Source organism: Fictibacillus nanhaiensis, assembly GCF_019801215.1.
GTDB classification, from domain to species: Bacteria; Bacillota; Bacilli; order Bacillales; family Fictibacillaceae; genus Fictibacillus; species Fictibacillus nanhaiensis_C.
Map to the genome: position 1 here is coordinate 1 of NZ_JAHVJO010000006.1, position 56,572 is coordinate 56,572.

At 40.0% G+C, this 56,572-nt stretch carries 62 protein-coding genes (1 of these 62 cut by a window edge); 39 read left to right on the plus strand and 23 right to left on the minus strand.

Annotation, left to right across the window (positions count from 1 at the left end):
* The coding region (locus tag KUV80_RS18925; protein ID WP_425308493.1) for an IS3 family transposase at window positions 1-74 on the plus strand (74 nt) is incomplete at its 5' end.
* Window positions 75-141: 67 nt separating this feature from the next.
* On the opposite strand, the gene KUV80_RS17050 is transcribed toward KUV80_RS18925, so the two are convergent.
* Window positions 142-909 carry a DUF3050 domain-containing protein gene (locus tag KUV80_RS17050; protein ID WP_222463938.1) on the minus strand — a complete coding sequence of 256 codons (768 nt, stop codon included), beginning with the start codon at window positions 907-909 and terminating at the stop codon, window positions 142-144.
* Window positions 910-1,090: 181 nt separating this feature from the next.
* Here KUV80_RS17050 and KUV80_RS17055 point away from each other — a divergent pair, with 181 nt between their 5' ends.
* From KUV80_RS17055 to KUV80_RS17090, 8 genes are all read left to right on the plus strand, one after another.
* Window positions 1,091-1,492, plus strand: coding sequence for a secondary thiamine-phosphate synthase enzyme YjbQ (locus KUV80_RS17055; protein WP_222463939.1), 402 nt, complete (start codon window positions 1,091-1,093; stop codon window positions 1,490-1,492).
* A gap of 227 nt (window positions 1,493-1,719) precedes the next feature.
* The gene (locus tag KUV80_RS17060; RefSeq protein WP_222463940.1) at window positions 1,720-2,910 is read left to right on the plus strand and encodes a branched-chain amino acid ABC transporter substrate-binding protein; all 1,191 of its coding nucleotides are present in this window, start codon (window positions 1,720-1,722) and stop codon (window positions 2,908-2,910) included.
* A gap of 91 nt (window positions 2,911-3,001) precedes the next feature.
* Entirely contained in the window at window positions 3,002-3,988 is a 987-nt protein-coding gene (locus KUV80_RS17065) for a branched-chain amino acid ABC transporter permease (RefSeq protein WP_222463941.1), read from the plus strand.
* 9 nt (window positions 3,989-3,997) lie between these two features.
* Complete coding sequence (locus KUV80_RS17070; RefSeq protein WP_222463942.1) at window positions 3,998-5,287, plus strand: branched-chain amino acid ABC transporter permease; 1,290 nt, start codon at window positions 3,998-4,000, stop codon at window positions 5,285-5,287.
* A 13-nt stretch (window positions 5,288-5,300) separates the two neighbouring features.
* Window positions 5,301-6,077: an ABC transporter ATP-binding protein gene (locus KUV80_RS17075; RefSeq protein WP_222463943.1), complete on the plus strand. Its 777-nt coding sequence runs from the start codon at window positions 5,301-5,303 to the stop codon at window positions 6,075-6,077.
* 12 nt (window positions 6,078-6,089) lie between these two features.
* Window positions 6,090-6,797, plus strand: a complete 708-nt coding sequence (locus tag KUV80_RS17080) for an ABC transporter ATP-binding protein (protein WP_222463944.1) — start codon at window positions 6,090-6,092, stop codon at window positions 6,795-6,797.
* Between the two features lie 114 nt (window positions 6,798-6,911).
* A complete protein-coding gene (locus KUV80_RS17085; protein WP_222463945.1) occupies window positions 6,912-7,382 on the plus strand; it encodes a low molecular weight protein-tyrosine-phosphatase in 471 nt (156 codons plus the stop codon).
* A 14-nt stretch (window positions 7,383-7,396) separates the two neighbouring features.
* Entirely contained in the window at window positions 7,397-7,822 is a 426-nt protein-coding gene (locus KUV80_RS17090; protein WP_222463946.1) for a GNAT family N-acetyltransferase, read from the plus strand.
* 97 nt (window positions 7,823-7,919) lie between these two features.
* Here the strand turns inward: KUV80_RS17090 and KUV80_RS17095 are convergent, their stop codons facing one another.
* On the minus strand, window positions 7,920-8,174 hold the full coding sequence (locus tag KUV80_RS17095; RefSeq protein WP_222463947.1) for a GlsB/YeaQ/YmgE family stress response membrane protein: 255 nt from the start codon (window positions 8,172-8,174) through the stop codon (window positions 7,920-7,922).
* 158 nt (window positions 8,175-8,332) lie between these two features.
* Between KUV80_RS17095 and KUV80_RS17100 the strand changes: the two genes are divergently transcribed.
* The 3 genes from KUV80_RS17100 to KUV80_RS17110 all read left to right on the plus strand — a co-directional run bounded on the left by KUV80_RS17100 (window position 8,333) and on the right by KUV80_RS17110 (window position 10,622).
* Window positions 8,333-9,208: a YihY/virulence factor BrkB family protein gene (locus KUV80_RS17100; protein WP_246625281.1), complete on the plus strand. Its 876-nt coding sequence runs from the start codon at window positions 8,333-8,335 to the stop codon at window positions 9,206-9,208.
* A 267-nt stretch (window positions 9,209-9,475) separates the two neighbouring features.
* The gene (locus KUV80_RS17105; RefSeq protein WP_222463948.1) at window positions 9,476-10,072 is read left to right on the plus strand and encodes a DedA family protein; all 597 of its coding nucleotides are present in this window, start codon (window positions 9,476-9,478) and stop codon (window positions 10,070-10,072) included.
* A 118-nt stretch (window positions 10,073-10,190) separates the two neighbouring features.
* Window positions 10,191-10,622, plus strand: coding sequence for a VanZ family protein (locus KUV80_RS17110; RefSeq protein WP_338083521.1), 432 nt, complete (start codon window positions 10,191-10,193; stop codon window positions 10,620-10,622).
* A gap of 37 nt (window positions 10,623-10,659) precedes the next feature.
* Here KUV80_RS17110 and KUV80_RS17115 read toward each other — a convergent pair whose 3' ends face one another.
* Both KUV80_RS17115 and KUV80_RS17120 read right to left on the minus strand, forming a co-directional pair.
* On the minus strand, window positions 10,660-11,109 hold the full coding sequence (locus tag KUV80_RS17115) for a TlpA disulfide reductase family protein (RefSeq protein WP_222464006.1): 450 nt from the start codon (window positions 11,107-11,109) through the stop codon (window positions 10,660-10,662).
* Between the two features lie 128 nt (window positions 11,110-11,237).
* A complete protein-coding gene (locus KUV80_RS17120) occupies window positions 11,238-12,416 on the minus strand; it encodes an MFS transporter (RefSeq protein WP_246625282.1) in 1,179 nt (392 codons plus the stop codon).
* Window positions 12,417-12,505: 89 nt separating this feature from the next.
* Between KUV80_RS17120 and KUV80_RS17125 the strand changes: the two genes are divergently transcribed.
* A complete protein-coding gene (locus KUV80_RS17125) occupies window positions 12,506-12,889 on the plus strand; it encodes an OsmC family protein (protein ID WP_222463950.1) in 384 nt (127 codons plus the stop codon).
* A 123-nt stretch (window positions 12,890-13,012) separates the two neighbouring features.
* A complete protein-coding gene (locus KUV80_RS17130) occupies window positions 13,013-13,855 on the plus strand; it encodes a YfkD famly protein (RefSeq protein WP_222463951.1) in 843 nt (280 codons plus the stop codon).
* A gap of 39 nt (window positions 13,856-13,894) precedes the next feature.
* Here the strand turns inward: KUV80_RS17130 and KUV80_RS17135 are convergent, their stop codons facing one another.
* Together KUV80_RS17135 and yfkAB are read right to left on the minus strand one after the other, a co-directional pair.
* Window positions 13,895-14,230, minus strand: a complete 336-nt coding sequence (locus KUV80_RS17135) for a winged helix-turn-helix transcriptional regulator (RefSeq protein WP_222463952.1) — start codon at window positions 14,228-14,230, stop codon at window positions 13,895-13,897.
* 99 nt (window positions 14,231-14,329) lie between these two features.
* A complete protein-coding gene (gene yfkAB, locus KUV80_RS17140) occupies window positions 14,330-15,448 on the minus strand; it encodes a radical SAM/CxCxxxxC motif protein YfkAB (protein ID WP_222463953.1) in 1,119 nt (372 codons plus the stop codon).
* A 132-nt stretch (window positions 15,449-15,580) separates the two neighbouring features.
* On the opposite strand from yfkAB, the gene KUV80_RS17145 reads away from it, so the two are divergent.
* From KUV80_RS17145 to pdaA, 3 genes are all read left to right on the plus strand, one after another.
* Window positions 15,581-15,772, plus strand: coding sequence for an SE1561 family protein (locus KUV80_RS17145; protein WP_222463954.1), 192 nt, complete (start codon window positions 15,581-15,583; stop codon window positions 15,770-15,772).
* A 92-nt stretch (window positions 15,773-15,864) separates the two neighbouring features.
* Window positions 15,865-17,412, plus strand: coding sequence for a fumarate hydratase (locus KUV80_RS17150; protein ID WP_222463955.1), 1,548 nt, complete (start codon window positions 15,865-15,867; stop codon window positions 17,410-17,412).
* Between the two features lie 299 nt (window positions 17,413-17,711).
* Window positions 17,712-18,524: a delta-lactam-biosynthetic de-N-acetylase gene (gene pdaA / locus KUV80_RS17155; RefSeq protein ID WP_222463956.1), complete on the plus strand. Its 813-nt coding sequence runs from the start codon at window positions 17,712-17,714 to the stop codon at window positions 18,522-18,524.
* Window positions 18,525-18,659: 135 nt separating this feature from the next.
* On the opposite strand, the gene KUV80_RS17160 is transcribed toward pdaA, so the two are convergent.
* The gene (locus tag KUV80_RS17160; RefSeq protein ID WP_222463957.1) at window positions 18,660-21,092 is read right to left on the minus strand and encodes a carbohydrate binding domain-containing protein; all 2,433 of its coding nucleotides are present in this window, start codon (window positions 21,090-21,092) and stop codon (window positions 18,660-18,662) included.
* A gap of 252 nt (window positions 21,093-21,344) precedes the next feature.
* On the opposite strand from KUV80_RS17160, the gene rlmD reads away from it, so the two are divergent.
* Window positions 21,345-22,736, plus strand: coding sequence for a 23S rRNA (uracil(1939)-C(5))-methyltransferase RlmD (rlmD, locus tag KUV80_RS17165; RefSeq protein WP_425309110.1), 1,392 nt, complete (start codon window positions 21,345-21,347; stop codon window positions 22,734-22,736).
* 369 nt (window positions 22,737-23,105) lie between these two features.
* Here rlmD and KUV80_RS17170 read toward each other — a convergent pair whose 3' ends face one another.
* The 5 genes from KUV80_RS17170 to KUV80_RS17190 form a co-directional block, all read right to left on the minus strand.
* Window positions 23,106-23,273, minus strand: coding sequence for a YfhD family protein (locus KUV80_RS17170; RefSeq protein ID WP_425309091.1), 168 nt, complete (start codon window positions 23,271-23,273; stop codon window positions 23,106-23,108).
* A 70-nt stretch (window positions 23,274-23,343) separates the two neighbouring features.
* Window positions 23,344-23,529 carry a hypothetical protein gene (locus KUV80_RS17175; protein WP_222463959.1) on the minus strand — a complete coding sequence of 62 codons (186 nt, stop codon included), beginning with the start codon at window positions 23,527-23,529 and terminating at the stop codon, window positions 23,344-23,346.
* A gap of 265 nt (window positions 23,530-23,794) precedes the next feature.
* A complete protein-coding gene (locus KUV80_RS17180; protein ID WP_222463960.1) occupies window positions 23,795-24,355 on the minus strand; it encodes a GNAT family N-acetyltransferase in 561 nt (186 codons plus the stop codon).
* 253 nt (window positions 24,356-24,608) lie between these two features.
* A complete protein-coding gene (locus KUV80_RS17185) occupies window positions 24,609-25,739 on the minus strand; it encodes an amidohydrolase (protein ID WP_222463961.1) in 1,131 nt (376 codons plus the stop codon).
* 28 nt (window positions 25,740-25,767) lie between these two features.
* Window positions 25,768-26,673 carry a TIGR01777 family oxidoreductase gene (locus KUV80_RS17190; protein ID WP_222463962.1) on the minus strand — a complete coding sequence of 302 codons (906 nt, stop codon included), beginning with the start codon at window positions 26,671-26,673 and terminating at the stop codon, window positions 25,768-25,770.
* A gap of 141 nt (window positions 26,674-26,814) precedes the next feature.
* Between KUV80_RS17190 and recX the strand changes: the two genes are divergently transcribed.
* Window positions 26,815-27,630, plus strand: coding sequence for a recombination regulator RecX (gene recX / locus KUV80_RS17195; RefSeq protein ID WP_222463963.1), 816 nt, complete (start codon window positions 26,815-26,817; stop codon window positions 27,628-27,630).
* On the opposite strand, the gene KUV80_RS17200 is transcribed toward recX, so the two are convergent.
* Window positions 27,617-28,285, minus strand: coding sequence for an SDR family NAD(P)-dependent oxidoreductase (locus tag KUV80_RS17200; protein ID WP_222463964.1), 669 nt, complete (start codon window positions 28,283-28,285; stop codon window positions 27,617-27,619). The two genes, recX and KUV80_RS17200, sit on opposite strands and share 14 nt — an antisense overlap.
* Before the next feature lie 72 nt (window positions 28,286-28,357).
* Here KUV80_RS17200 and KUV80_RS17205 point away from each other — a divergent pair, with 72 nt between their 5' ends.
* A complete protein-coding gene (locus KUV80_RS17205; protein WP_222463965.1) occupies window positions 28,358-28,666 on the plus strand; it encodes a YfhH family protein in 309 nt (102 codons plus the stop codon).
* Window positions 28,667-28,707: 41 nt separating this feature from the next.
* Here KUV80_RS17205 and KUV80_RS17210 read toward each other — a convergent pair whose 3' ends face one another.
* Together KUV80_RS17210 and sspK are read right to left on the minus strand one after the other, a co-directional pair.
* Complete coding sequence (locus KUV80_RS17210) at window positions 28,708-28,875, minus strand: YpzG family protein (RefSeq protein ID WP_222463966.1); 168 nt, start codon at window positions 28,873-28,875, stop codon at window positions 28,708-28,710.
* A gap of 39 nt (window positions 28,876-28,914) precedes the next feature.
* Complete coding sequence (gene sspK, locus KUV80_RS17215) at window positions 28,915-29,070, minus strand: small, acid-soluble spore protein K (RefSeq protein WP_222463967.1); 156 nt, start codon at window positions 29,068-29,070, stop codon at window positions 28,915-28,917.
* 101 nt (window positions 29,071-29,171) lie between these two features.
* Between sspK and KUV80_RS17220 the strand changes: the two genes are divergently transcribed.
* Complete coding sequence (locus KUV80_RS17220) at window positions 29,172-29,438, plus strand: YfhJ family protein (RefSeq protein ID WP_222463968.1); 267 nt, start codon at window positions 29,172-29,174, stop codon at window positions 29,436-29,438.
* A gap of 13 nt (window positions 29,439-29,451) precedes the next feature.
* Here KUV80_RS17220 and KUV80_RS17225 read toward each other — a convergent pair whose 3' ends face one another.
* Window positions 29,452-30,453: a metal-dependent hydrolase gene (locus tag KUV80_RS17225; RefSeq protein ID WP_222463969.1), complete on the minus strand. Its 1,002-nt coding sequence runs from the start codon at window positions 30,451-30,453 to the stop codon at window positions 29,452-29,454.
* A gap of 38 nt (window positions 30,454-30,491) precedes the next feature.
* Between KUV80_RS17225 and KUV80_RS17230 the strand changes: the two genes are divergently transcribed.
* Genes KUV80_RS17230 through KUV80_RS17240 form a run of 3 tightly spaced genes read left to right on the plus strand, consistent with a single transcriptional unit; the run spans window position 30,492 to window position 32,675 of the window.
* Entirely contained in the window at window positions 30,492-30,806 is a 315-nt protein-coding gene (locus tag KUV80_RS17230) for a hypothetical protein (RefSeq protein ID WP_222463970.1), read from the plus strand.
* Between the two features lies 1 nt (window position 30,807).
* Complete coding sequence (gene mutY, locus KUV80_RS17235; protein ID WP_222463971.1) at window positions 30,808-31,923, plus strand: A/G-specific adenine glycosylase; 1,116 nt, start codon at window positions 30,808-30,810, stop codon at window positions 31,921-31,923.
* Window positions 31,920-32,675, plus strand: a complete 756-nt coding sequence (locus KUV80_RS17240) for an SDR family NAD(P)-dependent oxidoreductase (RefSeq protein ID WP_222463972.1) — start codon at window positions 31,920-31,922, stop codon at window positions 32,673-32,675. The genes mutY and KUV80_RS17240 overlap by 4 nt, the downstream gene beginning before the upstream one ends.
* Window positions 32,676-33,052: 377 nt before the next feature.
* On the opposite strand, the gene KUV80_RS17245 is transcribed toward KUV80_RS17240, so the two are convergent.
* Window positions 33,053-33,277, minus strand: a complete 225-nt coding sequence (locus tag KUV80_RS17245; RefSeq protein WP_222464008.1) for a hypothetical protein — start codon at window positions 33,275-33,277, stop codon at window positions 33,053-33,055.
* 149 nt (window positions 33,278-33,426) lie between these two features.
* Here KUV80_RS17245 and KUV80_RS17250 point away from each other — a divergent pair, with 149 nt between their 5' ends.
* The 8 genes from KUV80_RS17250 to KUV80_RS17285 all read left to right on the plus strand — a co-directional run bounded on the left by KUV80_RS17250 (window position 33,427) and on the right by KUV80_RS17285 (window position 42,213).
* Complete coding sequence (locus tag KUV80_RS17250; RefSeq protein ID WP_222463973.1) at window positions 33,427-33,600, plus strand: gamma-type small acid-soluble spore protein; 174 nt, start codon at window positions 33,427-33,429, stop codon at window positions 33,598-33,600.
* 363 nt (window positions 33,601-33,963) lie between these two features.
* Entirely contained in the window at window positions 33,964-34,491 is a 528-nt protein-coding gene (gene ntdP / locus KUV80_RS17255) for a nucleoside tri-diphosphate phosphatase (RefSeq protein WP_222463974.1), read from the plus strand.
* Between the two features lie 112 nt (window positions 34,492-34,603).
* Complete coding sequence (locus tag KUV80_RS17260) at window positions 34,604-36,346, plus strand: ABC transporter ATP-binding protein (RefSeq protein ID WP_222463975.1); 1,743 nt, start codon at window positions 34,604-34,606, stop codon at window positions 36,344-36,346.
* A gap of 213 nt (window positions 36,347-36,559) precedes the next feature.
* Window positions 36,560-37,570 (plus strand): ABC transporter ATP-binding protein, encoded by a 1,011-nt coding sequence (locus KUV80_RS17265; RefSeq protein WP_222463976.1) that lies wholly within the window; start codon window positions 36,560-36,562, stop codon window positions 37,568-37,570.
* Window positions 37,545-38,519: an ABC transporter ATP-binding protein gene (locus KUV80_RS17270; RefSeq protein ID WP_222463977.1), complete on the plus strand. Its 975-nt coding sequence runs from the start codon at window positions 37,545-37,547 to the stop codon at window positions 38,517-38,519. Before KUV80_RS17265 ends, KUV80_RS17270 begins: the two co-directional genes overlap by 26 nt.
* 59 nt (window positions 38,520-38,578) lie before the next feature.
* Window positions 38,579-40,180, plus strand: coding sequence for an ABC transporter substrate-binding protein (locus KUV80_RS17275; protein WP_222463978.1), 1,602 nt, complete (start codon window positions 38,579-38,581; stop codon window positions 40,178-40,180).
* Between the two features lie 100 nt (window positions 40,181-40,280).
* The gene (locus KUV80_RS17280) at window positions 40,281-41,285 is read left to right on the plus strand and encodes an ABC transporter permease (RefSeq protein ID WP_222463979.1); all 1,005 of its coding nucleotides are present in this window, start codon (window positions 40,281-40,283) and stop codon (window positions 41,283-41,285) included.
* A gap of 13 nt (window positions 41,286-41,298) precedes the next feature.
* A complete protein-coding gene (locus KUV80_RS17285) occupies window positions 41,299-42,213 on the plus strand; it encodes an ABC transporter permease (RefSeq protein ID WP_222463980.1) in 915 nt (304 codons plus the stop codon).
* A 46-nt stretch (window positions 42,214-42,259) separates the two neighbouring features.
* Here the strand turns inward: KUV80_RS17285 and KUV80_RS17290 are convergent, their stop codons facing one another.
* The 3 genes from KUV80_RS17290 to KUV80_RS17300 form a co-directional block, all read right to left on the minus strand.
* Window positions 42,260-43,234, minus strand: a complete 975-nt coding sequence (locus tag KUV80_RS17290) for a nuclease-related domain-containing protein (protein ID WP_222463981.1) — start codon at window positions 43,232-43,234, stop codon at window positions 42,260-42,262.
* Window positions 43,235-43,578: 344 nt separating this feature from the next.
* Complete coding sequence (locus KUV80_RS17295; protein ID WP_222463982.1) at window positions 43,579-44,649, minus strand: FUSC family protein; 1,071 nt, start codon at window positions 44,647-44,649, stop codon at window positions 43,579-43,581.
* A 199-nt stretch (window positions 44,650-44,848) separates the two neighbouring features.
* Complete coding sequence (locus tag KUV80_RS17300) at window positions 44,849-46,138, minus strand: glutamate-1-semialdehyde 2,1-aminomutase (RefSeq protein ID WP_222463983.1); 1,290 nt, start codon at window positions 46,136-46,138, stop codon at window positions 44,849-44,851.
* A gap of 180 nt (window positions 46,139-46,318) precedes the next feature.
* Here KUV80_RS17300 and KUV80_RS17305 point away from each other — a divergent pair, with 180 nt between their 5' ends.
* From KUV80_RS17305 to KUV80_RS17315, 3 genes are read left to right on the plus strand one after another with little or no spacing between them, the layout of a single operon-like run.
* On the plus strand, window positions 46,319-47,335 hold the full coding sequence (locus KUV80_RS17305; RefSeq protein WP_222463984.1) for an ABC transporter ATP-binding protein: 1,017 nt from the start codon (window positions 46,319-46,321) through the stop codon (window positions 47,333-47,335).
* Window positions 47,328-48,119, plus strand: coding sequence for an ABC transporter permease (locus KUV80_RS17310; RefSeq protein WP_222463985.1), 792 nt, complete (start codon window positions 47,328-47,330; stop codon window positions 48,117-48,119). The genes KUV80_RS17305 and KUV80_RS17310 overlap by 8 nt, the downstream gene beginning before the upstream one ends.
* Window positions 48,120-48,125: 6 nt before the next feature.
* On the plus strand, window positions 48,126-48,911 hold the full coding sequence (locus KUV80_RS17315) for an ABC transporter permease (RefSeq protein WP_222463986.1): 786 nt from the start codon (window positions 48,126-48,128) through the stop codon (window positions 48,909-48,911).
* Between the two features lie 33 nt (window positions 48,912-48,944).
* Here KUV80_RS17315 and KUV80_RS17320 read toward each other — a convergent pair whose 3' ends face one another.
* Genes KUV80_RS17320 through KUV80_RS17330 form a run of 3 tightly spaced genes read right to left on the minus strand, consistent with a single transcriptional unit; the run spans window position 48,945 to window position 51,843 of the window.
* Window positions 48,945-49,868 (minus strand): ABC transporter permease subunit, encoded by a 924-nt coding sequence (locus KUV80_RS17320; RefSeq protein ID WP_222463987.1) that lies wholly within the window; start codon window positions 49,866-49,868, stop codon window positions 48,945-48,947.
* Entirely contained in the window at window positions 49,858-50,784 is a 927-nt protein-coding gene (locus tag KUV80_RS17325) for an ABC transporter permease subunit (protein WP_222463988.1), read from the minus strand. The genes KUV80_RS17320 and KUV80_RS17325 overlap by 11 nt, the downstream gene beginning before the upstream one ends.
* Window positions 50,785-50,799: 15 nt before the next feature.
* Window positions 50,800-51,843 carry an ArsR/SmtB family transcription factor gene (locus KUV80_RS17330; protein ID WP_222463989.1) on the minus strand — a complete coding sequence of 348 codons (1,044 nt, stop codon included), beginning with the start codon at window positions 51,841-51,843 and terminating at the stop codon, window positions 50,800-50,802.
* A gap of 238 nt (window positions 51,844-52,081) precedes the next feature.
* Here KUV80_RS17330 and KUV80_RS17335 point away from each other — a divergent pair, with 238 nt between their 5' ends.
* The 4 genes in view from KUV80_RS17335 to nikA are tightly spaced (at most 52 nt apart) and all read left to right on the plus strand, a layout consistent with a single transcriptional unit that may run on beyond the window.
* Window positions 52,082-52,879, plus strand: coding sequence for a nicotianamine synthase family protein (locus KUV80_RS17335; protein ID WP_222463990.1), 798 nt, complete (start codon window positions 52,082-52,084; stop codon window positions 52,877-52,879).
* 45 nt (window positions 52,880-52,924) lie between these two features.
* Window positions 52,925-54,241, plus strand: coding sequence for an opine metallophore biosynthesis dehydrogenase (locus tag KUV80_RS17340; RefSeq protein WP_338083522.1), 1,317 nt, complete (start codon window positions 52,925-52,927; stop codon window positions 54,239-54,241).
* On the plus strand, window positions 54,235-55,110 hold the full coding sequence (locus KUV80_RS17345; RefSeq protein ID WP_222463992.1) for a DMT family transporter: 876 nt from the start codon (window positions 54,235-54,237) through the stop codon (window positions 55,108-55,110). The genes KUV80_RS17340 and KUV80_RS17345 overlap by 7 nt, the downstream gene beginning before the upstream one ends.
* Window positions 55,111-55,162: 52 nt before the next feature.
* Window positions 55,163-56,572, plus strand: partial view of a nickel ABC transporter substrate-binding protein gene (nikA, locus tag KUV80_RS17350; protein WP_222463993.1) — the 5' portion only. Its footprint extends 114 nt past the window's final position; 1,410 of the gene's 1,524 nt are visible here — the first part of the coding sequence; the start codon lies at window positions 55,163-55,165; its stop codon lies off the right edge, out of view.

Consider the following 56,572-nt stretch of genomic DNA (forward strand, 5'->3'; position numbering starts at 1 on the left):
TTTATAATTATGAAAGATATCAAAAACGACTAAACGGCCTCAGCCCTATAGAATATAGAGTTGAAGCCGCTTAGAGTGTTTTATTATTTCATCTGTCTACTTGACGGGGTGCAGTTCAAAGGGGTCAGCTCTCATTAATATTTAAAGCCCTTTTTCTTCAATCTCTTGAAGCACGCCATCCCACATCATGATCCGGTATTCCAATGCTTCTTGTGCTGTTTTTTTCGCTTCTTCTACCTTCGATTCGTCTTCTCCGCATAGAGAGAGAAGAAGTCGTTCTGCAAGTGGTCCATGCTCGTCACCATCCAGCTCAATATGACGATGCAAATAGTATTTTAGCGTTTTAGCATCTACGCCATTTGCTTCTACTTCGTCTACAAGAGTTTGGAACATATCAGGAATCAGATCTTCTCTGCCAAAGAAAAAGGCTGCTGCCACTTCATGGGGCTTTCCTTTCATCGCAAGTGTCATGCTATGGGTAACAAAACCTTCAACTGACTTAGGTACGTTGCATGATTTCAGGGCTTCGATCGGGTCCTCGCCTCTTGAAACTCTCTCCATGTAGTTCTCCATTAGAGAATTATCTGCCCCAACTTCATTCATTGATTTTAAATAAAGTTCAAAGTGAGAGATGAATCCACCTTCACCGTTTTCATCTGTTTCTTCGCCGAGAACGATTTCATTAATAAAACGTGCATATTCAGGGTGTGGCTGCGGCATCCACGGAAGAGTTATACCCGTTAATTCTTGCTGAAGTTTCTTAAGTAAGCTCATAAAATCCCAAACTGCAAAAACATGATGCTTCATCAAAACGCGAATGCGTTCTGGTGTCTTCATCTCTTTATAAAGCGGATGAGAAAGCAAGCGATCGCGTACCTCGATTAATTCTTCTACATGAAGATTACTCATCTATTAAATCGTCCCTTCAAGATAAATTTGTTACCATCATCATAGCCGATTTACTTTAGCTTCAGAAGTATTATGTGCAGTGTTTCACAAAGGTTTCACATTTCCTGTACTTTTTTTGTACGATAAAAAAGGTTTTGTTTAGGGAATCATCTAATAAAGAATAAAGAAGGAGGGATAGATTATGGCTCAAACCTTTACCATCCAGACCCATCAAAGAGATGAAATGTATGAAATTACGAGTTCATTGCAAGCGTTTCTAGAAGAACAGCATGTTAAAGAGGGTGTGATGTATGTGTATTGTCCGCATACGACAGCCGGAATTACCATTAATGAAAACGCAGATCCTGATGTTGTAAAAGATATGCTGATGAGACTTGACGAAGTCTATCCTTGGGAACACCCGAAATATCGTCATGCAGAAGGGAATTCCGCCTCACATTTAAAAGCAAGCACAGTTGGTTCCTCACAGGCCGTCCTGATTAAAAATGGCGAATTACTGCTAGGAACTTGGCAAGGGATTTACTTTTGTGAGTTTGATGGACCAAGACAAAGGAACTATCATGTAAAAATAATAGCTGAATAAATTCATCGCAAACTTAAAAATGCCGATTTCTTTATGAAATGGGCTTTTTTTGTGGTTCAAATTGATTAGGGATATTTAGAGGATTTTGTAGAATAAAAGGGAAAACTTTTAAATTCAATATATTTTTTCTTTTTTTTCTAAATTTTAGTTGTCTATCTTCTCGTATTCATGTACTATTTTTTTAATAGTAGAAATTATCAAAATATTCAAAATGAGGGGGATTTTAGGTGGGGATTAAAAAAGGGTTAAAAGTAATAGCAGCTTCTGCATTATCTTTAGGACTTTTAGCAGGCTGTAATGCTGGAGGATCAAGCGGCAGCGGTGAGGGAAGTGGAAAGGTCATCAAAATCGCCACGCAAACTCCTTTATCAGGCGGAAGTGCAACATTAGGTGAATCCATTAAGCTTGGGGCTCAACTAGCACTCGAAGACAATAAGAAGAAGTTTGAGGACTTAGGGTACAAGCTTCAGCTTGTGCCATATGATGATCAAGCAGATCCTAAGAAAGGTGTAGCGAACGCCCAGCTTATCGGCTCAGACAAATCTATTCTTGGTGTTGTGGGGCATTTAAATTCAGGCGTTTCTATTCCATCATCTGAAGTATATGAAAAGTATAAAGTTCCTATGGTTTCTCCAGCTAACACAGCGACAGAAGTTACAGACCGCGGTCTGAAGACGGTAAACCGCATCGTAGCTCGTGATGATTTTCAAGGACCGGCTGGTGCAGACTTTGCTATGAAAAAGCTTGGAGCGAAGAAAATCTTTGTTATCCAAGATAAGACAGCTTACGGTACAGGACTTGCTGATGCATTTAAGAAAGCTGCCGAAGATGCAGGAGCTGAAATTCTTGGTTATGAAGGAATTACTGTTGGTGAAAAAGACTTTAACGGTGTCCTTACACAAGTTTTAGCAAAGAAACCTGACTTAGTATTCTTTGGTGGCCTATATACAGAAGGCGGACAATTGATCAGACAAGCACGTGACAAAGGGATCTCCATTCCATTCATGGGCGGAGACGGACTGGATTCGTCTACACTTGTTGAAATCGCAGGTGATGCTGTAAATAACGTTTACTACACATCTGTTGCAGCTGATTCAAGCAAAACATCAGAAGGACAAGCATTTGCTTCAAAGTATAAAGAGAAGTTTAACAAAAACGTCGAATCCTATTCCGCGTACGGATATGATTCGATGAGCGTTTTACTAGCTGGACTGGAAGCTGCAATCAAAGGAAGCGATGGAGAACTTCCAGCTCGTGAGAATGTAGCTGAAGAAGTTCGTAAGATTCAAGATTTCAAAGGTGTAGTTACACAAGTTGGTTTCGATGACATTGGAGATAACAAGTTTGCAAAAGTTTACATCTATAAGTTCAGTGAACCTAAATATCCTGGAGTTCAAGAAGGCGAAATCAGTAAGTAAACGAATGTTTACATGAGAGGGAATGACCCTAAAGGCCATATCCCTCTTCTTTTTTACATTTACTCCCTAGTTGTGAAAGAGAGGAAAAATTATGTTAGCTGACATTTTAAACACATTGCCTCAAGTACTCGTGGATGGTTTAGCGTTAGGTGCCATTTATGCTGTAATTGCACTTGGGTACACGATGGTTTATGGGATATTGGAACTGATCAACTTTGCGCATGGTGAGATCTTTATGACAGGTGCTTTTATTGGTGTAGCCATGCTTATTCTTATGACAGGTATGGGATGGCTCGCTGCGATGCCTGCCATTCTCGCTTTAATTCTTGTATTAGTTGTAACATCCATTCTTACCGGGTTTATGGGAGTGGGGATAGAACGAATGGCGTACAGGCCGCTTCGAAACTCGCCAAAACTCATCACACTCATTTCGGCAATTGGTGTTTCGTTCTTGCTTCAAGATTTGGTTCGTTTTATAACAGAATACAAAAGAGGCAATTATATCTTAACGGGACCTTCGATGTTCAATTCTCAGTTTACGATTAAATTTTCAAGTGTTTCTTCATCATTCAGTGATGCGTTCTTTAAAACGTCAACCCTTATTCTCATTATTTGTGTTGTAGTGATGATGGTTGCTCTGGACTTCTTTGTTAATAAAACAAAATGGGGTATGGCGATGAGAGCTGTAGCTCAAGACCGTGATACGGCATCACTAATGTCGATCAACGTGAACAAAGTCATTTCACTCACTTTTTTTATCGGGTCCGCTCTTGGTGGAGCGACAGGTGTTCTGTTCGCCGTTCAATACGGAACCATTGATCCTTATATCGGATTCATTTTAGGATTAAAAGCCTTTACAGCTGCCGTTCTCGGCGGAATCGGAAACATAAGAGGAGCGATGGCTGGCGGGATCATGCTAGGTCTCTTAGAGATGTTTGCAGCAGCAAATCTTCAGCTTCTAACGAACGGAGTACTTGGGGCTGAATATAAGGATGTTTTTGCATTTGCTATCTTAATTATCGTTCTGATTTTCAAACCAGAAGGACTGTTCGGAAAAGCAGTTACTGAGAAAGTGTAGGTGAAGACCATGCAAAGGCTAACAAGTAAGTTAAAAGGAAACAAACTCGCACAGATCATATTACTCGTGCTTTACGTATTGGTAACTTCACTGAGCTTATATTTAGCACAAGCCTCAGTTACCGCATTTCTTCTACTTTTAGTTTCATTATTACTGCTTTATTATACAGAGCTTCCAGACCGGCTAAAGTGGGTGATAGCTGGAGTTGTGTTGGTCGGAGTCATACCTTTTGTCGCAAGCACTGGACCAAGTTATCAGTCTTACATGGAAGTAGCAACTGTCGTCGGTATTTATGTGGCTATGGCATTAGGGCTGAATATTGTTGTAGGTTTGGCAGGCCTTTTGGATCTTGGATTTGTTGCTTTCTTTGCAATAGGTGCTTACACATACGGAATATTTGCTACGGCTCAGGCTGCAAATTTCATGCCTTTCGGAGTGTTCCCTCTATCGGGTGATAGTTTTTGGATCTTTATTTTGATCGGCTGTTTTGTTGCGGCGCTGTTTGGTGTTTTGTTAGGAATTCCGGTTCTTCGTGTAAAAGGAGATTATCTCGCTATTGTTACGCTGGGATTCGGTGAGATTATTAGGATCGTTTTTAATAACCTGGATAAGCCGGTTAACATTACAAACGGTGCGATGGGGTTGGCATCTGTAAAACCTCCTGAAATTTTTGGCTTTCAGTTCGTTTATCCCAATCAGTTCTATTTTATTGTTTTAGCCATTTTGCTCTTTGTCATTCTTGCTGTAAGAAGATTTGAGTTTTCAAAGATCGGTCGGTCATGGAAAGCGGTAAGAGAAAACGAGATTGCCGCTCAATCTATGGGGATTCATCTTGTTCGTACGAAACTTTTAGCTTTCGCCATCGGGGCCTCTTTCTCAGGAATGATGGGTGTTGTTTTTGCGGCAAAGCAGACGTTTGTTGACCCAACGAGTTTTACGCTGCTAGAGTCTATCACGATTCTCGTAATGGTAATCTTAGGCGGGATGGGAAGTGTTCCGGGTGTAATTCTAGGGGCGGCCGTAATTACGATCCTTAACCTCCAAGTACTTACTGAGGTTACGAATTATCTGAATCAATTAAGCTTAAACGGGGTTATTAGCTTTCCAGAAGCGTTGTCACCAGCTAAAATGCAAAGATTTATCTTTGGTGCCATCTTAATCATTTTTGCAATTTACCGTCCACAAGGATTAATTCCTGCAAAAAATCCTGTTTTTGATGAAGAATCATTGAAAGAAGGATCGGAGAATCACAGAAAGAAACAGATTAAGGTAGAGTCAGATAAAGGATTCCAAGCATAGGGGGTGTTAAGGGATGTCAATTTTAACAGTCAGTAATATCAAGAAACAATTTGGCGGTCTTGTAGCTGTTAACTCGGTTGATATGACAGTTGAAAAAGGGTCCATTACAGCAGTTATCGGACCGAATGGAGCAGGGAAAACAACGTTTTTTAACTTGATTACAGGGGTTTATCAGCCTGATGAAGGAAATGTTCAGCTAGGATCGAGCTCTTTAGTTGGATTAAAGCCCCATGAAATTTCCAGACTCGGAATTGCAAGGACGTTTCAGAATATCCGTCTTTTTTCCAATATTACAGTTCTAGAAAATGTAATGGTAGGTTTGCATAAGCAATTGAAGGCAGGAATTGTCGGTACACTGTTTCAAACGAAAAAAGTACGTGAAGAAGAACTGCGAGCGCAAGAAGAAGCCTATCACTGGCTGGAATATGTCGGTCTTGCTCAGCATTTGAACGAAGAGGCTCAGAATCTATCTTACGGTGCTCAGCGGAGGCTAGAGATTGCTCGTGCCTTAGCATCAAAACCGCGACTTCTGCTGCTTGATGAACCGGCTGCAGGCATGAATCCAAGGGAAACTCGTGAGTTAACAGAGTTTATTCACCGTATGAGAGATGACCTGAACGTAACAATCGTATTAATCGAGCATGATATGAAGCTCGTTATGGAAATATCAGAACATATTATCGTTTTAGATCATGGAGAAAAAATAGCTGAAGGAAAACCAGCAGAGATTCGCAACAATGTAAAAGTAATTGAAGCTTATCTTGGCAAAAGTGCTGTAACGCCAGCGTAAGGGGGGAAATCGATGAGTATCTTACAATTGACCGATGTAAACACATTTTACGGTGGTATTCATGCACTAAAAGGAGTCAGCATCTCTGTTGAAAAAGGAGAGATTGTTACTTTAATTGGTTCAAATGGAGCTGGAAAATCGACTACGTTAAAAACGATAAGCGGACAAGTGCTGCCGAAAACAGGTACTGTGATTTACGAGGGAAAAGATATTTCCAAACAACCTGCTCATTTGACTGCACAAACAGGAATCGCTCACGTTCCAGAAGGGAGAAGAATTTTTCCGAGACTAACTGTCAAAGAGAATCTGGAGATGGGAGCATTTATCGTAAAAGATAAGAAGACCGTCAAAGAACGGATGGAACGCGTCTTTCAATACTTTCCAAGGCTTCAAGAAAGGCTTAGCCAAAAAGGAGGTACGATGAGCGGTGGTGAACAGCAGATGCTTGCAATTGGTCGTGCACTGATGTCGAAACCGCGACTTTTGCTGCTCGACGAACCTTCAATGGGGCTCGCTCCCGTCATTGTAGAGCAAATCTTTGATATTATAAATGACTTAAATAAAGAGGGAATGACGATTCTTCTCGTTGAACAGAACGCATATCAGGCTCTGCAGGTCGCTCATCGCGGCTATGTTATCCAGACTGGTGAAATTGTAATGGCGGGCCAAGGCAAAGATTTAATAAAAAATGAACAAGTACGCGAAGCATATCTCGCCTAAAACTACAGAAAATAACCTGGCTTACAAGCCCGGTTTTTTCTTTTGTTAAAATTAACCTTTAATTCTTTTGTAAAATGGTATACCTTTAAAAGGAAGATGAAGGGGGTTTGAAAGATGATCAAAGTACTCTTTGTTTGTTTAGGCAACATATGCCGTTCTCCGATGGCTGAAGCCATTTTTCGTGACTTAATTCAAAAAGAAGGACTTCAAGAAAGAATTTCGGTCGATTCAGCGGGTACAGGCAACTGGCATGTTGGCGAGCCTCCTCATGAAGGGACTCGAACCATTCTAGCAAGAAACCAAATCTCGTATGAAGGACAAAAAGCGCGTCAAATCAAAACAAACGATTTGACTCAATATGATTATATTATCGGGATGGACGCTGAAAATGTAGGAAATATGCATAAAATGGCTGGACGGTCAGAGACAGGAATGATCGCAAGGCTTATGGACTTCGTACCGGAAAATGAATTCGAGGATGTTCCAGATCCGTATTTTACAGGAAACTTTCAAGAAGTATATGAACTTGTTTCAGTCGGGTGTCAAAGACTGCTGCAAGAAATAAAGAATAGAGAATCGTTATAAACAGGGGGATAAACATGGGTGAAATCAGGCAGCTATCGTTAGAGCATGAAGTGCGCGAGGCGTTTCCGGTAATGAGTCAGCTTCGGACGCACCTTTCAGAGGATTTATTTTATGAACTCTTTTTGCACATGCAACAAGAAGGCTATACACTACTTGCAAATTATCATAATGGAAAGATTGTAGCACTTGCTGGTTTTGCCATGCTTACAAATTTCTATGATGGAAAACATGTATATCTGTATGATCTGATCACTGACCATGAGGAACGTTCAAAAGGATATGGAGAAGAGCTTTTGGCGTTTTTAGAATCGTTTGCCGCACAAAATAACTGTGACTGTCTTACGTTAAGCTCTAACGTAAACCGAGTAGATGCACACCGTTTTTATGAAGAAAAAATGCATTACGAAAGACCAAGTTACGTGTTCAAGAAAAAGTTCTAAGCCCTTATATATACAGAAGAAAGCTGGCTATCAAGATCAAATAATGATCGTTGGAAGCCAGCTTTTCCTATATTGCAATATGTTTGTTTGGTTCTTATTAAGCGCGGCTACGCATACTGCGCATGATCCAGCTTACAATAAGTACAACTACGATTGCTCCGATGATAGCTGGAATAATGGCAAATCCTGCTACCATTGGACCCCAATCACCTAATAATAATCCACCTAACCATGCACCAACAAAACCTGCGATGATGTTACCGATGATTCCGCCTGGTACGTCACGACCAGTTAATAGTCCTGCTAACCAACCAATGATTCCTCCAATTATAAGTGCCCATAATAAACTCATGTAAAATTCCTCCTTTTTTTTGTGTGTTGTGATATGGAATTACTCTTAAGTTACCCATTATAAAAATTTATAAACTTATGCTGAAAAAAGTTTTTATCAACACCTAGTAAGGGAAAGATAGTAAGTAACAGACAAGTAAGTAAGGGGTGAGCAGACCATTGACATTGTGGCACATACTTAAAAGCATGAAAGCTAAATCATTTGGAATTGAATTTATGCACGGGTTTAAAAGAGGGGATGTTACAGGCCTTGCTGCACAGCTAGCCTATTATTTTCTATTATCGTTATTCCCCTTTCTTATCTTTTTGCTGACGTTGGGTGCTTTTTTTATTGAACCTAGTGAAGCCCTTGATTTGATCCAACACTTTGTGCCAGCAGAAGCTATGGATTCGGTAAGAGAAAATTTGCTGGCTGTTCTTGAAGGCAGGAGTGGAGGGCTCCTTTCAATTGGAATATTAGCAACGCTTTGGTCAGCTTCAAACGCTATCAATGCAGTAATTAAGACGTTAAACGAAGCTTACGGTGTTGAAGAATGCCGGAGTTTCGTAAAAACAAGGTTACTTGCCATATTTTTAACGTTCGGTGTCATTTTTGCTTTTATCATTGCGTTAGTATTTCCGGTGTTCGGTAAGATGATTGGCAACGCAGCTTTTTCTTATTTAGGTTTAAGTGATGAGTTTTTACAAATTTGGGGTGTTCTTCGCTGGTTGATCAGCTTTTTGATTATTTCAACAGTCGTTTCGATTCTTTACTACTTAGCCCCATGTAAAAAGTTGAAGTATAGTGAAATCTGGTACGGTTCTCTCGTCGCCACTTTCTTATGGCAAATCGTATCATTTGGCTTCGCTTTCTATGTTGATCATTTCGGCAATTATTCCGCAACTTACGGAAGCATTGGGGCCATTATTGTGCTGATGCTTTGGTTTTATTTAACCGGTATTGTTCTCTTGTCAGGCGGTGTACTAAATGCCACGTTTCATAAATATAAGATTGATTTTGCCAAGAAAAGGGGCTTGTTAAAAGCCAAATCGTAGGAAATCCTAGTAATACCTTTTGCTAAAGGAGGTATTACTTTTATGGGAAAAAGCAACAAACAAAATACCAACAAAAGTAAAGACAACAAAAATGAAAGTAAAAATAAAACAAGCAGCAGTGCGAATAAGAAAAATAACTTTCATTAAATGTAAAGCTGCCCGATTACGGGCGGCTTTTTGCTTTTTAGGTAAATATTTTTTACACGTTAACGTCTGTGTTATAATGTTTTTCGTTACGCTTTGGACTCAGAAAAGGAGGAGATAAGGGTGGAAGCACTTATACTCTCATTTATCGATTTTTTAAAACAATTTTCTTATCTCGGATTAATCATTGCACTTACTTTTGAATTTGTTCCTGCTGAGCTTGTTTTACCGCTCGCGGGGTTTTGGGTATTTGAAGGAGACATGAATTATTGGGTCGCTGTATTAGCGGGAACGTTAGGCGGCACACTTGGGCCTCTTACGCTGTATGCACTCGGACGGTATGGGGGACGGCCCTTTTTAATGAAATACGGAAAATACGTGTTTATTAAAGAAAAAGAAATCAATGCAGCCGATCGCTTTTTTGGAAAATATGGAGCAGGTGTTGCGTTTTTTGGAAGATTTCTTCCCGGTGTTAGAACAACCATTTCGGTTCCGTGCGGGATGGCCAGAATGAACGTCTGGGTATTTTCAACCTACACGTTTCTAGCCATGTTACCGATAACAGCCTTTTATATCTATCTTGGAAAACAATTCGGACCACAATGGAAGGACGTTGGTACGAAGGCGGAAGAGTACATGCTCCCTATAGCGGGATTGATCATACTAGCAGGAAGTTTGTTAATCATCTTAAAAAAGAGCAAAAAGAAAATTACCGCGTAAATTGTGGAAAAATACTGCAGAAAAGTTTGTGTCTTTTACCTGTACTCCATAAGAGATTTGCGTGTTAAACTAAAAAGGCACTTATGGAAATTTTTTATATAAAGGCAGGAGAAGGGCAGTGAACACAAAAAAAATAAGAACGCAATTCAGCATTTGGGGTGCACTCTTTTTTTCTGTGTACTTTGCCATCCTTATTTATGTAACTCTTTTTACTTTTAACGAGTATGTTTATGGAAAGTCGGCTAATCTTGTGCTGTTCGATAGCATTCGTTTGATGTGGGGAAGCAATGATTATTGGCTGATCTTTAAAAATATCTTCGGTAACGTCATGCTGTTTTTTCCGCTAGGACTGCTCCTGCCATCAGCCTTTCAACGATTCTCGTCATGGCGATTTATTTTTATTGCAGGTTTTGGTACGAGCTTTGTAATTGAAGTATTACAAAATGAATACGCACAGCGAATTTTTGATATTGATGATATTTTGTTGAATGGAATTGGTTCAATGATAGGGTTAATTTGTTATAAAATTATAAAAAAAAGAAAAAAGTAAAACCGGGTTGCCTGCTGGCTTCCCGGTTTTTGTTCAATTATTTTGTTTCTTTTCCTAACACACGGTTCACGCGTTTTGTTAACATCTTCATACCATCTCCACCAGCTTGGTAATGACGAAGTTTACCCTCTGCATCAAAAACATAATAAGCAGGGACGTACTCATTTTCAAAAGCATCTGTTAGGCTATGTTCATTATCCACAAAAATAGGCTGTGTAATATCATGCTCGGCAGCTACTTCTTTTATTTGAGCAAGATCCAAGTCTTTTTCAGAACGTGGCATATGAACCGCGATTACATTCAGTTCCTCTTTGTAGTCATCACGAAATTGGTTGATGTTTGGCATCGCTTCTTTACATAAACCACAGCTAACAGACCAGAAGTGTATAAGTGTAGGTTTGTCACCAACGAGGTCGCTCTTTGAAACTTCTCCATTGATCCATTCTGTCGCACCGTTCAGTTCAGGCATATCAGCACGTAATCTCATCATACATATCGACTCCTTATCGTCATAGGTAAAGGTATTTTCATCTCTATTTCCAGTTTAAAGATTGCGGGTACAATGTCAAAATTCCTGCTTTCATAATATGAGTTAAAAGTGAAAAAGTATGAAGACTAAGCAGATTTCGTGTGCAATTTTTGATAAGATTGCCCTTTTGTAAACAGGATGGGCAGACAAAGGAAGAAAAGCATGCCGCAGATTGCAAAGACAAAAGCTCCTCCCTTAAACCAGCTTATAAAGGTCCCTCCGATTAAAGGTCCTGACATACTTCCGATACTAAAACTGATTCCAGCGAGAATGTTCCCTGCCGGAAGGTGATATTTTGGCAAAAGATCACTCATATAAGCGATTCCAAGAGAAAACATCGATCCAACAAACATTCCTGATAAAAAGAATAGCGTAAGAAGGACCCAAAAGGAATGCATCGCCCAATAGGTTGCTAAAAACGAGAAGAATCCGGATACGAACGAGAAGATCAGGATAGGTTTCCTCCCGTACTTGTCACTTAATAACCCTAATGGCAACTGAAACACGAGACTTCCTAAAACAAATGCAGGAAGTAAAACAGCAACCCAATCAATACTTATACCATTTCGAAGAGCAAAAACAGGAAAAGAGCCATGAAGTGTCGCTTCCAGAAATCCATACCCAAAAGGCGGCAGCATCGCGACCCATGCCATTTTCCAAACATCTTTGTAGCGTGAAAAAGCAGTAACACCAGCAGTTCTTGGTGATTCGGTCTCCGGTTTTTCGTTGCGGATGGTCGTCATTAAGAAGAATGACATCAAGCAAAGACCTGCTGCAAGCCAAAAAGGTAAATTCTCATTAACCTCAAGCAATTTAGTCATTAAAGGTCCTATACCAAAGCCTGCACCAAACGCGATACCATAGAGAGAGATATTACGGCCTCTCTTATTTTCAGCGCTATTTGATGTAATCCATGTTTGTGTGGAAAAGTGCAGCATATGATCACCGATGCCAATAAGCAGTCTCAGTACAAACCAAAACCAAAACACTTTCCAAAAGGGAAACAAGAAAAAACAGAATACAACGGCTAAAAGTCCAGATAAAATAAGCGGCTTGTATCCGAACTTTCGTAAAGGCTTCTCTATAAAGGGAGATGCTAACAAGATGCCGATATAAAGGGCAGTTGCGTGGAATCCATTTAATGAAGCTGAAGTTCCATCTTGTTCAAAAATAACAGCGATTAAAGGCAATAGCATCCCTTGCGCGAAACCAGAAATAAATACAATACTGACTAATACAGAAAATCTATAAGCAGAAAGCTGCATGAGCATCTCCTTTTCAAAACAAACTAAAACCATTGTACAATGGATGCAGTTAAAAGTTGAGCAAAAACTTGTTAGAGGTGATTTTAAACATGGATTTTAAGATGAATGATAAAGGATTCGAGACAACAGTGGAGTATGGGACCCTTCACATTAGCGGCGATGCAGAATATGGATATAGACCTTATCAATTGCTTGTTGCATCAGTTGCCGTCTGCAGCGGCGGAGTTTTGCGCAAAGTTTTAGAGCGAATGAGGCTGCCTTACGAAAACATCGAGGTTCAAACAAAAGTAACAAGGATTGAGAAAGAAGCGAACCGTATAAGCGATATTCATATGCATTTTGTAATTACAGCAAATGATCTGTCGCCTGAAAAAGTTGAAAAAGCTTTAGTGGTAACACGAAAAAATTGTTCTATGGTCCAGTCTGTCAAAGACAGTATTACGGTTACAGAGAGTTTTGAGATCAAGGCATAATTGAAGTTCCGATTCGAACAAGAATCGGAGCTTTTTTTATTTCCAACAATACCCGACCGAAAGAGGACGTTTAATATGGATAAATTTTAGGTGATAGAAAAAAATAGGGTAAAGGAGGATGTTATGAGAAAAAGAATTTTTATTTTCATATTCATTATGCTTTTTGCGTTTACAAATCAGGCTTTCTCAGCTGAAAAAACAACTGAAAAGCAAACAAAAAAGGCTACTGAAAAAGCCGTTGAAAAAGCGCCTAAAAGTGCCGAAATAAAAGTTCCAGGTTCCGTGCTGAGTATATCTAAAGAAAATACGTATCCCAACTCTGCACAAGACCTTCCTTATTTAGAGCCGAGTAAGCTTGCAAAAGCGATGCTAAAAACGTCTGACGTACCGATCACAAATCCGGATTTGATCAGACTTTTGAACGAATCAAGCATCAACGCTTCAAAAGTAGCTTTCTGGTATCGAGCAAAAATTTATTTGGGACAATGGCCGCTTTCTTATCAATCGACGGAAACAACGGTAAACTGGGAACATCAACAAATTAATTCAAACCGCTTAGATAATAGAGGAGCAAAATCCATCGCAAAATTGTATTATAATCAAACAGCTCATAAAAAAGTAAGCGGAGGACTAACAGCATCTATTCCTAATAGTGAGGCTGTTCAGAAGATGATGCTCATTTCCGCAGCTGAAAGATCTAAGCTGCCGCTGGCGTTCCAGACAGCTGTTGGAGCAGGCACGAAAAAGTCTAATGTATACCACGTTTCTCCAAAACAAGTCGGGTATTTGTACAGTTATGTTCCGGCAGTGAATGAAAGAGGGCGTGTGACCTACGGAGAAGTTTACATTGTGTTAAAAGGCGGAAAAAGAGAAATCGTCATTCAAAATGTGACGCAACAAGGGATTGGAGCTTGGATTCCGATTCAAGATCATGTTTCATTCCGTTTCCATACAAGTAATATGTAAAAAAGGACAGCGATTAAACGGCTGTCCTTTTCTTTATTATTATTTAGACTCCGAATCTGAGCAATGGTCGACCCATTGTTCACTCCAGTCTTGTATAGCATTGATAATTGTTTTTAAAGAATTTCCTTTGTCTGTTAATCCATATTCGATCCGAACAGGTGTCTCAGGATAAACATTCCGTTTAACGATTCCTACTGACTCCAATTCTTTCATGCGTTCGGTGAGCATACGATCACTCATCTCAGGGATTTGGGACTTAATATCTTTAAAGCGTTTTGGGCCGCCCATCAAAACACGAATGATGAGTCCTGTCCATTTTTTACCAATTATATCAATGGCTACTTCATATTTGGGACACATTGTGCTGTAATCCATATTATTCACCTCTATAGAACAAAGCTTCTTTACAAGTATTGTTAACGTTCATTATACTGTTTAAACTTACTTTTGTAAAGTTTATAACTTTTTAATGCGTTAAAGCTTTGATGTTCTATTTTGAAACTCAACCTTTGAGTAATAAGAGTGCTTGACGAGAACGTTAGGTCCAAGGCACTTCACAGCAGGACAGTGACAGCCGAGCTCTTTTGCAAGCTTGGATTCATTCCACGTTTCGTAAGCTTGTAACAAACTGGTATCCATAATGTTTCCAAGTGGAGGTGCATCACCAAAGTCTGTCACAATAATATTGCCGTCAAACAGGTTGATGTTTAGGCGCGACCGTCCGTCCGGATCATTGCGTACCGTTACATTCTCTTCATTTTGCAGCCGCTTTAATAAGCGTAAGTCTTCCTTATTATCCGAACATGCATAAAAGGGAAGGGTGCCAAACAGCATCCATGTCTTTTTATCACGGATATCAAGCAGATGATGAATGCTTTCACGCATTTCTTTTAAGCTGATGGTTTCAAGTGTACTAGCAAAATCACTCGGATACATAGGGTGTATTTCATGGCGTTGACAGCCCATAGCCAGAACGTGCTTATGAATGTCTTCCAAGTAAGGGAGCGTCTTTTTATTGAGCATCGTTTCAGCAGAAACCATAACCCCTGCCTTTGTGAGTGCTTGTGCGTTTTCAGTTAAACGTGAAAAGTAGGCTTCTCTTTGTTTCAACGAAGGCTTTTTTTCCATCATGGCAAAACCTGTCTCCGAGAACTCTTCAAGTGTTCCCCAGTTATGAGAAATATGAAGTACGTCTAAATAAGGAATAATTTTTTCATATCGAGCCAAATCTAAAGTTAAATTAGAATTGATCTGTGTGCGTGCTCCACGTTCTCTAGCATACTTTAATAAGGGAACCACATAATGGTCCACCGATTTTACCGACAGCATAGGCTCTCCGCCCGTTATGCTGAACGCTCTTAATTGAGGAATCTCATCCAGTCGTTTTATAACGACCTCCAGTGGAAGCGGCTCTGGATCTTTCGTTTGCAGTGTGTAGCCGACCGCACAATGAGCGCAGCGCATATTGCATAGGGTTGTTGTTGTGATTTCAATATTAGATAATTGCAGCTTCTGATGCTCGCTTATATCTAAATAAGCTTCCCACGGATCATATTCCGGGGTAATGGCTTTTAACGTTGTATGTGACACCATAAAAAATCTCCTTCATGCCAAAATGGACAATATTTATCTTAACTGAACAGACCGCAAAGAAAAAGGGTAAACTTATGTTGGCAAAAGCTTCTCACCTTGTTAAAGTAGAATGGATGGAAAGGAGAGATCAACATGGGTAACTCTATTCAAGATAAATCCTCCCAAAAAGAATATATTAAAAACCGTATTGATTTATTAGTTGATGTTTTAGATTCTATAGATGCTGAAACAGCCGGGATTGATGAGATCGACAAAATTATTTCAATGCTGGACGATCTTGAGATGAAATGTAAGCAATTTCGTCACGATTGGGAAGAAAAATAAGCGCCAAATCCGTTTCTTTATTAAAGGAACGGATTTTTTTGTTATAATATAAGCAACAAAATTGTTTACGCTTACAAAGGGGTAGTGGAGAGATGGAAAAATTTCAGGAAAGTATGTACAAACTGATTGTTGAAACATCAACTAAATTGCCGAAAGATGTTCGCCGTGCCATCCTTGCTGCGAAGCTTACGGAAAATGCAGGAACACGTGCAGCGATGTCTTTAGATACTATTACAGATAATATTTTAAAAGCTGACGAAAATGTATCGCCGATCTGTCAGGATACTGGGCTTCCAACGTTTAAGATTAAAGTTCCAGTCGGGGCAAACCAGATTCAAATGAAAAAAGCGATTCGTCAAGCGATTGCAGATGCTACAAAAGATACGAAACTGCGACCTAACTCTGTTGACTCAATCACAGGGGATAACAGCGGGGACAATCTTGGTGATGGAACGCCTGTAATTAAATTCGAACAATGGGAAGAAGATTATATCGATGCGCGCCTAATCTTAAAAGGAGGCGGTTGTGAGAATAAAAACATTCAATACAGCCTGCCGGCAGAGTTAGAAGGTCTAGGACGAGCTGGACGAGATTTAGATGGAATCCGCAAGTGTATTATGCATTCTGTTTATCAAGCTCAAGGGCAAGGCTGCAGCGCTGGTTTTATTGGAGTAGGAATCGGGGGAGATCGAACTTCGGGTTACGAATTGGCTAAAGAAATGTTGTTCCGTACAGTAGATGATGTGAATCCGAACGATAATCTCCGAAAGCTTGAAGAATATGTGATGGAGAATGCGAACAAGCTCGGGATCGGTACGATGGGCTTTGGCGGTGAAACCACTCTATTAGGCTGTAAAGTGGGTGTGATCAATCGTATTCCTGCGAGCTTTTTTGTTTCAGTTGCATATAACTGCTGGGCTTATCGCCGTTTAGGTGTGAAGCTGCATGCAGAAACAGGAGAAATCCAAGAGTGGCTTTATCAAGAAGGGGAAGAGGTTGATTTTTCAAAAGCTGAAGAAGAAGCCGCGGCAGCTGTTGAGCATCAAGAAGAAAAAACACGTAATATCGTCTTGGAAGCTCCAATCACTGAGGAAGAAATCCGTCAGTTAAAAGTAGGCGATGTTGTTACCATCAACGGCATGATGCATACCGGCCGTGATGCGATTCATAAGCACCTCATGGACAATCCTGCACCGATTGATCTAAACGGTCAAATCATCTACCATTGCGGACCCGTTATGGCAAAGGATGCTGATGGAAACTGGGTAGTGAAGGCGGCAGGGCCAACGACAAGCATTCGTGAAGAACCTTATCAAGGTGACATCATGAAGAAGTTCGGCATCCGAGCGGTAATCGGAAAGGGTGGAATGGGACCAAAAACACTTGCTGCCCTTAAAGAACATGGTGGAGTTTACCTGAACGCGATCGGCGGAGCTGCACAATATTATGCTGAGCGCATGGAAACGGTAGAAGGTGTTGATCTGATGGAATTCGGTATTCCAGAAGCGATGTGGCATATCCGAGTTAACGGATTTACAGCTGTTGTAACGATGGATTCCCATGGTAACAGTCTTCACGAGCATGTAGAGAAATCGTCACTACAGAAGCTGGAGCAGTTTAAAGATCCAGTTTTTAAATAAAATGAGTTGAAACCACAGTTGAGATTCTGGGCTGTGGTTTTTATTATTTAGCTGGAGTGAGTCGAAAAATGCCTAATCCTGTCGACTCGTGGATTGATGCCTAAAACTTTTGGATTGGACCGCAAAACTTTTGGATTCAGCACCTAAACTTTTGGATTCAGCCCAAAAATATTAGGATTCAGCCCAAAAGCATTAAGAAATCCATTAAGCTTTCCCCGTTTCCTTTATATCCCTAGCATGGTTTTACTTCATAAAAGCACAATAAAGGTATAGGTTGTCGTTTGAAGGAGGAAGTCTTAATGAAAATCAACCGGCTCCTGTGCCTATTATTGGTTTCCATTTTATTTTTATCACAAACACATGTTTCTTATGCACAGCGAGAAGTTTCTAACGAAAGACTGGAATGGTACTTTGAGAAAAAGGGGAAAGAAACACCGCCAGTAACAGATGTAAAGTATATGAAGCTCATTAACAAATACGACAGTCTTTTTATCGGTAAACCTGACAAAAAGGACATTTATTTAACCTTTGATAATGGGTATGAAAACGGCTATACCGATGATGTACTGGATGTATTAAAAAGGAAAAAAGTACCTGCTGCCTTTTTTGTAACCGGACAATTTATGAAGACACACCCTCACCTAATAAAACGAATGGCTGAAGAAGGGCATATTGTTGGTAACCATTCTTATCATCATCCAGATCTCACTCAAGTATCTGATCAGCGTCTCAAAAATGAACTTGAGAAGGTTAAGCTGAGATATACTGAACTGACGGGAAGAACGGATATGCATTATATTCGTCCGCCTAGAGGAGTTTTCAGTGAAAGAACCATTATGCTCGCGAAAGAAGAAGGCTATACTCATGTGTTTTGGTCACTTGCTTTTCTTGATTGGGAAACCAACAAACAACGTGGTTGGAAGTATTCTTACAACCAAATTTTGAATCAAATACACCCTGGCAGTATTATGCTCCTGCATACCGTTTCAAAAGATAACGCGGATGCATTAGAAAGGACGATAGAGGCTCTTCAAAAGAAAGGCTATACGTTCAAGAGTCTCGACGACTTGCAATTGAAGAAGTCTACAATACCAATATTGTTTAAATCTTAAATCAGTATCTTTGTATCCTATACAAAGGTACTTTTTTAATGGAAAGCTGTGTGTTAAGGAGGTATTAAAAAAACGCTTAAACGTATCCTCGATTCTTATCATGAGGATTGAATTTAAGCGCTTTTCAATAAAAATTTATTTAAGTACTTTCAGTTCCACATTATCCAAATAAATCGTGTGTGGACCAAAAGGAGATCCAGAACTTTTTCCAAGAAGGAATTTTAATGCCATCGTATCGGATGCTGATGGAGAAAAGGTAAATGCATAATTCGTTTCTTCAGCTCCGACTGCAACTTTTTCATTAAAATATCTGTTGTATTGTGCGTTTTCTAATGTGACTTCCATATCACGAGCTATTTCGGAGCGAGCAGTAAAACGTAATTCATACTGAAGCCCTTCAACTAAATTAAGATTACCTTGCTCTAAGAGGACACTCCAAGTTTCATTCCCCTCAGATTCGATGCGAATTTGAGCTTGTTCGTACTCACTGACGATAGCAGCCTTTGCATCGTAATGAATGTAGCTGTTCCAGAACGATAGTCCAGAACGGAAATCACCATTTTTTAAAGGGATCATATCCACATTATTGTAGTCAGGGATATTGGTTAATTTTTTTAGAACGATATCGTCCAAATAAACATCTGCCGAGTGACCGCCTAAAAAGAAGATCAGTTGGCTGTTATAGTCAGAAGTTTCTCCGTTGAACAAGAACTTCGTTTCAAAAGTATGGTCCTTTTTGTCTAATTCTACCGTATAAGGAGTTATATAGGATATACGGCCATCCTCACTTAAAAGCCCGATTGTAATGTTACGGTCTTTGTCTGATCTTCCTTTAAAGGATAAAGCATACTCGTTGTCCTTAATGAGCTGTACCCCTTTTTGGACAAGGTACTTATCCTTTTCCTGAGCGGGATGTCCTTTTAAATTTGCATGAAATTCCCGAGTTTCCTCATTAACAGTAGCTTTATCTTTCTTGTTGCTGGAGGCAAAACTCCAATAAGTCATACGATTCATATTTCCTTGGTCAAAGGTACCGTTATATACATGGTTGCCATCTGGCAGTGGATTTTTTGAAGCTGTCTCATCAATTGGCTCATTTGTTACTTGTTCTACACGTACATTTCCAAGCCAAACAGGACTCGTACCATTATTTCCAAGATTAAACTCTAGTCGTGCGGCAATATCAGTATCCGCAAGCATATCAAATGTAAACGAGTAGGACTCAAGTTGGTCACTTAATTTAATGCTTTCTTCGTTTGAATATTTACTCCACCCACGATCAGCTCCACCGCCAACTTTTACGGACATTTGCCGGTCAGTCGTTGATTTTGCGTCAAAACTTACTTTATAACGGCCGTTTTTACCAACAGAAAGAAGTTGGATGGCTTGAACAGAATAAGAAAAAGAGCCTGGTACTTGTGGGGTTACTTTAGCAAAAGTCTTGTCATTGATTACATCTGGTTCAACAGAAGCTTCACCGCCAAAATCGGGTAGAGTGACAAGGTTCCAATACAAGGCATCTAATGGCTTTTCACTCTGGTCGATGAGTGAAATCTGTTTTTCAAAGTTGCCATCGTAGATAAGATTTCCGTCAGCTAACGGTTGTTTTGCGTTTGCGGGCAATTCCACAGGCTGTGGTGAAGGCTCAATCGGGTCTCGGTAATCCTTATTTTTTAAATCGTAAACACGAACATAATCGATTTCCATTTGCTGAGGGAATCGAGTCGTCTCGTCGGGATCTCCATCAAACCAACCTCCTACAGCAAGATTCATGATTAAGTAAAAGTTTTGATCAAACGGAGCAGGATAAGAAAACTTTATCGGATTATTTTGTCCTTTCGCGTACCATTCATTTTGCGTTTGATACAGTTCTCCATCTACATACCATCTAATTTCACCGGGTTCCCATTCGATTGAATACGTATGCCAAGTATCGATACCGCTTCCTGCTGGCAGTTCGAAATCTTTCCCAGTATAGCGATTGTTCGGCCATGACTCACCATAATGAATGGTGCCTGCTACTTTATTGGGTTTACTGCCCCAGGCCTCCATGATATCAATTTCTCCAGATGCAGCCCATCCGCCGTATTTGTCTTGTTCAGGCAGCATCCAAATCGCTGGCCAAAGACCTTTCCCGGTAGGCAACTTAGCTCGAACTTCGTACCGTCCATAGGTTTGACTGAACAAACCCTTTGTTTTTAATTTGGCTGACGTATAATCATAGGTCCCGGAGTCATCAGTCGTACGTTCTTTTTGGGCACGAATAATTAATTTACCATCTTTAACAAAAGAGTTGTTTTCAGAACTCGTATAATATTGTTTTTCGTTGTTGCCCCAACCTGGAGAAATATAATTGCCTTCTTCATCTTTTATCCAGTTCCCAATATCGTACGTCCATTTACTAGAATCAATTTCAGGCTTGTTAAATTCATCTGACCAGGTAAGAGTCCACTTCGTTTTAGCATTCTTTTTTTCTTTCACAGCATGATCATCTTCTTTCGGAGATGCCATAGCCCCGCTTGGCAACAATAATAGAGCACTAAGAGCAAAAGCAAAGGTTTTTTTCAAAGAATGTTAACCTCCTTTTAATAATAAAATGATACTTGTACTCGGAACGAAACCGGTTTCGAAAAACTACGAAAGCGCTTTCGTAAACATTATACAATGGTTCATTTTTCTATTCAATCTGTCTTTAGTAATATTTTTGATTTTTCTAAAAGTTTACCTAGTATTTATTTAATGTTTGGAAGGGAATTGAAGTTGGTAGAACTCGTCAGTTTCGTCTACAATAAGAAAAGCGACTTTTTAGTGAAGAAGGTAGTGAATACCATGAAAAATAACAGCAATCCACTTATGAAAACAGGACAGACCTTTCCGCTTAGCATAAAACGGCTAGGAATTAACGGGGAAGGTATTGGGTTTTATAAACGCCAGGTTGTATTTGTCCCTGGTGCTCTTCCTGGTGAGGAAATTCAAGTTGAGATCACCAAGGTGTTTCCAAATCGAGCAGAAGGCAAAATCAATAAAATAAAGAAGGCTGCTAAGAATCGTGTCACTCCGCTTTGTCCCATTTATGAGACATGCGGCGGTTGCCAGCTTCAGCATTTAGCATATGCTTCACAGCTGAAAGAGAAGCGGGATATTGTCGTTCAAGCCTTTGAACGATATACGAAGATTCAGAAGAACGAGCTTCCAATCAGTAAAACCATTGGTATGGAAGAGCCATGGGCTTATCGCAACAAGAGTCAATTTCAAGTGGGAAGAAATAACGATACCATCATAGCAGGCTTGTATAGCAGCAACTCTCATAAACTGATCAACATCGATCATTGTCTTGTCCAGCATGAAGATACAAATATCGTAACCAATACGGTAAAACAAATCATTCGTGATTTAAATCTTTCTGTTTATAACGAGCGAAAACGTACAGGGAGTATCCGGACGATTGTAGTACGGACAGCTTTTAGAACAGATGAGATTCAGCTTGTCCTTGTTACGGCCACTGAATCATTACCTAAAAAGGACTTGTTTATCTCTGAGATCAAAAAGCGTCTGCCCCAAGTTACGTCGTTTGTACAAAATGTAAACGATGAGAAAACGTCACTCATCTTTGGTGAGAAGACGGAAGGGGTATTCGGAAAAGATACAATTACAGAGCATTTAGGGGACTTGAGCTTTGAGTTATCGGCTCGTGCCTTCTTTCAGTTAAATCCGCAGCAAACATTAAAACTTTATGATGAAGTAAAAAAACAGGCGAAACTTACAGGTAAAGAAAAGATTGTGGATGCTTATTGCGGTTCTGGGACGATCGGAATGTGGCTTGCAAAGGATGCAAAAGAGGTAAGAGGGATGGATATTATTAAAGAGTCCATTCTTGATGCAAGAAAGAATGCCGAAAAACATGGAATTTCGAATGCGTTATATGAAGCAGGAAAAGCGGAGAACCTTCTTCCAAAATGGTTAAAAGAAGGGTGGCGTCCTGATGTAATTGTGGTGGATCCACCGAGAACGGGCTGTGACCAGACTTTTCTTGATACTGTAGCAAAAATTAAGCCGAAGCGAATGATTTATGTGTCTTGTAATCCTTCGACTTTAGCAAAAGATGTCCACATGTTGATAAGTAAAGGATTTGAAGTAGAACAAGTTACGCCTGTGGATATGTTTCCGCAAACATCTCAAGTAGAAGCAGTCTGCACACTCGTTTTAAAATAAAAGGTTTTTGAAAAGGTCATTTTAGTGGTTAGATTAGAAGGATGAATGTCGCAGAGGCTATAGGGTCTATTGTCATGAAAAGGAATAATAAAACTTAAGGCAATGATCTTACTTGATTAAAATCATTGATTTAAATAATAATTTTATTGCTTCAAAAATTCAGAAATATACACACTATCCACATGGTTTTCCACAGAAAATGTGCATAACTAACCAGTTTTGCACAGAATTGCACATATGTTTTTAAAAAGCCAATATGGTTATGCACAATATAAACAAGTTGTGTATAACTTTATCCACAAACGATATACATGAGTAATAATTCCTATATCACAAAAAGACCTGCTATCCCAGCAGGTCTTTTTGCACTTAGCGACGGCCTTTATTTTGGCGTCGGTCAGCTGCTTGTGCACGAGCTTGTGCTTCAAGATCATTCTGATCTGCCAATTCACTTGAGTACTCGACGTCAAGTCCGTTGGCTTGTGAAGCGTTAGCTATGTTGTGCGATGGGTTGTACTTTTTATTACGTTTTTCCACAAAAATACCTCCTTAAAGATACAATGTTTAAAACGTAAATCAAAAGCGATGAGGAACTTGTCCTCGCTAATTAGAATGTGCAGATATCAAGATCATATAACAGGAAGATTAAACCTTCATAAGAATAATCTTCATTTGTTTGTTCTTTTGTTTCCTCTGCTTGTGGAATAGAATTCATTTCTTGTGCATAAGTCACTTCTTGCGTTTTCGTTAGTTCCTCGTTACGTTCTTTCGCTGTATGTTTGTTATTTTTCATTACAATAGCCTCCTTATTAATGATAAAGCGCTTCTAAACGGTTGTTGCTAAAATTCATTTTTTTATACTCTTCATTGACAAGTTGATTGGTGCGGAAATCCTGGCTAGGTTCATCGCACGCTTCCCCCGGAAAGCGAGCATCCTGAACGAAAATGAATAACTTTCATGAGCAACAAAGTTTCCGAAAAACGCCAAAATAAAAAACCACCTTCCAAAAACGAAGGTGATCTTAGTATGTGCAAGCTATTTATAGATGTTACCTGTATTAAGCTTCCTTTAATTGTTCTTCAACAATTTCTAAAGGCTGATTACGAAGGTGATGCATCATGTAGTTATCTTTTTCAATTTGATAAAGATTATAAATATCCTGACCTTGATTAAGCTGATCATAAATATCCTTTCGTGTCTCATTTGCAAGTGTCACGTAAGGAATTTTTTCGGCAGCTTTTTGAGAACGTCCATTCACTTTACGAATCCTCATAAAAATCGTATGAATGTCCTTCTCATAAAACAGTTCAGAAAAGAAAGCTTCTTTTGCTAAATGGTTATATCCTTTTCCGAAATATGGCTGACCAATCCACGTTCCAAGAAAGCCATAGCCCTCTTGAACATCGAATAGATTAATGGTGCCGATTGGATTTTGCCACTCATCCAATATCGTTCTGGAGATGATCTTTCCTTGTTCTTCTTCTTCTAGCGTCTGCTTCGTCAAGAACATAAATTCTTCAAAAGAATCCGCTTTTTGGCGTACAAAAGGGAAGACGTCTGGGTGCACCATTAAATTGTAAAGAACATGACTCTCCTGTAAATCACGCTTTTTCAACAATTTAATCCCTCCTAGAGGGCAGAGATATCCCCCACCCTCGAATTAAGAATAAAAATTAATTCGGGGTGGGAATCGAACCCACTAGGACCAGTCATAGCTGGTGGCGCACCAATTGCCTTCCCTTGCTCAGTATTTAATTTATAGAAATAATTTTTGTTTTTGAATCAAAGAGCATGTTTATCTGTTCCGGATTTTGTAGATCCGCATGTTGCTCTTCTTGTATCATAATTTATTTTTCAAAAAAAGAAAATAGTTATTTTGTAGATTTTTTGTAAATTATTTCTCCATCGATAAGGGTCATGACAGGGGTAGCTGAAAAGTGGAACGGATGCTCTGTCCAGAGGGATAAATCAGCATCTTTTCCGATTTCTAGGCTTCCGACACGATTCGCTATTCCAAGGTTTTTTGCAGGAGCAATCGTGATGCCCTCAAGCGCCTTTTTTTCGTCTAAACCTTCCCGAACAGCAATGGCTGCACAAACATTTAAATATTGAATCGGAATATAAGGATGGTCCGTAGTTATCGAAACTTCGACATTATTTTCAGATAGTATTCGATAGGTATCCCAAGTTTTGTTCTTTAATTCGATTTTCGATTTTCGAGTAAGGGTAGGTCCAACGCTAACCATAAGGTTTAAATCTTTGAATAAGTCTGCAACAAGATGACCTTCCGTACAGTGTTCAATCCTGAAATCTAAGTTGAATTCCTCAGCAAAACGGATTGCAGATAAAATATCATCAGCACGGTGAGCATGAATGCGCACAGGAATTTCGCGATTTAACGCGGCTGCTATTGGGGCAACTCGTAAGTTATCTTGATAAGCCGAATCCTTTGCCTGATAGAAGGCTTCGCGCAGCATCCCCATGATTCCCATCCGGGTGATAGAATCGTTATGCCGGCCACTGTGAATTCGCTTTGGGTTTTCACCAAGAGCAATTTTAAGACCAGCTGTTTCTTTAATAATCATCTTCCTGATATCGTGTCCGTACGTTTTAATAACAGAGGTCGTACCACCAATAACATTGGCGCTTCCAGGCATGATGTGGGCAGTTGTTACACCAAATTTAACAGCATCCTTAAAGGCGATATCAAGTGGATGGCAGCCATCAATTGCTCGTATATGAGGTGTTAACACTTCATGCGTTTCATTCGCATCATTACCAGCCCATCCTGTACCTTCATCATAAAGACCTAAATGGGTATGTACGTCTATAAATCCGGGAAGAAGATGAAGTCCTTCTGCCGAAATGATCTCCATTTCTTCTGTGGGTTCGATATATTGATCAACCGCCACGATCTTTCCGTTTTCTATTAATACATCTCCCTGTTCAAGAACTTGGCTTGTAATGGGATATACTTTTGCTTTTTGAATGAGTTTTTTCATTTTTTTCACCTTAGAAATCGTCTTATTTTTATTGTATCAAATCTTGTAAAGCCCCTTTTAAATGAGAATACTTAAAGGAGTATCCTCTATGAACCGCTTTTTCTGGAAGAACTTGCTGACCTTCTAAAATAAGCATGCTCATTTCTCCAAAAATAAGCTTAAACGCGAAGGATGGAGCAGGCAGCCAATGAGGACGGTTCATTACATCACCAGTGACTTGACCAAATTCTTTCATCGTTACAGGATGGGGTGCGGTTATATTTACAGGACCACTATACGCCTCGTTATTTATGACTTCTTTAATCATCCTTGCAACGTCTTCAACATGTACCCACGATATCCATTGATCACCTGAACCGACTGTTCCTCCTGCAAAAAAACGATAGGGAAGGGTGAGTTGAGGAAGAACGCCACCATCTCTGCCAAGAATTAGCCCAAAACGGGTAAATACGGTTCTGCAACCGATATTCTCTGCTTCACTCGCCTTCGTTTCCCACGCTTTTACTACTTCTGCTAAAAAATCCGAGCCATGATTTGTTGTGTTTTCCGTAAATATTTCTGATTCGGATGTTCCATAATAGCCAATTGCAGAAGCGTTCACCCAAACAGAAGGTGCTTCAGGCATTTTTTTGGCAAGATTCAATAGTTCCTGAGTTGCATTTAAACGGCTGTTTAATATCGCTTGTTTTTTCTCTGCTGTCCATCGACCATTAATGGATTCTCCAGCGAGATTGATTACAGCATCGATCTTAGGAAGCTCCTTTTCAGGTGTACTTTGAGGAGTGAGCCATTCCACATATGAAACATTAGGTTCTTTCGGTTTTCCACTGAGATTACGGGTGAGTATATAGACGTGGTTCTGATCTTCTTGCAAGATCTTTGTAATGTGTTTCCCTACAAATCCGCTGCCGCCAGAAATTAAGATATTTTTCATAATTAATCTCCTCTCACCATTCTCTTTATAACTATTTACCCTTTCCCTCTTAATTCCCTTGTTTACCGCTCGTTAAAAGGGGGATTTTTTTAAACTGCAATACCACTTATGGTAAAATAGAGACAGAAAGCAGGTGGGTAGATGGCTGTCATAACAAGGATTTCTGCTCAGCAAAAAAATGATGAACGATTTAATATCTTTATTCAAAAAGGAACAAAAGAAGAGTTTGCTTTTAGTGTGGATGCGGATGTGCTCATAAAATTCCAGCTTCAAAAAGGAATGGAGATCAATGAAGAAGAGTGGGAAGAGATCATTGATGAAGATCAATTTCGTAAAGCTTTTAACAAAGCGCTCCATTTTCTTTCTTACCGGATGCGTACCGTTCATGAAATAGAAGCGTTTCTTGAAAAGAAAGAGGTCCCGGAACACACGGTTAAAAGAGTGATCTCTAGACTTTCTGAATATGATTTTGTTAACGATAAGAGCTTTGCGGATGCTTTTGTTAAAAGCCGTATGAATACTTCTTTTAAAGGGCCTGGTGCCATCCGCCAGGAACTGAAGAAAAAAGGAATTGGAGAAATAGACTCAGAAGGAGCGATCAGTCAGTTCACGTATGAACAGCAATTAGAAGCTAGTGTGAAGTTTATACAAAAACAATTTTCTGGAAGAGCGAAACGTTCGGAAAAAGAGCAAAAGCAAAAAATTGCGCAGCAGCTGCAGCAAAAAGGTTTTACGTGGGAAGTTATTGAGCTTGCCTTTCAACAAGCACAGATCAGTCAAACGGCAGAGGAAGAAAAAGAAGCCTTGCTCGTTCATGCCAAAAAAGCACACAACAAGTATAAAAAACATACCGGCTACGAGTATGAAGCTCGCATGAAACGGTATTTATACGGCAAAGGCTTCGATTCATCCGTTATAACTGAGTTGCTGAGCGGTGACGAGCTTACCGATCAATAAATATTTCAGACCGGTTATCATCTTGCTCGTATATCATTTGTGCTACTAATTCAGGTGATTTTAATCGTGAACGGTCTTGAATATGATCTGATTCATTCCAGAATGGTGTATCCATGCCACCCATATAGACGGCTGTTGGATAGATATTTGTTCCATCCCATTCTTTAACGAGGCTCTCAGTAAAACCCCGAACGGCAAATTTAGTGGCACAATAAATGGACTCATTCACTTTTCCTCTCAAACCGGCTGTAGAAATAATGTTCATTACTTTACCGGTTCCTTGTTTTTTAAATAGGGGAAAGGATGCTTTCGATGGAAAGATAGTGCCATAAACATTCGTCTCAACCATGTGCTTGATATCAGCTTCAGATAACGAATGAAGGGAATCAAACACTCCAGTTCCTGCATTGTTTATTAGAAGATGAACTTGATCTTCATCAAATATCTTTTTTAAAACGGTTAATACCTGATTATAATCCGTAACATCGCAAACTTGATAAGATACTCGATTGTCGCTTGTGATGGTTTGAACGGCTTGTTTGAGTTTCGGTTCTGTGCGGCCGAGCAAACAGACATGATAGGCGTTGCTGTATTGTCGGGCTAAGGCAAGTCCTAGACCGGAGCCGCCGCCAGTTATGATTACTGTTTTTTTCAAGACAAATCACTCCTATGTAAAATCATGTTGTAACGTAAGTCCTAGCGTACAGAAAAGAAAGGAAAGATTCAAATGGAAAAAAGATTTAGCGAAATGACGGAAGCTGAAATAATAGCCGAAATCGCATCCTTACGAGCAAAAGCACAAAAAGCGGAACAGATGGGTATGGTAAGTGAATATGCCGTTCATGAACGAAAAATCGCAATGGCTAAATGCTATTTAATGGATCCTTCAGTCATAGAAAGCGGAAAAGATTACGGAATAGTAGGTGATCCGGGTTCAACATTTTCGGTTCTCTATTTAAATGGTATTTTTGCCTGGGGTTATAAAAATAAACAGAGTACCCTTGAGGCTTTGCCCATTTCTGTATTAGAGCAATAAAATAAAGAAGCGATAAAGAAAAATCGCTCCTTTATTCTTCACTATGAACGCTTACGTGTTTGAATTTCTAGCACATAGTTATTCAATGCTTGCTGGGTCTCCCCGTTCACTTGGTTATACGCATGCTTCGAGTTTGCACGCGGTGAGTGAAAGGGGTCAGAATATTTGCCATTAAACAGAGTTGATTGAAAGTACTGTTTTTTGTTCATCTGATACACCCCCCAGAATGAAATTCATAACCGCAAGAATTACTGATCATCTCGGTGTTGATTGGATAAAAACATTCGCTCCTGTGGATGGTCGCGAGTGGTTCCATCTGGCCGCTTAGAAGAGAACTCTTCTTTTGCTCTCGGCTCACCTGAGAAGGAGATCCGATTAGGGAAGTTTTTCGATTTATTTCTCATGGGTTTTCCCTCCTTTTAATCGGTTCTCACCTAGTATGGAACGTGATAGAATCCTTTATGTGACGGGACTTTCTTTAAAAATTGGTTAAGGAGGGAGAAAAATGGAAGAGCGTTTCGACAGATTAGCGAAATTACTGCAAAAAATGAACACCACCCTAAGTGACCAAGAAGCAAGGGAATGGGTGGAAGGATTATGGGAAGATTTTGAATCAACACGTGCAAAAGCTGGACGAGAGTATGAAGGACAAGAAGTAACAGAAAAAATGGTCACGCAGCTCATCACTTCCTACGGTCATAAGCTTCATGAATACGTTTCAACCAACCCTAAATTCCAGCGTTTCATTAAAAAAGACGGGCCGATTAACTAGCCCGTCTCTTTTCTTATTCATTGTTATTTATAAGATCCATTGGAGAAAAATCCATTTTCTTTTTCAACCGGTCTTCGGAATATACCCATCCCGTATATGAAGTAATGATATTAAGATTTTCATCTAATTGGACCATAGCCACAAACGGATAGTGCCCTTTACTTCTGTACCTTAGATCTATAAATTGAACCATATGACCGTGATCATTCTTTTCAATCTCCCACCTATGAACGGGGGAGAACGAAAGGAAAGCCGAGATGTTTTTATCAAGTTTCGCAGCATCCACCAATTCGGATTGTGGGACAGGCAATCGGTCGAACGTATCCCAGACGGTTACTTTTCCGTTCTTTAATCCTGCCACAAAAAATTCATGCTTTGATTTGATGGCAAGATGATATTGTCCCCAGCGGAAAGTGGGGGAGGCATAGATTTCCTCTGCCTCTGGTATTGCTTGCAGAACGATTTTGTTAACTTGCTGACGTGCAATGATTCGCCAAATGTAATAAAAAACAAGGATTACATAAACGGCAAGAAACGTAATTCCTGGATCGATACCAACATACCAAAGGAGAAGTCCTGCGATATGAAGGAAAAAGATAAATGGATCAAAAATACTGATCACCCCAAGCGCAATCCATTTTTTTGAGATAGGGTATAATGCTTGGGTACCGTATGCATTAAATATATCAACAAAAACGTGGAGAAAAACAGCGATAGACGTCCATAGTAGAAGTTTTCCGCCGTTTGCTTCTGGCACAAATAAAGATATTATACCGAATAGTAAAAGGGGCCAGATGATTAGAGCAGGCAAAGAGTGTGTGAGTCCCCGATGATTTCGGATATAGACTGCATTATTTTTTAGTTTTAGAATGGTATCAAAGTCAGGTGCCTGGGAACCAACTAGTGTCCCGGCAAGGATAGCTTGGGATGTCACAGGATCGTTTGCAATCGCAGGATCCAGCATGGCTAAACCGCCTAATCCCAACCCCATCACAATATGTGTGCCTGTATCCAAGGCGATCACCTCCTATGTAGGAATGGAGTGAAATATAGATGATAACAGTTTTTATGGAGTATAAAGTAAATCCAGATACCTTTCAATCTTATGAAACGGTAATGACTTCTGTGATTAAAGAGCTTGAGATGTCAGGTGCATCTGATATTCGGTGGTATAGAGCGGCAGATCAGCCGTCACTCTACGTTGAATGCTTTCAAGTTTACGATATCGATGCATATAAGGCGATTAAAGATGCCAGAACGTCACATGATCACCCTGTTTTTTCTCGTCTTCATGCTTTAGTATCAGGAGGATTTGAAAAAATACACTGTTGGGCGTTTGAAAAAATGAATGTAAAGGAAGATATTTAAATTGAACACAACAAGTAATACTATATTTTCCCTAGACGCCACATATGTGAAACAATTTCAAAACAACTTGCTTGAATGGTACCGTGAAAATAAGCGGACACTGCCGTGGCGCAAAAATCAAGATCCATATCGAGTCTGGGTGTCAGAGATCATGCTCCAGCAGACAAGAGTAGATACGGTCATTCCTTATTTCGAACGATTTACAACCTTATTCCCCACACTTCACGATCTTGCTTATGCCGATGAAGAAAAAGTTCTGAAAGCATGGGAGGGTCTAGGTTATTATTCCCGAGTTCGAAACTTACAAACCGCAGTTAGAGAAGTATGCGAATCTTACGGTGGAAAAGTTCCAGATACACCGCGTGAAATTGCCAGCTTAAAAGGCGTAGGTCCTTACACAGCAGGAGCCATTTTAAGTATTGCCTATGGTGTACCTGAACCTGCTGTTGACGGAAATGTCATGCGAGTTTTATCGCGAATCCTTTTAATTGAAGAAGACATCAGTAAGCCGAAAACGCGCGTCACTTTTGAAAAGGCTGTTCGCGAATTAATCTCTCATGAAGATCCGTCTTCGTTTAACCAGGCGCTGATGGAGCTTGGGGCATTGATCTGCACACCCAAGTCACCAGCCTGTCTACTCTGTCCGATGCGTGACCTTTGTAGAGGGTTTGAAGAAGGAAAGCAAAGAGAGCTGCCTGTTAAATTAGGAAAAACGAAAGTCAGAAAAGCTAAGATGGCCGCGGGGATCATCGTTGGAGAGGATGGGAGCTTACTTCTTCACAAAAGGCCGTCAGAAGGTTTATTAGCGAACATGTGGGAGTTTCCTAACACAGAATATGTTGGATCGAAAAAAGATGAAGAGGCCGTTGCTTTAACGGACTATGTGGAAGAGAACGTTGAAGCGGACGTGATGCTTGAGGAGAAGGTTGGATATATCGAGCATGTTTTTTCTCATCTAAAATGGGAAATCCAAATATGGAAAGGAAAAATGGAGGTTTCTAAAAAGGAGCTTCCACCAGATTGGAAATGGGTAAGCGTATCCGAACTGGACAACTATCCATTTGCGGTTTCTCATCAAAAAATTATCCGGCTCGTGAAGGAGGCATTAATTTTATGAACTTAGAACTAAAAGGGAAAGCAGTTCTCGTAACAGGGGGATCTAAAGGAATAGGCCAAGGAATCGCTTATGCTTTTTTAGAAGAGGGAGCCAAAGTGGGGATCGTTGGCAGAAATCTGAACAATCTTGAAGCTGCCCAGAAAGACGGGATTGAGGTTTTTCAAGGAGATGTCACGGACATCGGAGATCGTGAACGAATCATGAATGCTTTTATTGAGAAGTTCGGAACAATTGATGTTTTGGTTAACAATGCAGGTGGGAGCAATGGTTCGTCAGTGTTGGAGACAAACATGGAGCAGTTTGAGGAAGCCATGCATTTGAATTTTTTGTCGGCTGTTGATTTAAGTAAGAGAGCAGCAAATGTAATGAGCGGCAATGTTGATGGAGGTTCGATCATTAACATCTCGTCTATATTTGGCCGCGAGTCTGGCGGAAAACCGACTTACAATGCGAGTAAGGCCGCACTGATTTCGTTTACCAAATCATTTGGGGACGAAGTGATATCGAAAGGCATTCGTGTGAATGGTATTGCGCCAGGGTCAATTTTACATGAAACAGGAAATTGGAAAAAAAGACTGGAACAAGATCCAGATAAAATAAAGGCGTTCGTGGAAGAACATATTTCTGCTGGCCGGTTTGGAACAGTAGAAGAAGTTGCGAATGTAGCTGTATTTTTAGCATCAAAAAAAGCATCTTGGGTTGTGGGAAGTACACTGAACGTCGATGGCGGCCAGTCTTACAGCAATTTCTAATGAGATAGAATGAAAACAAGCCCCGCGGAACGCCGGGGCTTGTTTTTATGCTCGCCATACGGATTTTATGCTCGCCATACGGATTTTATGCTCGCCATACGGATTTTATGCTCGCCATACGGATTTTATGCTCGCCATACGGATTTTATGCTCGCCATACGGATTTTATGCTCGCCATACGGATTTTATGCTCGCCATACGGATTTTATGCTCGCCATACGGATTTTATGCTCGCCATACGGATTTTAGGCTCGCTATACGGTTTTTATGCTCGCCGTACGGATTTTAGGCTCGCTATACGGTTTTTATGCTCGCCATACGGATTTTAAAACGAATCTGCTGCAAGCTCTCCCTGTAAGTTATCCCTCTTGAAAAATTTAGTCATATTTAATCTCGGTTCCATGCGTCCAATCTGCTTCATGACGCTGTAAACCGCCTCTTGCTTCTATTTCTTTAATAATTTCACGGTGGATGCTTGTTCCTTCTTCGTTTAAATAAGGGGCTATCTGCTGCAGTGAATGGTGGAAATAGGCTAGTTCTTCATCTTTCCACTCGGTCTTGCTCGTCATACTAAGTTCAGTCATGTCTCTTCCTACATACATGATTAAGTCCTCCTTTGATTGTTTATTTAATCTAATCATTCATTTATCCCCCATTTTTCAGCTTTTTAATACTGGAAATATCTAATAACAAAATCTGATTATAAAACAGACAGACAGCGGGTAAATTATATTTCGTGGAGGTGAAAATCATGGACAAACAACAACAACAACAAAAACAACAGCAAGCTGCTCGTCAAGCACAGCAGAATGCTCAACAACAACAAGCTGGTCAATCATACGGAACTGAGTATGCTAGCGAAACTGACGCACAACACGTTCGTCAGCAAAACCAACAGTCTGCTCAAAAAAAGAACCAACAGTAACCTCTATCTGAGAAATGCTCCCTAGTCACTAGGGGGCATTTTTTAGTTTTTATCACTACGTTTTCTATACATATCCCATGGGAATACTAATTAGTGTGGAATTTTGATAAAAAAGGCGCTTTATTTTAAAAAACCGGGACAAGTACATTTCCAAACTATTCTTAAAACGATATAATAAAGGAGAGAAAAAAAGCGTGTTTTGTAAGAAGGCAATGAATCGGGAATAAAGGAACAAAAAACAAATTGTAGAACGAGGTTTAATCATGGAGCTGGTGAATTACCGACAAATGGTTAGAAGAAAGGAGAGTTAACAACTCAATAGGTAACATTAGCTTCCGGAACTCGGGCAGAAAGGAGAGAGAGATGAGTTTTCCTGCAACCGGAAGTATAATCAATATTCAAAGCTATAAACATAATGGCTATCTTCATCGGAACTGGGAAGATACAGTCATTTTAAAAGGAACACCTAGTCAGGTGATCTGTGGCAATGACCGTATATTAGTAACGGAATCCGATGGCAGACAATGGCGGACGAGAGAGCCAGCTATCTGCTATTTTAATTCGAAGCAATGGTTTAATGTAATAGGTATGATTCGGGAAGATGGTATTTATTATTACTGTAATTTAGGCTCACCCTTTATGTGGGATAAAGAAGCGTTAAAGTATATCGATTATGATTTAGATATTAAGGTCTTTCCTGATGGAACGTATATATTATTAGATGAAGATGAATATGAACTTCATAAAAGAATGATGAGATATCCAAGTCAGCTAGATGCTATTATACAAAAGAATCTTCAGGAATTAATCTTGATGGTTACACAAAAAAAGGGACCGTTCGAACCAGGTTTTGTGGAAGAATGGTATGAAAGATATTTAGAATTTCGTTAAAAAGGAAAACCTGTTGAATAGTCAGCGGGTTATCCTTTTTTTATCTCAAGTTTTACGTGATAACTTGGCGCTGGCCAAGTTTTCTTTATGAAACAGAATGGTGTGAAGAGTAATGGATAGTATGAAACGGTATTTATCTTTTGTAAAACCATATAAAGGACAAATTTTCTGGACGATAATGATCGGACTCGCTAAATTTGGTATCCCTTTATTAACACCTCTCATTTTAAAATATGTGGTCGATGACATTATTCAGACGACTTTACCTCTTGATGAGAAGTTAAGTAAGTTGTATTGGATCATGGGTGGAGCAGCATTGATCTTTGTTGTTTTAAGACCTCCTATAGAATATTGGAGACAATATTATGCACAGTGGGTAGGAAGCAAAATCTTGTATGACATTCGCGATAAGATGTTTGATCACATCCAAAGGCTGAGTCTTCGTTTTTATTCCAATCACAAGTCTGGAGAAATTATTTCAAGAGTCATTCATGATGTAGAGCAGACGAAAACGTTCGTCATTACGGGTCTTATGAACGTTTGGCTCGATATGGCAACGATTATCATTGCAACAGCGATTATGTTTTCCATGGATTTTTGGCTGACGATCGTTGCTTTGTCAATGCTGCCCGTCTATGCGTTTTCGGTGAAGTTCTTTTATGCCCGCCTTCGTCAATTAACGAAAGACCGATCTCAAGCTCTTGCTGAAGTGCAAGGCCATCTTCATGAGCGTGTTCAAGGAATGTCAGTAATCAGAAGTTTTGCGCTTGAGGATCATGAACAAGTTGAGTTTGATAAACGAAACAGTACGTTCTTAAATCGAGCGATGGATCATACGAAATGGAATGCGAAAACCTTTTCGGTCGTTAATACGGTGACAGATATTGCTCCACTTTTAGTAATAGGATTTGCTGCTTATCAAGGCATCAAAGGAAACATAACCATTGGAGCGTTAGTCGCTTTTGTAGCCTATATGGACAGGCTGTATAGTCCGCTTAGAAGACTTGTTAATTCTTCAACGACACTGACACAATCCGTGGCTTCCATGGACAGAATGTTTGAATTTTTAGATGAAACGTATGACATAGAGGATTCTCCTGGAGCTAAGCCTCTTAAAAATGTTAAAGGTGCGGTCGAATTCCAAAATGTTTCTTTTGCTTATAATGAAGAAGAGGCAGATGTTCTGCACAACGTCTCATTGTCTGTCAGACCTGGTGAGACGATCGCACTTGTAGGAATGAGCGGTGGAGGGAAATCTTCGTTGATCAGCCTGATTCCGCGGTTTTATGATGTAACAGAAGGCAGTTTGAAACTTGATGGCACGGACATCCGGAATTTCCAAGTAAGAACGCTGCGCGATAATATAGGTATGGTGCTTCAAGACAATATATTGTTTAGTGAATCAGTCCGGGCGAATATTCTTATGGGTAACCCTGATGCTACAGATGAGCAGATGATTTCAAGCGCAAAAGCTGCAAACGCCCATGAGTTTATCATGAATTTGCCAGACGGGTACGATACGAAAATAGGTGAGCGCGGTGTGAAATTATCAGGCGGTCAAAAACAGCGTGTTGCCATCTCCAGGGTTTTCTTAAAGAATCCGCCTATCCTTATTTTAGATGAAGCGACCTCTGCTCTTGATTTAGAAAGTGAACATCTTATTCAAGAAGCATTGGAAAAATTAGCGAAGGATCGGACAACTTTCATAGTTGCTCATCGCCTGTCTACGATTACGCATGCAGACCGCATTGTCGTCATTGAACACGGTAAAATCGCTGAAATTGGCAATCATAAAGAATTGATGGAAAAACAAGGACCATATCATGATTTATTTACGGTTCAACAATTAAAGTAATGAATGTAAAAGACGGGCACCTGCCCGTCTTTTTTCTGTAATCAGAATGTAATAAATTGAATAAAAATAATACTTTAGACCTACAACGGATGGTATATTTGTCGATTATTCTGAAAATTTATTATTGTCAAAATGTCTGAGTAGTGTCATAATTCACAACAGAGAAGTAATATTCTAGGAAATTTGACAGCTTAGAGAAAGGAGTGAGATCTCATGGGCAATCCTGTTTTAGAAGTTAAGAATCTGAAGACTTCTTTCCTGACAGAGGATGGTGCAATTCCGGCTGTTGACGGTGTCGATTTTCACATTAACCCTGGCGAAGTTTTAGGCATAGTTGGTGAATCGGGCTGCGGCAAAAGTGTTACATCATTATCTGTGATGGGATTAGTACCGACCCCACCTGGGAAGATCGAAGGGGAAATCCTCTTTAAAGGTGAAAATCTTGCTTCTGCCCCAGAAAGAAGAATGCGACAGATCAGAGGAAATGAGATCGGAATGATTTTTCAGGAGCCGATGACAAGCTTAAATCCGGTCATCACAATCGGTGACCAGCTGATTGAATCACTGCGTATACATAGAAAATGGTCGAAAAAAGAGGCAATGGCTAAAGCGATTGAGATGCTTAAACTAGTCGGCCTTCCAAGAGCAGAAGAGCTTGTAAGAGAATATCCACATCAACTATCCGGAGGAATGAGACAGCGTGTCATGATTGCGATGGCTATGATCTGTGACCCGAAGCTTCTGATCGCGGACGAGCCTACTACCGCTCTTGATGTAACCATTCAAGCACAAATTCTGGATTTAATGAAACGATTGAACAAAGAGACAGACACTGCCATTATGATGATTACTCATGATTTAGGTGTAGTTGCTGAAATGTGTGAACGCGTTGTTGTTATGTATGCGGGGAAAGTTGTGGAAGAGGGCGATGTGAAAACGATCTTCCAAGATCCTAAACACCCATACACGGTTGGACTGATCAAGTCTGTACCTGATATGAGAGCAAAGGTAGGAAGACTTTATTCCATTCCTGGAAATGTTCCTAAACCAGGATCGATCAAGTCAGGCTGTTCATTCGCTCCACGCTGTGAGCATGCAGGAACAAGATGCATCACAGAAACTCCTCATCTTACTACTCAAGAAGGCAGCCATCAAGTGAGATGCTGGCTTTATGAGGACGGGAAAGGAGTGAATTTACATGAATCAGACTCAGCCATTAGTTAAAGTAGAAAATCTAAAGATGCACTTTCCGATTAAAGGCGGTGTGCTCGGTAAAACCGTCGGTGAAGTAAAGGCTGTTGACGGTATATCCTTTTTTATAAAAAAAGGCGAAACACTAGGTCTTGTTGGAGAAAGCGGCTGTGGAAAATCTACGACAGGTCGTATGCTTTTAAGATTATTGGAACCTACTGAAGGAAAAATTTACTTCGAAGGCGAAGATATCACAACCATATCGACGAGTGAAATGAGGAAGAAGCGCCGTGAAATGCAGATGGTCTTTCAAGATCCTTTTGCTTCACTCAATCCGCGTCATACCGTTGAAAAGATCTTAGAGGAACCTTTGATTGTTCACGGTGTAAAAGGCAAGGCAGAACGAAAGAGAAGAGTAAAGGAACTGCTCGAAGTTGTAGGACTCTCAAGCTGGCACGCAAAACGGTATCCACACCAATTCTCAGGTGGACAGCGTCAGCGTATAGGGATCGCAAGGGCACTAGCTGTCAATCCGAAGCTGATTATTGCGGACGAGCCTGTATCAGCACTGGATGTTTCCATACAATCTCAAGTGTTGAACCTTTTACAAGACTTGCAAAAAGAATTCGATCTCACCTATTTGTTTATTGCACATGATTTGGGAGTTGTACGCCATATCAGTGACAGAGTGGGTGTTATGTATCTGGGCCATATCGTGGAGCTCGCGGATAGCGAACTGCTTTACGACAACCCGAAACATCCGTATACACAAGCTTTATTATCAGCTGTTCCTATACCAGATGTTGAACATCAAAAGGACCGAGTCATCCTGCAAGGAGACGTACCGAGTCCGTCCAATCCGCCAACCGGATGCCCGTTTCATACACGGTGCCCGCAAGCGATGGATCATTGCGCATCTGTAAAACCTGTATTAAAGGAAGTTGCTCAAGGCCACTACGCTGCCTGCCATTTATACGAATAAAGGGTAAGCGCGTACATATACAAAAAGGCACTACTAAAATGAGAACTGGGGGAAAGAAGATGAAGAAAAGTTTATTCACTTTATTTGCTTTAATGCTAGCTTTATCACTAGCACTAGCAGGGTGTTCATCAGGCGGAGACAGCGGCAATGGTGGAGACGACGAAAAAGTTGATCCGAACAACGTAATGATCTACGGACGCGGCGGTGACTCTGTTGCACTTGATCCAGCTGTAGTTACGGATGGTGAATCTTTTATCGTTACAGAACAAATTTATGAGCCACTCGTAAACTACGGAAAAGATAACACAGATATCGTTGCTGGTCTTGCTAAAAAATGGAATGTAACGGATGATGGCTTGACATATACGTTCGAGCTTGAAGAAGGCGTTAAGTTCCATGATGGAGAAAAGTTCAATGCAGAAGCGGTAGTTAAGAACTTCGAGCGTTGGGCTAAGAGTAAAGACGAAGAGAAGTTCTATTACTACAAATCTATGTTTGGCGGATTTGAAGGAGACGAAGGTCACGTAATTGAAAGCATAAAAGCTGATGGTGATAACAAAGTAGTATTTAAGCTTAAGCGTCCTCAAGCTCCGTTCTTAAAGAATATTGCAATGAGCCCATTTGCGATTGCAAGCCCTAAATCATTTGAAGGCGATAAGCTAAGCAAAGAGCCTGTTGGTACTGGCCCATTCAAGTTCAAAAGCTGGAAGCCAAATGACACAATCGTTTTAGAAAAGAACGCAGATTATTGGGTTAAAGATCTTCCTAAACTTGATGGCGTTACATTTAAAGTAATCAAAGATAACTCTTCTCGTTTAAATGCACTAACAAAAGGCGAAATCGATCTAATGGATGGTCTGAATCCATCTGATATGAAAAAAGTTCAAGATAACGGCAAACTTCAATTGTTTGAACGTCCTTCTATGAACGTTGGTTACCTAGGATTTAACGTTGAGAAAGCTCCATTTGATAAGAAAGAAGTGCGTCAGGCAATCAGCCACTTAATCGACAAGCAGGCTATTATCGACAACTTCTTCGAAGGAACAGCTGAGCCGGCTAAAAACCCAATGCCTCCTTCAATCAATGGTTATAACGACAGCATTCAAGGCCGTGAATATGACGAAGCAAAAGCGAAAGAACTTTTAGCTAAAGCTGGTGTTCCAGATGGCTTCAAGATGGATCTATGGGCAATGCCTGTAGCGCGTCCATATATGCCAAACGGACAAAAAGTAGCAGAAGCAATCCAAGCAAACCTTGCAAAAGTTGGCATCGAAGCCAACATTGTAACGTTTGAGTGGGGGACGTACCTTGAAAAGACTCGTAATGGTGAAGCACCTGTATTCATGCTTGGCTGGACGGGTGATAATGGAGACGCTGATAACTTCCTTTACACATTGCTTGACAAAGACAATATCGGTTCCAACAACTATTCTCGTTACGCAAACGATGAAGTTCATAAGCTATTGCTAGAAGCACAATCTACTCCAGATGAAGATGCTCGTGCTGAGCTTTATAAAAAAGCACAAGTAATCATTCATGAAGATGCTCCTTGGGTACCGCTTGTACACTCTAAGCCGCAATTAGCGGGAGCTAGCAAAATTAAAGGATTTGTTCCGCATCCTACAGGATCTCAATCTTTTGCGGATACATCTTTCGAATAAAGTATGGCGGGGAGTACGGAGCAGATCATCCTGCTCCCCTTTTTTTTGCACAATGAGAAAAACTCGTTAATTCTCAATCTTTCCAGAAAGAGGTGACCATATGTTTGCCTATACAATCAGACGGTTAGCAACACTTGTACCAGTACTTTTAGGGATGACATTTATCGTTTTTATGATGATTCGTGCTATACCGGGGAATCCAGCACAGCTCATATTAGGGCAACAGGCGACACAAGAAGCCATTGAGGGATTAACAAGACGACTTGGTTTGGACCAACCGTGGTATACGCAATTTTTTGCCTATATAAAAGGTCTATTTGCAGGAGATCTCGGAGTCTCTTTAAAAACCAATGTCCCGATTTCAGAGGAAATTTGGCCGTATCTAGCAGCTACAATGGAGCTAGCTCTTGTTGCGATGATTATTGCAATTGTAGTCGGAGTAAATGCAGGAATTGTTTCAGCTTGGTTTCAAAATTCCTGGTTCGACTATACAGCCATGGTTCTTGCATTAATCGGGGTGTCGATGCCTATCTTCTGGCTTGGATTGATGGAGCAATACATTTTCTCAATTCAATTGGATCTGCTGCCTACTACGGGAAGGGATAACATTCGTGTTCCGGTAGACCCAATCACGCACTTATATTTAATAGATACGCTGATTCAGGGAAGGTTTGACCAGTTTACAGAAGTTATCCGTCATCTTATCTTGCCTGGTATCGCACTGGGAACGATTCCGATGGCCATTATAGCAAGGATGACTCGCTCAAGCATGCTTGAAGTCATGCGTTCTGACTATATCCGTACCGCTCGTGCCAAAGGGATGAAAATGTTCTGGGTAGTGTATAAGCACTCCTTAAAAAATGCAATGATTCCTGTTGTGACGGTTATCGGATTGCAGACGGGTCTTCTTTTAGGAGGAGCGATCTTAACTGAAACGATCTTCGGATGGCCTGGTATTGGAACGTATATTTATGATGCTATTTCTTTCCGTGACTATCCTGTCATTCAATCAGGAATCCTTGTTGTGGCTACCATTTTCGTATTAATTAATCTACTCGTAGATTTGCTGTATGCAGCGATCGATCCGAGAATTAAATTTAAATAGGAGGAATAAGAGCATGTCAGAACAACTAGCTAAATCAACACCTCCAGTAGTCCCGCAACATGTACCAGCACCCGTTGAAGACAAAGCTATTTCTCCTTGGAAAGAAGCTTGGAGGAGTTTTAAGAAAAACAAGATCGCTCTTGTTGGTCTTTCCATCGTTTCCTTTTTTATCTTGATTGCCATCTTTGCTGATTTGTTGGCTCCTTACCATTACAAGGACGTGAATCTATCTGATAAACATATCGCACCATCTGCTGAGCACTGGTTCGGAACGGATGAGTTCGGCCGTGATATCCTAAGCCGTGTAATTCATGGTGCACGTATCTCCTTATGGGTTGGTTTCTTTTCCGTAGCAGGATCTGTCATCGTCGGATCAGTGCTTGGTATCGTGGCAGGATATTATGGTAAATGGGTAGATGGGATCATCTCACGTATTTTTGATATTTTGCTAGCTTTCCCAAGTATCTTGCTTGCGATCGCAGTTGTTTCCGTACTAGGACCTTCATTAAAAAATGCACTGATTGCAATTGCGATCATTAACGTTCCAACGTTCGGACGTTTGCTTCGTTCAAGGGTACTGAGTGTAAAAGAAGAAGAGTATATCACGGCCGCTCGTGCGGTTGGTATGAGTGACACAAGAATTTTGATCCACCACATTTTGCCGAACAGCTTGGCACCGATCATTGTACAAGGAACACTAGCCATCGCAACTGCCATCATTGAAGCGGCAGCACTTGGTTTCTTGGGAATGGGTGCACAGCCTCCAACTCCTGAGTGGGGCAAAATGCTTGCTGATTCAAAAGACTTTATCATTCAAGCACCGTGGACTGTTTTGTTCCCAGGCCTGGCCATCATGTTGACTGTTCTTGGTTTTAACTTGATGGGTGACGGACTGCGTGACGCGCTCGATCCTCGGATGAAGAGCTAATCTTTGAATAAGTAGAGGAGGTTTGGCTTTGGCCAAGCTTCTTTTTTTATTTGTTTTTTTCTAGAAGTGATTCAAGATGATAATGGCGTGATCGATTAGTGCCTGATGAAGGCAGATTTAAAGAACGAAGAAGATGATAGGATTGGCTGCTCGAAGACAAGTTCAAATGGTATGCGCACTCATCATTCTTAATTCTTTTCGAGATTAATAGCGCATAATCTTGTAAAGCTTCTATATGAGCGGTTTTTGATGAGGTATAGCATGTAGCACAATGCCACTTTCCCCATTCATATCTCATGATGGAATGTGCGCAAGTTGGACAAAACACACCTCTTAAGAGTTCATTCTTTTGTACTTGGAAAAGTTCGCAAATATCAGGGTCGTATGAGGAGCTTAATTTTGAAAGGAGTTTTACTATTTTCTTTACTTCTTTTTCTGTAAGTATAGGAGTGGGGTGCTTTTTTGCCAGGCTTTCGAATTTTTGTTTCAGACTGGAGCTTTTAATTATGGTTTCAGCCGCTTCTTTATAGGTTGGGGTGGATTCTATGATCGCGGATGGATGCGTCATGACGACTAGTGTCTCAATAGGAACAGATGCAATTTTATTTTGGTTGAGAATCTTAGAAAGATGGTATCTTTGTCGGTGGACCTGGTCGATCGGATTGGCAAAAGCTTCTTCTTTGCCGTTATGTGTCCGAATGAACTGGTAGAACTGATCTTCAAAAAAAAGGTGGCCAGCCATATATTTGATCTCAAGGATCGTAATGAAACTGGGCGTAATAAGGATTGTGTCCATCTGGAAAAAATAATCATCATCCAGAATACGGAGCCCATGTAGAAATTGAACATCTTTAGGAAGATACCGATAAAAATACTCCAGAGATTGTTCACCTTTAAACCCGGAAGAATGATTACGCAACTGCTCTTGAAATTCATGCTTCCTTAGGTGAGTAGGAGGGATTCTCCTGACCAATTTAGATAATTTAGTAATAAAAATGGGTATTTTCCTCTGCTTTTTCATATGAACGCCTCCTTTTATTTTTGTGGCATTGGGAGACCTTCATTTTGCCGCATGATTGCGTTGGAGGCAAAAGGCAGGATTCTTAATTTCGCTGTTGAAAACGACTGAATCCTAATATATTGCCTATGAATCCACAAGAAATGGGGTTGAATCCAAAAGTTTTATCGGTGAATCCGAAAGTTTTTGGTGTTTATCCACGAGTCTACACATTTAGACATAAATCGACATACACCGACACGCACCACCACACGCCAACATACACCACCTCTACACGCCAACACACGCCTCAACGCTCACAACACACAAAAAAACCAACCTTCACTTAGAAAGGTTGGTCTCCTTATTTAGTCTTCTATTCGGTGATTCAGTTGGACTTCGCTGTCGTCCTGATGATAGTTTTTAAAGCTTTCTACTAATGTGTTCAGGTGTTCGAGCTGGTCGCTGTAATCAATGATTAACGCGAAAACAGGAAATAGCTGAATCCATTCTTCATTTTCAGGACTGTTGTAATAGCTCATAAAGCAGGTCATGAGCGATTTTTTGCTGATTTCAACATCCATGTCTAATGTATGCTGTGCTCTTACTTTATCTGTGTACTTTAATAGCATCTGCTCATGGAAGTTCGTTAAGCCGTCAAGCTTTAACTGAATAAGTTCCTGAAGAGGTTCTGGCATGTTGTGCAATTCGTTCTCGTGGCTGTGAAGACTCTTCAATAACTCCAGCGCTTTATTGGTCGTTTGGATCATCTGACGATATAAGACGAGCTTTCGTGTTTTTGAATATTTGTTGGTTCTGAAATAGGTGCGTTCTTCTTTATAGAGTAAATAGTATTGATCCATCTTAAAACGATTTTCCTTGAGATGGTTCAAATCCTCTTTAATCGCACTGTGATCTGAAGCGTGTCTTGTGATCATGCGGATCCATTTAATGATCTCATCGGTATGACCTGAGATTTTATAATATAATTTCGTCTCGTATTTTGGCGGCATGAAAACGAGATTCACTAAAAACGCTGAAAAGACACCAAGCATGATAAGCAGAAAACGGTCAATCGCAAAACCAATAAAGTTTTCGGTGTGGCTTTCCATGATTACAATAACCGTAACGATGGATAACGGGATCGTTTTCTCAATTTTCATCTTTAAGTTCGCTGCAATAACAAGTACGACGACAAATCCGATAACAAACGGGTTATTACCAAGTAATATAACAAAAATGATGGCAAATATAGCACCTACAAGATTACCTTGGATTTGTTCCAAGATCGTTTGATACGATCGGTAAATGGAAGGCTGAATTGCAAATGTTGCAGCAATCGCGGCATACACCGGCTCATCCAATTGAAACATCATCGCCAAGTAGATGGATAACGATATGGCTAGACCCGTTTTTATCATTCGGGCTCCTAATTTCATAACTGCGATAATTCCTTTCTCAAAAAAAATGTTAATAATCTCAAACACTATAAACTGTTTCTCTTGTTTTATCAAGTAAAGGTATGTTAACAAATTGTGAAATATACAGCTTTCATACCGTATGAAGTAATCTTACTATATATTACTTGTTTTTCCCAAAAACTAAAAAAGAATCCGTACGGGGACGGATTCTATAATCTTATGATAATCGGCTGAACGCTCTTCCTGCTGCTTCAATTGTTGCCAAAACGTCTTCTTCCGTATGAGCTGTTGTTAAGAACATCGCTTCATACTTAGAAGGGGCAAGGTTGATGCCTTCATTAAGCATCTGTTTAAAATAACGTCCGAAAATTTCGCCGTCCGTTGCCTCTGCCTGCTCATAATTCACTATCTTTTCATCTGTAAAATAAAGAGTCAATGCGCCTTTTAAGCGGTTGATGGTGACGACAACGTTATGTTTCGCCGCTTGCTCTAACAAACCTTTTTCCAAGATCGCGCCTAAACGATCCATTTCCTCGTACACACCTTCTTGCTGTAATACTTCTAAACAAGCGATTCCGGCTGATATGGAAGCAGGATTTCCTGCCATCGTTCCCGCTTGATAGGCCGGTCCGAGCGGTGCTACTTTTTCCATGATCTCTTTCTTGCCGCCGTATGCTCCAACGGGGAGTCCACCGCCAATAATCTTTCCTAGCGCTGTCATATCCGGTTTTACACCAAGCAGATCTTGAGCACCACCGTACATGAAACGGAATGCTGTAATTACTTCGTCGTAAATAACAAGTGCGCCATGCTCATGCGTAATATCGTTAACCGCTTGTAAGAATCCTTCTTTCGGTTCGACGATGCCGAAGTTTCCGACGATCGGCTCCACAAGAACAGCTGCAACCTGATCGCCCCATTTTTCCATTGCTGTGCGATAAGCTTCAACATCATTAAATGGGACTGTGATCACTTCTTGAGCAATACTTTTTGGAACGCCCGCAGAATCCGGCGTTCCGAGTGTAGATGGTCCTGAACCTGCGGCAACGAGCACTAAGTCTGAATGTCCGTGGTAGCAGCCGGCAAATTTAATGATTTTATCACGGCCTGTGTAAGCACGTGCGACACGTATCGTTGTCATGACCGCTTCTGTACCAGAGTTTACAAAACGCACTTTATCCATAGCAGGCATAGCCTCTTTTAGCATTTTTGCAAATTTCACTTCAAGTGAAGTCGGTGTTCCATATAGAACGCCGTTTTCCGCAGCTTTTACGATCGCTTTTGTAATATGCGGGTGAGCATGTCCAGTAATAATAGGACCATATGCAGCTAAATAATCGATATACCGATTACCGTCCTCATCCCAAAAATAGGCGCCTTGAGCACGTTCCATAAAAACAGGTGCGCCACCCCCAACTGCCTTAAAGGAGCGGGAAGGGCTGTTGACACCACCAACAATATGTAAAAGAGCTTCATCATAGAGAGCTTCTGAGCGAGTGTGAATCATATCTATTCCTCCTTAACTTCAATCAATTAGTATTGTAGCATGAATAACGAAAGGAAACAGGTATAGAAAACCGTGCTATAGCTCTCAACTATTTGAGTTTTAGAAGGTGAATAGGATACACTATCGGAGTGTTCAAATTTCTGTTAAAAAGGAATATGTTTTTATTTGGAGGCTTCACTCATGCAAAATATTATAGAAGTGCAACACTTAAAGAAAGAATTTAAGTCCTATTCAAGCCGACAAGGTTTAAAGGGAGCATTTCGTGATCTTTTTACACGAAATTATACAATCAAAACTGCTGTTGATGATATCTCATTTTCTATTAAAAGAGGAGAGATGGTTGGATATATTGGTGAGAACGGAGCAGGTAAGTCTACTTCTATTAAAATGTTAACGGGTATCCTTACTCCGACTGACGGAAAGATTGTCGTAAATGGAATGAATCCTCATAAAGAACGGGAAAAATTCGTAAAGACGATCGGTGTTGTTTTCGGACAGCGTTCACAGCTCTGGTGGGATATTGCGGTACAGGAATCATTTCGTCTATTAAAGAAAATCTACAATGTGCCAGATGAGCAATATGAAGCACACATGAAGGATGTTATCGAAACGCTAGATATCGGACCACTCTTAGATAAGCCTGTCCGAAAGCTATCACTTGGACAAAGAATGCGCTGTGAGCTGGCGGCTGCGCTCATTCACAATCCACCCTTATTGTTTTTAGATGAGCCTACGATTGGTCTTGATGTTCTTGTGAAATTAAAGATTCGTGAGTTTTTAAAACGGATCAATGAAAAGTATGGGACGACTATTCTCCTTACCACTCATGATCTTTCAGATATTGAAGCGCTTTGTGAGCGGGTCGTTATGCTTGATGAAGGAAAGATCATTTATGATGGACCGCTAAAAGAGCTGCGTGAAAATTGGGCAGAAGGTAAGCAAATTCAGTTTCAGTTTAGTGAAAAAGCAACACTGGAAGAATTGCAGAGCTTAACAAGAGATCATTTGGTTGTATGGGAACAGGGAGAAAGTGAGCTTATTTGGGTAGCCTCGGTAGATACTGATGAAACGGTGATCTCCGGAGTTATCGGAAAAGTAACAGCAGCTAAAAAAATTGCAGATCTAAAGATTCTTGAGATCTCGACAGAAGAAATCATCCGCAACATTTATGTAGAAGGTGCTGTTCGTCATGGGTAAGTACATTGAGATGATCCGCATCCGCTTTTTAATGATGCTTGCTTACCGGACCAACTATTACAGTGGAATTTTAATATATAGCATTAATATAGGGGCGTACTACTTCTTGTGGAGTGCGATTTATGGGGGCAAGGAAAACATCCAAGGCCTTTCTATTACTCAGATGACTACTTATATCGCCGTCGCATGGATGGCCCGAGCCTTTTATTTTAATAACATAGACAGAGAAATTGCGATGGAGATCAAGGAAGGGAAAGTAGCTGTTGAGATGGTACGTCCTTATCCTTATTTAAATATGAAGATGATGCAAGGACTAGGAGAAGGAATCTTCCGGCTGCTCTTTTTCTCAGTACCGGGGATGGTCATCGTATGGATTGTTTTTCCTGTGGAACTATCGGCAAATGCAGCGACCTGGTTTTTCTTTTTTATCTCTATCATTTTCAGTTTTATTATTAATACTCAAATTAACTTGCTCGCGGGCATTGCGACCTTCTTCTTATTTAATAATGATGGGTTGATCCGAGCAAAGCGTGTGGTCATCGATTTATTTTCAGGATTGATTCTACCACTCAGTTTTTATCCGATGTGGGCACAAAATATTATGAGCTATCTGCCGTTTCAAGGAATCAGTTATATTCCGAGCATGATTTTTACAGAAGGGTTCAAAGGGTCACAAATCGTTGAGGCATTGATCAATCAAGCGTTTTGGTCGCTTCTTTTAATCGTTCCTGTATATGTGTTGTGGATTATAGCTAAACGTCAGCTCGTGGTACAAGGGGGGTAGTCAGCTATGGGCAATATTTCGATCTTTTTTCAATATGTAGGTCAATATTTAAAAACAAGACTGACTTACCGTGCCGATATGGTGGTCGAGATCTTTTCAGATTTCCTGTTTCAGGCGGTAAACCTTGTATTCATTCTGGTTGTGTTTGGTCATACCTCGTTACTGGCAGGGTGGAGCAAGGATGAGATGATCTTCATCTACGGATTCTTCCTCGTGCCATTTTCTATTTTCGCATCGTTCTTTAATATATGGGATTTTACGGATCGTTATATTGTAAAAGGGGAGATGGACCGCATTTTAACGAGGCCTGTACACAGCCTGTTTCAAATAGTACTTGAGCGCATGGAGCTTGAATCGCTGTTTGGAGCGGTTACAGGATTAGTCGTCATGTTTTATGCAGGTGGAAGACTAGGACTTGAGATCAGCTGGTACGATCCATTCATTTTCATTCTCCTTGTACTAGGTGGTGCACTCGTTTATGCCGGCATCTTCATCAGTCTTGCATCAATCGGATTCTGGTCGGATTCACGAACAGATATTATGCCGATGATGTACAACATTGGAAATTATGGGCGATATCCTGTAGATATTTATAATAAAATCATTAAATATGTATTAACGTGGATTTTACCTTTCGCTTTTGTAGGTGTATATCCTTCATCCTACTTTTTAGAGCGTGAAGAGTGGTATACGTATGCCTTTTTAACACCTGTTGTTGGACTTGTCTTTTTCATGATTTCCGTTACCCTTTGGAATGTAGGGGTAACGAAATATAGAGGTGCAGGAAACTAAAGAAAACCGTTCTCCAGTGGAGAGCGGTTTTTGTTAGTAATAGAACAGCCTTTTGCTGACGGTCTTCTCCAGGCTTTTTGTCATAACGTTAACAGAAAGGATCAATAGAGTATAAGCGGTTACGGGAAACATGATTACAAATGGATCTAGCATGAGTTCACGATGATACATACTGATTAATCCTGTCCATTCGTTTGAAAGAGTATTGTAGTTGTTGAACTGATCATGCTCCTGTCCTGATGAAATCATGATGCCACCTATAAATAGATGATAGATCGCTAAGTGGAGCATTAAAGTAAGTACCTGTGCAAATTGTCTGCCGCATATGACAAAAAGGCGGGGCAATAAATGAGGGAAAATGTGACGCATAATAATTTGTATAGATGATGCTCCCATATGTTTAGCGCACGTTACATATTCATACCTGGATAACGACTGGGCTGTCTCTGCGATTATTTTTCCAAGCGGAAAAACACCTGTTGCAACAAGAACGATCAGTTGAATTAAGAGTGTTTCATTATACGATAAGACAGATTCAGTTCTGAGTTCATAAAAAAGAAGCGGAGATAAGATAAGCAGTGCGATAAGGGATTGCGGGACATATTGAAATCCTTGCAGCAAGCCTCCAAACCAACTGTTCATAAACAAACGTTTAAACAGTAATCCAGCAACTAGTGAGATGATCATTCTAGACAGAGTAACGACACCTGCAAAAATAATCGTGTACTTTGCTCCCTCAATCAATGCATATAAAAGATCTTTTCCATTCCTGTCAGTTCCAAGAAGATGATCTTGAGACGGATGAAGTGGGGGAATGGAAAGCAGCTCTCCATTATCTTTATATAAAAAGGGTTGAACGGGTGGTTCTGTTGTTATTAAAGGCAGTGAAATACTGATTAACAATAAACATCCTAATAAAATTACCCCTATATGGTAAGCGTGAATTTTACGCAGCATATGGATTCCTCACTTTCCTTACGATAAGCTCAATCGCTTTTATTGTTCCATACAGAGGCAGGACAATAAGCAAGAGCAGCATCGCTCTCGTTTCTGGTCGCTGATCACTCAAAAGAATTCCGATTACTCCGTTCATATTGAAAAGATATTCTATTACAACGAGCTGGCTAAAAAGAAGAAGCATGATAAACGGAAGATGGATACTTAGTTCATGCAATGTGTTTCTTAAAAGGTGATGAAAGATAATCTTTCGTCTTGAGATGCCTTTTGAACGTGCAAAGGTGATGTAGTCCTTTTGTATTTCGGTCTGTGATAAGACGAGCTGCATTCTGAACAGATAGATGGCCGGAACGAGACTTAAAGCGATTACGGGTAAAAAGAAAGAAGGCTCTTTACTCGAGGTAAAAGGATTAGCAGCAAGCCATCCGGTTTTTTTATATATCCAAACAACAGCGAGCTGAATGCAAAAAACAAAGAAGAGATCAGGTAAAGCCTCAAGCAGATCAGTAGCACGTATAATCCCTTTTTTAAAAGCAGAAGGCAGAAGTTCGGTTACCCATCCTAACAAAACGGCTGCAAGGAAAGCGACTGCAAAACTAAAGAGCAGCAGCGATAACGTATATAGAATGCTGTCCCATATTTCGGGGAACAAAGGTCTTTCCGTAATCTCATTTAAAAAAACAACTGAACGGTTAACAGGTATTCGAGGAAAAGCGAGATGTTGAGTATGCGTATAAAGAGTTTGCAAGTCTGGTCTAAAGAGACCTTTTAGTACATCAAAAACGGTTTGGACATAACGTGTGACGCTTAAAGCTATCCCGCTTTTTCCCGCAAGAAGAGAGGGGGTTGATGACAACAGAACGATACACACAACTAGTAAAGCAACTTGTTTACCTATCGAAAACATAATTCTCATAACAGACTCTCCTTTTTACGTTAAATCCGGAGTATAAATATATTCATCTAAGACGGGCTGCTGCATAAACTGAGCAACTTCTGTTCTGAGAGATTCTAACCGTTCTCGTTTTCCTGTATAAAACACGTAATAGCCTCTTCTTTGAGTTTCTGCCAACCCGCATGAGAGTAAAAGTTTTAGATGACTAGAAACAGTGGCTTCTGTCAAACCGTATTTGAAAGCAAGCTGTTTTGTGCTGTATGGATGATGAAGAACATCTTGCAAAATCTTCAAACGTGTAGGTTCGCCTAAAACTTTTAACAATGAAATCAGATCTTCAGGAGGCTCATTGTCTTTTTCTGAGTCAGGGACAGCTACATGCAACGCAATGGCAACGCGGTCATCGTTGCAGCAAAGCATAACGTGTGGTGTGGCATATGTAGAGGGTTGGATGATTAACGTAGGAAAATCTTTAAACGAAAAGGTGTACACTTCATTTTTTTTAATCTTAATATGTTCTGCTGATACCGTAATATCAGGATGAATGCTGTTCAACACTGCGATTTTCGAAGTCTTTAGCTCTTTATGAAAGTTGTCAGCTGCTCTTGAGATCCAGGGTGTAATTCGAAAAAGTTCTTCGGCAAACATATAGCGATTGTAATCATAGAAAAAATCATTCAACTTTCGTTTCCAACTTGCTGTTTTTAATAGGACTTCTTTTTCAAATGCATGGAAGGGTGCAGATGCAGGGCTGTTTTTCCACTTCAATAAAGACTCCATGCTGTACTTTTCTCCTAGCAGCATGTGAGCAAATGAAAGATCCGGCACTTTGCTGAGCATGGTGATTGCTTCTTCTACAGAATCCTCGTTAAATCGAAATTCGTTTCGGATGTTAATAAAATACATCCAATCATAAAAGTGAGGACCCCATTCTTTTATGGTAAACAACAATTCTTTTGGTAACTTTTCTTGAGCCCGTTCTGCCCAAGCTTTTCTATATGGATGATGGGAAGGATTCTGAATCACATGCAGGCTGATCATCATTTCGTTAAATGGAGAAAAATCCACCAAAACTTGCATATTAAAAACCATCCTTTCTGAATTTCCTTCAACTAATATTAATTAGATATACCTCTAATCAGTTATTAATAATTCCAAAATTACAAATAATTTACATGTATCCAAGAGTAAAGTCAATAAAAATAATTCTATTCTATTAGTCCAAAAGTGTTATTGACGGAGATTATATAGGGTGGTAGTATAAAATTTAAATCGTAATTATTACGATTTGTGAATCGATTCATAAAAGGAGGATCTAGTGAAAAAGAGATTTCAATTGTTGCTCTCGTTAAAAATGCTAGAGTATGAAATTAAGGAATTATCTGTTTTTGCGAGGGAATGCGAGGAATGCTTCGATCTGCTTAAAATTAAACTTGATAGTCTTCATCTTTTTATGACAAATAAAGAAAACGTGACTCTTTGGGAACAGTGGGGAGAGGACGAAGACATTGTTTCTTGGGCAGAGAAAGTTAGGGAAGCATCTGTTCGTGCATTATGCGATATGGAGAAGTTCCAAAGCAAAAGGTCATGTAATCATGATTTAAACGTTAGCAAGTACATAACGACATTGTCAAAATCGGTAAAACAAGAACTTGAAGATCTATCCATCACCAGTCAATCTAAAGTCCTTTTTATAGGATCGGGTGCTTTTCCAGTTTCTGCATTAACGATTGCAAGTGAGAAAAATGCAGAAGTGTGTTGTTTAGACATTGATAAAGAAGCAGTTGAGATGGGTATGAAGATAGCAGAACTGACAGGTCTTGATTCAAGAGTGACGTTTTCAAACAAGTGTTTAAAAGACGTACCTTTTGTTAAAAAAGCAACACATGTCATCGTAGCTTCACTCGTGAAGAACAAGCTTGAAGTTCTACAAGATCTAGAATGTTGTATTCAAACAAGAACAAAAGTAATTGTTAGATATGGAAACGGCTTAAAGTCTATTTTTAATTATCCAATGGAAATGGATCTCTATAAAGATTGGAGCATTATAAAGTCAGACAGCACTGAAGGCATATATGACACCGTGATATTAGAAAAGGGCAAAGTAGTGGTTTAAGAGATGCTTAATGATAGACAGTGTTCTTTAGAAAGTGAGGTACGTGTGCAAACAGAAATTCCTAAAAATGAATTTGGAAATACGCTTATAGCAGGAGCGGGGCCAGCAGGAATACAGATTGCGGTTCAGCTTTCCAAAGGATGGAGCAAAAAAATCGGATTGTATAATAGACCTGGAATTCATGCCGCAAGAGTTAGAGAGGAACTAGCCTGCAATCATAATGAAGTAGCCCTGACGATTCAGGGAGAACATTCAGGCTTGTATGCTGGAAGGGCAAAGATCGATCAATTTTATGATGATGCAAGTCTTATAACCGACATGTGGGATACGCTTATTCTTTGTACACCATGCAGCAGTTACGGAGATGTTATGACCACGCTACAGCTAACAAGATGGCACCGTTTGAAAACGATTATTCTTCTTTCACCGAACATCGGTTCAAATTCACTCGTAAAAAGTTATCTTAACGAAAGAAATAAAGTAGAAGTAATTAGTTTATCCACATACTTTGCAGCAACAAAGCTAAAGGGTCCAGGTTCTGTGCTTGTAGCCCATACAAAAGCGTTTAAGAAACGTGTTTATATAGGTTCTTCAAGACAAGACAGCATGATGTTAAACGTTCTTCTACAATTTTTACAATCTGTTGGAGTTGATGGAGTAAAGGTAGACACACCAGTAGCTGCAGAGTGCAGGAACATTACGACATATGTGCATCCTCCTTTGTTCATGAATAGCTTTACTTTAAAAGAAGTTTTTCATTTAAGTGATTCTCCTAAAAAATTCATGTACAAACTTTATCCAGAAGGTCCAATCACACAGCATGTGATTAAACAAATGGTTACGTTATGGAAAGAAATCTCCCGTTTAGTAGAGAAGCTTGATGGAGAACCGATCAACTTGCTGAAATTTTTGAACGATGATAATTATCCGGTACCCGAAGAATGTCTTTCCAGAAATGATATAGAGCGATTCGTAGAATATGAGGAAACAAAACAGGAATATTTGCTTTATATACGGTATGCTTCCATTTTGATCGACCCTTTTTCAGAACCCGATGAAGATGGTAGATACTTTGATTTTTCTAGAGTACCTTATAAAAAATCGGATAAAGATTACAAAGGAAAATGGAGGTTGCCTCGTATCCCATTTGAAGACTATCAAAAATTAAAGGTCCTTTATGGAGTAGGACAACAAATCGGAATCAATATGCCTAAGACTAAGGAGCTGATTGTGAATTTTGAAGCTGAATATGAAAAAGTAGAGGGAATCCTTGGGAGCGAAAGCTTTTCACGAGAAGCATTTCAAGATACTTCAAATCATGATATAGAAGCAATCATGAAGGAAAGAGGAATGAAATGTTGAAAAACGGTGTTATTCTTGCAGTTCTATCTTCTTTTGTATTTAGTATTATGAATGCTCTTGTAAAAGAAGTGAGTTTAACAATTCCTTATGCTGAATCTGTTTTTTTTAGAAGTTTGATTGGGACAATAATCATCTATTTCATGATGAAGAAAAAAAGAGTCGCTTTTTCAAAGAAAGGTGTACCGATGCTTGCTGTACGAGGCGTTTTCGGAGCTCTTTATTTATTGGCTTATTTTTATACGATTTCAAAAATCCCATTAGGAGATGCTAGTATACTAGCACATCTGTCACCATTTTTTGCTGTGATTTTAGCGAGTATCTTCTTAAAAGAGAGAATGCCTAAAATCTTGCTCTATCTGATGCCTCTTGTGGTGTTAGGAGCAGTCATGCTTATTAAGCCGCAGCATTTTTCTACGTATTCTATGTTTGCGTTTATTGGTATTCTAAGTGCCTTTTTTGCCGCATGTGCAGCAACCTCCATTCGCTATTTAAGTAAGAAGCATCATGCATATGAGATTGTATTCTACTTTTTGGTAACAGGGACTGTCGTGAGTGTTCCCTTAATGTGGAACGAGTTTGTTGTTCCGACACCAATAGACCTTTTATACCTAATCTGTATTGGTGCAGTTTCTCTCTTAGGCCAGCTCTTTTTAACAAGTGCCTTTACACATGAAAACGTGATAGTGGTTGAGATTACAAGATATATCGGAATTGTGTTCAATGTTATGTGGGGCTTTTTGTTCTGGGCGGAGATTCCTGACGCTCAAACGGTTACAGGAGGAATGCTAATCGTTACAGCGTGTGTGCTCCTATCTAGAAGAAAAGAAGTGGAAGGAAGAATAAAGAGCGTAAAATTAATGAAGGGTTAAATTTTTTTAGAATTCAAATCGTAATAATTACTATTTAGGAGGATGTTATATTTTGTTAAAAAAATACAGTTTACCTTTAATCTTATTGTTATCACTTGGTTTATCCGCTTGTTCTTCCAATGCTAAAGAGGATGACGGCAACCCAAAGGTAAAAGAACTTACTTTCCTTTCCAACTTTCCTAGTGAGACACTGGATCCACACCTGAATTACACGGCAGTGAGAGCGGGAGTGAATGAAACACTTGTTAAGATCAATGAAGAAATGGAAATAGAACCATGGCTTGCCGAATCATGGACAACAACAGACAAAGGGCATACATGGAACTTTAAAATTAGAAACAACGTTACGTTTCAAAATGGAGAAAAGTTAGATGCAGAAGCAGTAAAGAAATCGTTGGAAAGAAACATAGAAGTGAGTGAGGCGATGAAAACAGCCTTAAATATTAAAGAAATGAAAGCAGACGGACAACAGCTTAAAATCGTTACAAATGAACCGCTGCCACATTTCCCATCAGAACTTGTACATCCGAATACAGCAATCCTTGATGCTGATGAAAAAGATATAGAGGAGAAACCAGTTGGAACAGGCCCTTTTAAAACTGCTTCATTCTCACCAGGAAACAAGCTGGAACTTGAGCGGTATGATGCATATTGGGCAGGAAAAGCGAAGCTGTCAAAAGCGACCTTTACGTTTAATGAAGATGCGAACGCTCGTACCTTAGCTCTTCAATCGGGTGATGCAGATATCGTTTACCGTCCTTCCATTGAAAGCATGGAGAGTTTGAAGAACGATTCTTCCATTAAAACTGATATTGCTCCAAGTTTCCGTACACACCTTTTGATGTATAACACGAAAGATGAAAATTTGAAGAACTTGCATGTAAGAAAAGCGTTTGATTATCTAATTGATCGAGAAGAAGTAGCCAGCAGTGTGATGGCAGGACAGGCAGAACGGGCAGAGGGGCCATTTTTATCAGCATTTCCGTTCACACCATCTTACGATAAAAAAGAATTTTCAATCGAGAAGGCAATGAAACATTTTGAGCATGCTGGGTTTCAACTGAAAAACGGCAAAGTGTTGAAGAACGGAAAACCTCTGTCTTTTAAACTATTAACGTATTCCTATCGTCCTGAATTACCTCTTATGGCTCAAATGCTTCAATCAGAAGCAAAACAGCTGGGGATAACAATAGAGATTCAGCAAGTGGAAAACATTGATGAGTACATGGCCAAAAAAGAGGATTGGGACCTTGCCACATACAGCCTGATCACTTCTCCTCGTGGAGACGCGAGTTTTTTCTTAAATACGGCTTACATGGAAGGCGGAGCAATCAATCCCGGAAGTATTAATAACCAAGAGCTTACGAGCAAGATTACAGAATTGAATAGGACTTTAAATGAAGAACAACGCAATAAGTTAGCAAAAGAAGCTGTTTCTCTAATCGATAAAAACAGGTTTCAT

What these genes read in the sequence shown, in the direction of transcription:
- KUV80_RS17190 (WP_222463962.1), bottom strand. Translation starts at nt 26,673, where the DNA reads ATGAAAAATATCTTAATTTCTGGCGGCAGCGGATTTGTAGGGAAACAC.
- KUV80_RS17230 (WP_222463970.1), top strand. Translation starts at nt 30,492, where the DNA reads ATGATAACAGTTTTTATGGAGTATAAAGTAAATCCAGATACCTTTCAA.
- ntdP (WP_222463974.1), top strand. Translation starts at nt 33,964, where the DNA reads ATGAGTTTTCCTGCAACCGGAAGTATAATCAATATTCAAAGCTATAAA.
- KUV80_RS17150 (WP_222463955.1), top strand. Translation starts at nt 15,865, where the DNA reads ATGGAAAAATTTCAGGAAAGTATGTACAAACTGATTGTTGAAACATCA.
- KUV80_RS17290 (WP_222463981.1), bottom strand. Translation starts at nt 43,234, where the DNA reads ATGAAAAAGCAGAGGAAAATACCCATTTTTATTACTAAATTATCTAAA.
- yfkAB (WP_222463953.1), bottom strand. Translation starts at nt 15,448, where the DNA reads ATGGTGTCACATACAACGTTAAAAGCCATTACCCCGGAATATGATCCG.
- KUV80_RS17285 (WP_222463980.1), top strand. Translation starts at nt 41,299, where the DNA reads ATGTCAGAACAACTAGCTAAATCAACACCTCCAGTAGTCCCGCAACAT.
- KUV80_RS17070 (WP_222463942.1), top strand. Translation starts at nt 3,998, where the DNA reads ATGCAAAGGCTAACAAGTAAGTTAAAAGGAAACAAACTCGCACAGATC.
- KUV80_RS17090 (WP_222463946.1), top strand. Translation starts at nt 7,397, where the DNA reads ATGGGTGAAATCAGGCAGCTATCGTTAGAGCATGAAGTGCGCGAGGCG.
- KUV80_RS17260 (WP_222463975.1), top strand. Translation starts at nt 34,604, where the DNA reads ATGGATAGTATGAAACGGTATTTATCTTTTGTAAAACCATATAAAGGA.
- KUV80_RS17055 (WP_222463939.1), top strand. Translation starts at nt 1,091, where the DNA reads ATGGCTCAAACCTTTACCATCCAGACCCATCAAAGAGATGAAATGTAT.
- KUV80_RS17050 (WP_222463938.1), bottom strand. Translation starts at nt 909, where the DNA reads ATGAGTAATCTTCATGTAGAAGAATTAATCGAGGTACGCGATCGCTTG.
- KUV80_RS17345 (WP_222463992.1), top strand. Translation starts at nt 54,235, where the DNA reads ATGTTGAAAAACGGTGTTATTCTTGCAGTTCTATCTTCTTTTGTATTT.
- pdaA (WP_222463956.1), top strand. Translation starts at nt 17,712, where the DNA reads ATGAAAATCAACCGGCTCCTGTGCCTATTATTGGTTTCCATTTTATTT.
- KUV80_RS17205 (WP_222463965.1), top strand. Translation starts at nt 28,358, where the DNA reads ATGGAAAAAAGATTTAGCGAAATGACGGAAGCTGAAATAATAGCCGAA.
- KUV80_RS17305 (WP_222463984.1), top strand. Translation starts at nt 46,319, where the DNA reads ATGCAAAATATTATAGAAGTGCAACACTTAAAGAAAGAATTTAAGTCC.
- KUV80_RS17315 (WP_222463986.1), top strand. Translation starts at nt 48,126, where the DNA reads ATGGGCAATATTTCGATCTTTTTTCAATATGTAGGTCAATATTTAAAA.
- KUV80_RS17210 (WP_222463966.1), bottom strand. Translation starts at nt 28,875, where the DNA reads ATGAACAAAAAACAGTACTTTCAATCAACTCTGTTTAATGGCAAATAT.
- KUV80_RS17125 (WP_222463950.1), top strand. Translation starts at nt 12,506, where the DNA reads ATGGATTTTAAGATGAATGATAAAGGATTCGAGACAACAGTGGAGTAT.
- KUV80_RS17250 (WP_222463973.1), top strand. Translation starts at nt 33,427, where the DNA reads ATGGACAAACAACAACAACAACAAAAACAACAGCAAGCTGCTCGTCAA.
- KUV80_RS17175 (WP_222463959.1), bottom strand. Translation starts at nt 23,529, where the DNA reads ATGAAAAATAACAAACATACAGCGAAAGAACGTAACGAGGAACTAACG.
- KUV80_RS17245 (WP_222464008.1), bottom strand. Translation starts at nt 33,277, where the DNA reads ATGTATGTAGGAAGAGACATGACTGAACTTAGTATGACGAGCAAGACC.
- KUV80_RS17085 (WP_222463945.1), top strand. Translation starts at nt 6,912, where the DNA reads ATGATCAAAGTACTCTTTGTTTGTTTAGGCAACATATGCCGTTCTCCG.
- KUV80_RS17280 (WP_222463979.1), top strand. Translation starts at nt 40,281, where the DNA reads ATGTTTGCCTATACAATCAGACGGTTAGCAACACTTGTACCAGTACTT.
- KUV80_RS17130 (WP_222463951.1), top strand. Translation starts at nt 13,013, where the DNA reads ATGAGAAAAAGAATTTTTATTTTCATATTCATTATGCTTTTTGCGTTT.
- KUV80_RS17295 (WP_222463982.1), bottom strand. Translation starts at nt 44,649, where the DNA reads ATGAAATTAGGAGCCCGAATGATAAAAACGGGTCTAGCCATATCGTTA.
- KUV80_RS17265 (WP_222463976.1), top strand. Translation starts at nt 36,560, where the DNA reads ATGGGCAATCCTGTTTTAGAAGTTAAGAATCTGAAGACTTCTTTCCTG.
- recX (WP_222463963.1), top strand. Translation starts at nt 26,815, where the DNA reads ATGGCTGTCATAACAAGGATTTCTGCTCAGCAAAAAAATGATGAACGA.
- KUV80_RS17310 (WP_222463985.1), top strand. Translation starts at nt 47,328, where the DNA reads ATGGGTAAGTACATTGAGATGATCCGCATCCGCTTTTTAATGATGCTT.
- KUV80_RS17300 (WP_222463983.1), bottom strand. Translation starts at nt 46,138, where the DNA reads ATGATTCACACTCGCTCAGAAGCTCTCTATGATGAAGCTCTTTTACAT.
- KUV80_RS17115 (WP_222464006.1), bottom strand. Translation starts at nt 11,109, where the DNA reads ATGAGATTACGTGCTGATATGCCTGAACTGAACGGTGCGACAGAATGG.
- KUV80_RS17325 (WP_222463988.1), bottom strand. Translation starts at nt 50,784, where the DNA reads ATGAGAATTATGTTTTCGATAGGTAAACAAGTTGCTTTACTAGTTGTG.
- KUV80_RS17120 (WP_246625282.1), bottom strand. Translation starts at nt 12,416, where the DNA reads ATGCAGCTTTCTGCTTATAGATTTTCTGTATTAGTCAGTATTGTATTT.
- KUV80_RS17075 (WP_222463943.1), top strand. Translation starts at nt 5,301, where the DNA reads ATGTCAATTTTAACAGTCAGTAATATCAAGAAACAATTTGGCGGTCTT.
- KUV80_RS17240 (WP_222463972.1), top strand. Translation starts at nt 31,920, where the DNA reads ATGAACTTAGAACTAAAAGGGAAAGCAGTTCTCGTAACAGGGGGATCT.
- KUV80_RS17145 (WP_222463954.1), top strand. Translation starts at nt 15,581, where the DNA reads ATGGGTAACTCTATTCAAGATAAATCCTCCCAAAAAGAATATATTAAA.
- KUV80_RS17220 (WP_222463968.1), top strand. Translation starts at nt 29,172, where the DNA reads ATGGAAGAGCGTTTCGACAGATTAGCGAAATTACTGCAAAAAATGAAC.
- KUV80_RS17065 (WP_222463941.1), top strand. Translation starts at nt 3,002, where the DNA reads ATGTTAGCTGACATTTTAAACACATTGCCTCAAGTACTCGTGGATGGT.
- KUV80_RS17275 (WP_222463978.1), top strand. Translation starts at nt 38,579, where the DNA reads ATGAAGAAAAGTTTATTCACTTTATTTGCTTTAATGCTAGCTTTATCA.
- KUV80_RS17185 (WP_222463961.1), bottom strand. Translation starts at nt 25,739, where the DNA reads ATGAAAAAACTCATTCAAAAAGCAAAAGTATATCCCATTACAAGCCAA.
- KUV80_RS17330 (WP_222463989.1), bottom strand. Translation starts at nt 51,843, where the DNA reads ATGCAAGTTTTGGTGGATTTTTCTCCATTTAACGAAATGATGATCAGC.
- KUV80_RS17270 (WP_222463977.1), top strand. Translation starts at nt 37,545, where the DNA reads ATGAATCAGACTCAGCCATTAGTTAAAGTAGAAAATCTAAAGATGCAC.
- KUV80_RS17320 (WP_222463987.1), bottom strand. Translation starts at nt 49,868, where the DNA reads ATGCTGCGTAAAATTCACGCTTACCATATAGGGGTAATTTTATTAGGA.
- KUV80_RS17135 (WP_222463952.1), bottom strand. Translation starts at nt 14,230, where the DNA reads ATGGATTACAGCACAATGTGTCCCAAATATGAAGTAGCCATTGATATA.
- KUV80_RS17095 (WP_222463947.1), bottom strand. Translation starts at nt 8,174, where the DNA reads ATGAGTTTATTATGGGCACTTATAATTGGAGGAATCATTGGTTGGTTA.
- KUV80_RS17080 (WP_222463944.1), top strand. Translation starts at nt 6,090, where the DNA reads ATGAGTATCTTACAATTGACCGATGTAAACACATTTTACGGTGGTATT.
- sspK (WP_222463967.1), bottom strand. Translation starts at nt 29,070, where the DNA reads ATGAGAAATAAATCGAAAAACTTCCCTAATCGGATCTCCTTCTCAGGT.